The sequence below is a fragment of the Muricoccus pecuniae genome (assembly GCF_014199205.1).
Taxonomy (GTDB): Bacteria; Pseudomonadota; Alphaproteobacteria; order Acetobacterales; family Acetobacteraceae; genus Roseomonas; species Roseomonas pecuniae.
This window is the reverse complement of record NZ_JACIJD010000023.1, coordinates 1-55911: the sequence shown is the minus strand read 5'-3', so window position 1 is coordinate 55911 and position 55911 is coordinate 1. Positions and strand designations below refer to the sequence as shown.

54 protein-coding genes and 4 pseudogenes are annotated in these 55911 nt (G+C 67.7%); 31 read left to right on the top strand and 27 right to left on the bottom strand.

Going from position 1 to position 55911, the window contains the following annotated elements; genetic code table 11:
- Positions 1–541 precede the first annotated feature (541 nt).
- Together FHS87_RS24660 and FHS87_RS19255 are read left to right on the top strand one after the other, a co-directional pair.
- Entirely contained in the window at positions 542–925 is a 384-nt protein-coding gene (locus tag FHS87_RS24660; RefSeq protein WP_221300154.1) for an MmcQ/YjbR family DNA-binding protein, read from the top strand.
- Between the two features lie 98 nt (positions 926–1023).
- Positions 1024–2017: pseudogene (locus FHS87_RS19255) on the top strand (DDE-type integrase/transposase/recombinase); the annotation flags it as partial.
- A 1-nt stretch (position 2018) separates the two neighbouring features.
- Here the strand turns inward: FHS87_RS19255 and FHS87_RS19250 are convergent.
- Both FHS87_RS19250 and FHS87_RS19245 read right to left on the bottom strand, forming a co-directional pair.
- A pseudogene (locus FHS87_RS19250) lies at positions 2019–2276 on the bottom strand (IS110 family transposase); the annotation flags it as partial.
- Positions 2277–2562: 286 nt separating this feature from the next.
- Positions 2563–3054 carry an Lrp/AsnC family transcriptional regulator gene (locus FHS87_RS19245; protein ID WP_221300152.1) on the bottom strand — a complete coding sequence of 164 codons (492 nt, stop codon included), beginning with the start codon at positions 3052–3054 and terminating at the stop codon, positions 2563–2565.
- Positions 3055–3135: 81 nt separating this feature from the next.
- On the opposite strand from FHS87_RS19245, the gene FHS87_RS19240 reads away from it, so the two are divergent.
- Positions 3136–4143, top strand: coding sequence for a threonine ammonia-lyase (locus FHS87_RS19240; protein WP_184521012.1), 1008 nt, complete (start codon positions 3136–3138; stop codon positions 4141–4143).
- A 69-nt stretch (positions 4144–4212) separates the two neighbouring features.
- Here the strand turns inward: FHS87_RS19240 and FHS87_RS19235 are convergent, their stop codons facing one another.
- Together FHS87_RS19235 and FHS87_RS19230 are read right to left on the bottom strand one after the other, a co-directional pair.
- Positions 4213–4500 (bottom strand): recombinase family protein, encoded by a 288-nt coding sequence (locus FHS87_RS19235; RefSeq protein WP_456306625.1) that lies wholly within the window; start codon positions 4498–4500, stop codon positions 4213–4215.
- A 155-nt stretch (positions 4501–4655) separates the two neighbouring features.
- A complete protein-coding gene (locus tag FHS87_RS19230) occupies positions 4656–5561 on the bottom strand; it encodes a LysR family transcriptional regulator (RefSeq protein WP_184521011.1) in 906 nt (301 codons plus the stop codon).
- 118 nt (positions 5562–5679) lie between these two features.
- Between FHS87_RS19230 and FHS87_RS19225 the strand changes: the two genes are divergently transcribed.
- The 3 genes from FHS87_RS19225 to FHS87_RS19215 are packed head-to-tail and all read left to right on the top strand — an operon-like array spanning position 5680 to position 8447.
- Positions 5680–6423 (top strand): SDR family oxidoreductase, encoded by a 744-nt coding sequence (locus tag FHS87_RS19225; protein WP_184521010.1) that lies wholly within the window; start codon positions 5680–5682, stop codon positions 6421–6423.
- Between the two features lie 56 nt (positions 6424–6479).
- On the top strand, positions 6480–7382 hold the full coding sequence (locus tag FHS87_RS19220; RefSeq protein WP_184521009.1) for an SDR family oxidoreductase: 903 nt from the start codon (positions 6480–6482) through the stop codon (positions 7380–7382).
- A 33-nt stretch (positions 7383–7415) separates the two neighbouring features.
- Positions 7416–8447: an aldo/keto reductase gene (locus FHS87_RS19215; protein WP_184521008.1), complete on the top strand. Its 1032-nt coding sequence runs from the start codon at positions 7416–7418 to the stop codon at positions 8445–8447.
- 283 nt (positions 8448–8730) lie between these two features.
- Here the strand turns inward: FHS87_RS19215 and FHS87_RS19210 are convergent, their stop codons facing one another.
- Positions 8731–9633: a LysR substrate-binding domain-containing protein gene (locus FHS87_RS19210; RefSeq protein WP_184521007.1), complete on the bottom strand. Its 903-nt coding sequence runs from the start codon at positions 9631–9633 to the stop codon at positions 8731–8733.
- 72 nt (positions 9634–9705) lie between these two features.
- On the opposite strand from FHS87_RS19210, the gene FHS87_RS19205 reads away from it, so the two are divergent.
- The 4 genes from FHS87_RS19205 to FHS87_RS23455 are packed head-to-tail and all read left to right on the top strand — an operon-like array spanning position 9706 to position 12123.
- A complete protein-coding gene (locus FHS87_RS19205) occupies positions 9706–9873 on the top strand; it encodes a VOC family protein (RefSeq protein WP_246418537.1) in 168 nt (55 codons plus the stop codon).
- A 53-nt stretch (positions 9874–9926) separates the two neighbouring features.
- Positions 9927–10928, top strand: a complete 1002-nt coding sequence (locus tag FHS87_RS19200; protein WP_184521006.1) for a homoserine dehydrogenase — start codon at positions 9927–9929, stop codon at positions 10926–10928.
- A 47-nt stretch (positions 10929–10975) separates the two neighbouring features.
- A complete protein-coding gene (locus tag FHS87_RS19195; protein ID WP_184521005.1) occupies positions 10976–11821 on the top strand; it encodes a glutamine amidotransferase in 846 nt (281 codons plus the stop codon).
- Entirely contained in the window at positions 11803–12123 is a 321-nt protein-coding gene (locus tag FHS87_RS23455; RefSeq protein ID WP_221300150.1) for a DUF4158 domain-containing protein, read from the top strand. The genes FHS87_RS19195 and FHS87_RS23455 overlap by 19 nt, the downstream gene beginning before the upstream one ends.
- A gap of 305 nt (positions 12124–12428) precedes the next feature.
- On the opposite strand, the pseudogene FHS87_RS24655 reads toward FHS87_RS23455, so the two are convergent.
- Positions 12429–12614: pseudogene (locus FHS87_RS24655) on the bottom strand (transposase); the annotation flags it as partial.
- The gene (locus FHS87_RS19180; RefSeq protein WP_221300148.1) at positions 12604–13533 is read right to left on the bottom strand and encodes an AraC family transcriptional regulator; all 930 of its coding nucleotides are present in this window, start codon (positions 13531–13533) and stop codon (positions 12604–12606) included. The gene FHS87_RS19180 and the pseudogene FHS87_RS24655, both read right to left, overlap by 11 nt.
- A gap of 109 nt (positions 13534–13642) precedes the next feature.
- Between FHS87_RS19180 and FHS87_RS19175 the strand changes: the two genes are divergently transcribed.
- A complete protein-coding gene (locus FHS87_RS19175) occupies positions 13643–13996 on the top strand; it encodes an EthD domain-containing protein (protein ID WP_221300146.1) in 354 nt (117 codons plus the stop codon).
- Between the two features lie 216 nt (positions 13997–14212).
- On the opposite strand, the gene FHS87_RS19170 is transcribed toward FHS87_RS19175, so the two are convergent.
- Positions 14213–15109 (bottom strand): LysR family transcriptional regulator, encoded by an 897-nt coding sequence (locus FHS87_RS19170; RefSeq protein ID WP_184521003.1) that lies wholly within the window; start codon positions 15107–15109, stop codon positions 14213–14215.
- A 94-nt stretch (positions 15110–15203) separates the two neighbouring features.
- Between FHS87_RS19170 and FHS87_RS19165 the strand changes: the two genes are divergently transcribed.
- Both FHS87_RS19165 and FHS87_RS19160 read left to right on the top strand, forming a co-directional pair.
- Positions 15204–16187, top strand: coding sequence for an aldo/keto reductase (locus FHS87_RS19165; RefSeq protein WP_184521002.1), 984 nt, complete (start codon positions 15204–15206; stop codon positions 16185–16187).
- 587 nt (positions 16188–16774) lie between these two features.
- A complete protein-coding gene (locus FHS87_RS19160; protein WP_184521001.1) occupies positions 16775–17437 on the top strand; it encodes an aspartate/glutamate racemase family protein in 663 nt (220 codons plus the stop codon).
- Between the two features lie 109 nt (positions 17438–17546).
- On the opposite strand, the gene argC is transcribed toward FHS87_RS19160, so the two are convergent.
- From argC to FHS87_RS19145, 3 genes are all read right to left on the bottom strand, one after another.
- Complete coding sequence (argC, locus tag FHS87_RS19155; protein WP_184521000.1) at positions 17547–18524, bottom strand: N-acetyl-gamma-glutamyl-phosphate reductase; 978 nt, start codon at positions 18522–18524, stop codon at positions 17547–17549.
- A 119-nt stretch (positions 18525–18643) separates the two neighbouring features.
- The gene (locus FHS87_RS19150; RefSeq protein ID WP_184520999.1) at positions 18644–19246 is read right to left on the bottom strand and encodes a GDSL-type esterase/lipase family protein; all 603 of its coding nucleotides are present in this window, start codon (positions 19244–19246) and stop codon (positions 18644–18646) included.
- Positions 19246–19779, bottom strand: coding sequence for a GNAT family N-acetyltransferase (locus FHS87_RS19145; protein WP_184520998.1), 534 nt, complete (start codon positions 19777–19779; stop codon positions 19246–19248). The genes FHS87_RS19150 and FHS87_RS19145 overlap by 1 nt, the downstream gene beginning before the upstream one ends.
- A gap of 361 nt (positions 19780–20140) precedes the next feature.
- Between FHS87_RS19145 and FHS87_RS19140 the strand changes: the two genes are divergently transcribed.
- Positions 20141–21802 (top strand): IS1182 family transposase, encoded by a 1662-nt coding sequence (locus FHS87_RS19140; RefSeq protein WP_184520997.1) that lies wholly within the window; start codon positions 20141–20143, stop codon positions 21800–21802.
- Between the two features lie 48 nt (positions 21803–21850).
- On the opposite strand, the gene FHS87_RS19135 is transcribed toward FHS87_RS19140, so the two are convergent.
- The 9 genes from FHS87_RS19135 to FHS87_RS19095 form a co-directional block, all read right to left on the bottom strand.
- Complete coding sequence (locus FHS87_RS19135; RefSeq protein ID WP_184520996.1) at positions 21851–22096, bottom strand: protein L; 246 nt, start codon at positions 22094–22096, stop codon at positions 21851–21853.
- Positions 22097–22201: 105 nt separating this feature from the next.
- A complete protein-coding gene (locus tag FHS87_RS19130; protein ID WP_184520995.1) occupies positions 22202–22405 on the bottom strand; it encodes a hypothetical protein in 204 nt (67 codons plus the stop codon).
- Between the two features lie 2 nt (positions 22406–22407).
- Complete coding sequence (locus FHS87_RS19125; RefSeq protein WP_184520994.1) at positions 22408–22569, bottom strand: hypothetical protein; 162 nt, start codon at positions 22567–22569, stop codon at positions 22408–22410.
- A gap of 225 nt (positions 22570–22794) precedes the next feature.
- Positions 22795–23694, bottom strand: coding sequence for a helix-turn-helix domain-containing protein (locus FHS87_RS19120; RefSeq protein WP_184520993.1), 900 nt, complete (start codon positions 23692–23694; stop codon positions 22795–22797).
- A 331-nt stretch (positions 23695–24025) separates the two neighbouring features.
- Positions 24026–24640, bottom strand: a complete 615-nt coding sequence (locus FHS87_RS23925) for a DUF3800 domain-containing protein (protein WP_184520992.1) — start codon at positions 24638–24640, stop codon at positions 24026–24028.
- Between the two features lie 3 nt (positions 24641–24643).
- Positions 24644–25186 carry a helix-turn-helix domain-containing protein gene (locus FHS87_RS19110; RefSeq protein WP_184520991.1) on the bottom strand — a complete coding sequence of 181 codons (543 nt, stop codon included), beginning with the start codon at positions 25184–25186 and terminating at the stop codon, positions 24644–24646.
- A gap of 373 nt (positions 25187–25559) precedes the next feature.
- Positions 25560–26207 carry a hypothetical protein gene (locus FHS87_RS19105; protein WP_184520990.1) on the bottom strand — a complete coding sequence of 216 codons (648 nt, stop codon included), beginning with the start codon at positions 26205–26207 and terminating at the stop codon, positions 25560–25562.
- A gap of 24 nt (positions 26208–26231) precedes the next feature.
- Positions 26232–27047: an alpha/beta fold hydrolase gene (locus FHS87_RS19100; RefSeq protein ID WP_184520989.1), complete on the bottom strand. Its 816-nt coding sequence runs from the start codon at positions 27045–27047 to the stop codon at positions 26232–26234.
- A 197-nt stretch (positions 27048–27244) separates the two neighbouring features.
- Positions 27245–29302, bottom strand: coding sequence for a recombinase family protein (locus FHS87_RS19095; RefSeq protein WP_221300144.1), 2058 nt, complete (start codon positions 29300–29302; stop codon positions 27245–27247).
- Between the two features lie 490 nt (positions 29303–29792).
- Between FHS87_RS19095 and FHS87_RS19085 the strand changes: the two genes are divergently transcribed.
- The 4 genes from FHS87_RS19085 (at position 29793) to FHS87_RS19070 (ending at position 32624) form a co-directional block, all read left to right on the top strand.
- On the top strand, positions 29793–30257 hold the full coding sequence (locus FHS87_RS19085) for a hypothetical protein (RefSeq protein ID WP_184520987.1): 465 nt from the start codon (positions 29793–29795) through the stop codon (positions 30255–30257).
- Between the two features lie 41 nt (positions 30258–30298).
- A complete protein-coding gene (locus FHS87_RS19080; RefSeq protein WP_184520986.1) occupies positions 30299–30760 on the top strand; it encodes a hypothetical protein in 462 nt (153 codons plus the stop codon).
- A gap of 224 nt (positions 30761–30984) precedes the next feature.
- Complete coding sequence (locus FHS87_RS19075; RefSeq protein ID WP_184520985.1) at positions 30985–32160, top strand: hypothetical protein; 1176 nt, start codon at positions 30985–30987, stop codon at positions 32158–32160.
- Positions 32161–32198: 38 nt separating this feature from the next.
- Positions 32199–32624 carry a hypothetical protein gene (locus FHS87_RS19070; RefSeq protein ID WP_184520984.1) on the top strand — a complete coding sequence of 142 codons (426 nt, stop codon included), beginning with the start codon at positions 32199–32201 and terminating at the stop codon, positions 32622–32624.
- A 53-nt stretch (positions 32625–32677) separates the two neighbouring features.
- Here the strand turns inward: FHS87_RS19070 and FHS87_RS19065 are convergent, their stop codons facing one another.
- Positions 32678–33364, bottom strand: coding sequence for a recombinase family protein (locus FHS87_RS19065; RefSeq protein ID WP_184520983.1), 687 nt, complete (start codon positions 33362–33364; stop codon positions 32678–32680).
- A gap of 134 nt (positions 33365–33498) precedes the next feature.
- Here FHS87_RS19065 and FHS87_RS19060 point away from each other — a divergent pair, with 134 nt between their 5' ends.
- From FHS87_RS19060 to FHS87_RS19025, 8 genes and pseudogenes are all read left to right on the top strand, one after another.
- A complete protein-coding gene (locus tag FHS87_RS19060) occupies positions 33499–33960 on the top strand; it encodes a nucleotidyltransferase family protein (protein WP_184520982.1) in 462 nt (153 codons plus the stop codon).
- The gene (locus FHS87_RS19055; protein ID WP_184520981.1) at positions 33954–34328 is read left to right on the top strand and encodes a HepT-like ribonuclease domain-containing protein; all 375 of its coding nucleotides are present in this window, start codon (positions 33954–33956) and stop codon (positions 34326–34328) included. Before FHS87_RS19060 ends, FHS87_RS19055 begins: the two co-directional genes overlap by 7 nt.
- Positions 34329–34344: 16 nt before the next feature.
- Positions 34345–35838, top strand: coding sequence for a DUF6880 family protein (locus FHS87_RS19050; protein WP_184520980.1), 1494 nt, complete (start codon positions 34345–34347; stop codon positions 35836–35838).
- Positions 35839–37064: 1226 nt separating this feature from the next.
- Positions 37065–37379 carry a hypothetical protein gene (locus tag FHS87_RS19045; RefSeq protein ID WP_184520979.1) on the top strand — a complete coding sequence of 105 codons (315 nt, stop codon included), beginning with the start codon at positions 37065–37067 and terminating at the stop codon, positions 37377–37379.
- A gap of 335 nt (positions 37380–37714) precedes the next feature.
- Positions 37715–39931, top strand: a complete 2217-nt coding sequence (gene recD2, locus FHS87_RS19040) for an SF1B family DNA helicase RecD2 (protein ID WP_184520978.1) — start codon at positions 37715–37717, stop codon at positions 39929–39931.
- 10 nt (positions 39932–39941) lie between these two features.
- Positions 39942–40793 (top strand): annotated as a pseudogene (locus FHS87_RS24650) (DUF6880 family protein).
- A 477-nt stretch (positions 40794–41270) separates the two neighbouring features.
- On the top strand, positions 41271–42002 hold the full coding sequence (locus tag FHS87_RS19030; protein WP_184520976.1) for a ParA family protein: 732 nt from the start codon (positions 41271–41273) through the stop codon (positions 42000–42002).
- Between the two features lie 61 nt (positions 42003–42063).
- Entirely contained in the window at positions 42064–42630 is a 567-nt protein-coding gene (locus FHS87_RS19025; protein WP_184520975.1) for a hypothetical protein, read from the top strand.
- Positions 42631–43191: 561 nt separating this feature from the next.
- On the opposite strand, the gene FHS87_RS19020 is transcribed toward FHS87_RS19025, so the two are convergent.
- Positions 43192–44166 (bottom strand): replication protein RepA, encoded by a 975-nt coding sequence (locus FHS87_RS19020; protein ID WP_312862046.1) that lies wholly within the window; start codon positions 44164–44166, stop codon positions 43192–43194.
- A gap of 618 nt (positions 44167–44784) precedes the next feature.
- Here FHS87_RS19020 and FHS87_RS19015 point away from each other — a divergent pair.
- Positions 44785–45177 carry a GFA family protein gene (locus FHS87_RS19015; RefSeq protein ID WP_184520974.1) on the top strand — a complete coding sequence of 131 codons (393 nt, stop codon included), beginning with the start codon at positions 44785–44787 and terminating at the stop codon, positions 45175–45177.
- A 1137-nt stretch (positions 45178–46314) separates the two neighbouring features.
- Here FHS87_RS19015 and FHS87_RS19005 read toward each other — a convergent pair.
- From FHS87_RS19005 to FHS87_RS18990, 4 genes are all read right to left on the bottom strand, one after another.
- On the bottom strand, positions 46315–49218 hold the full coding sequence (locus tag FHS87_RS19005; protein ID WP_221300140.1) for a PAS domain-containing protein: 2904 nt from the start codon (positions 49216–49218) through the stop codon (positions 46315–46317).
- A 5-nt stretch (positions 49219–49223) separates the two neighbouring features.
- Positions 49224–49403, bottom strand: coding sequence for a type II toxin-antitoxin system ParD family antitoxin (locus tag FHS87_RS19000; RefSeq protein ID WP_184520972.1), 180 nt, complete (start codon positions 49401–49403; stop codon positions 49224–49226).
- 220 nt (positions 49404–49623) lie between these two features.
- Positions 49624–50019 carry a response regulator gene (locus FHS87_RS18995; RefSeq protein ID WP_184520971.1) on the bottom strand — a complete coding sequence of 132 codons (396 nt, stop codon included), beginning with the start codon at positions 50017–50019 and terminating at the stop codon, positions 49624–49626.
- A gap of 80 nt (positions 50020–50099) precedes the next feature.
- Complete coding sequence (locus FHS87_RS18990) at positions 50100–51974, bottom strand: PAS domain S-box protein (protein ID WP_184520970.1); 1875 nt, start codon at positions 51972–51974, stop codon at positions 50100–50102.
- A 295-nt stretch (positions 51975–52269) separates the two neighbouring features.
- On the opposite strand from FHS87_RS18990, the gene FHS87_RS18985 reads away from it, so the two are divergent.
- Both FHS87_RS18985 and FHS87_RS18980 read left to right on the top strand, forming a co-directional pair.
- On the top strand, positions 52270–52479 hold the full coding sequence (locus FHS87_RS18985) for a hypothetical protein (protein WP_184520969.1): 210 nt from the start codon (positions 52270–52272) through the stop codon (positions 52477–52479).
- Positions 52480–52918: 439 nt separating this feature from the next.
- A complete protein-coding gene (locus FHS87_RS18980) occupies positions 52919–53905 on the top strand; it encodes a tyrosine-type recombinase/integrase (protein ID WP_184520968.1) in 987 nt (328 codons plus the stop codon).
- A gap of 52 nt (positions 53906–53957) precedes the next feature.
- On the opposite strand, the gene FHS87_RS18975 is transcribed toward FHS87_RS18980, so the two are convergent.
- Positions 53958–54152, bottom strand: a complete 195-nt coding sequence (locus FHS87_RS18975) for a hypothetical protein (RefSeq protein WP_184520967.1) — start codon at positions 54150–54152, stop codon at positions 53958–53960.
- Between the two features lie 82 nt (positions 54153–54234).
- Here FHS87_RS18975 and FHS87_RS18970 point away from each other — a divergent pair, with 82 nt between their 5' ends.
- Together FHS87_RS18970 and FHS87_RS18965 are read left to right on the top strand one after the other, a co-directional pair.
- Positions 54235–54915, top strand: coding sequence for a hypothetical protein (locus FHS87_RS18970; RefSeq protein WP_184520966.1), 681 nt, complete (start codon positions 54235–54237; stop codon positions 54913–54915).
- Positions 54912–55697 carry a segregation and condensation protein A gene (locus FHS87_RS18965; RefSeq protein WP_184520965.1) on the top strand — a complete coding sequence of 262 codons (786 nt, stop codon included), beginning with the start codon at positions 54912–54914 and terminating at the stop codon, positions 55695–55697. Before FHS87_RS18970 ends, FHS87_RS18965 begins: the two co-directional genes overlap by 4 nt.
- Positions 55698–55911: the final 214 nt, after the last annotated feature.

The window sequence follows — 55911 nt, the reverse complement described above, 5'->3', positions numbered from 1 at the left end:
CCGGCGGCGGGAGCACGACAATCCATGCCTCACCGCCCTGAGCGGAGTATGGTCGCCTATTTCCAACACGCCGAACGGTTGTTTGGTGACAGTCTGTCAACGTAGTTTCTAGGCGGCACAGCGCCCACAGTGTCCGACGTGCCGGCGAGGAGCCGCGTGGATCATCCCCCAAAGCCGGTAGTCCGGATTCCCGGTAGGATCCTCCGGTAAGTGGCGTACCCACTCTGTGGACAACGGACACCGAGCCACGGTGCTCGGGCCCGTCAAGGACGTGCCTACGCGCCGTGATGGCTAGAGGGGGGGATGGATGGCGTCCCGACCTTCACACGCGGCATCCGGCGCGGGTCGAAGGGAAGACTTTTGAATGAGTATGTTGAGAATAAAGAAAGCACGCCTTACCTTGACGAGGCACCGCAATTCGTGAGGAAGGCGATGTCGCCGTGCCGCGAGGAGCAGGCGGCGGAAAGGTGGCGGCCCCGGACTTCCAAGACGTCACGGCACACGGCAGGTTTGCCTCATACTGAGGAGGGGCCCTGCTACCGTGACACCAGACACCTTTCGCCACCTTGCACTGGAACTGCCGGAGGTCATGGAGTGGGTGCACCTGGGCAAGCCGGACTTCCGTGTCGGCGGGCGCATCTTCGCAACCCTTGGCGACCCAGATAGAGGGTGGGGCATGGTGGCGCTCAGGCCGCATGAGCAGGACAGGCTGATCGCATCGGCACCCACGGCGTACCGATCAGCATCGGGCAGTTGGGGCTTGCGCGGCTATACTCAGGTCAACCTAACTCAGGTAGACGAGGCGACCCTGCGGCCACTCCTGTTGACGGCATGGCGGTGGAAGGCCGGTAGTCGCCTAGTCAAGCGCCACGCGTCCCTGGTAGAGCCTGAAGGCCTCGAAGCCCCTATAGCAGTTGCTGTCTAATCGCGGAACATTGTTGGAATCCTAGTGGGCTGGCCATTGTAGACCTCACCTACCGCTTCGAGCGCCTGAAGGGCGCCGCTCAGGGAGGAAGGTGAGCGGTGCTCCAGATCCATCCCAATGCCCGCACCACCCCCGCCGTCCGGGCCGAGATTGCCCGCTCCTCCGAGCCCTCTGGCGTGCTGACCAGGCGCTTTGGGGTAAGCAGCGAGACCATCCGCAAGTGGCGCAAGCGAGGTCCTGAGGACTGCCTCGACCACTCGGCACGGCCTCACAAGCTGCCCTGGAAGGCGACTGATGAGGAGCGCGCCGCGGTCTGCGCCCTGCGGAGGAGCACCAACTTCGCCCTCGACGACCTCACCTTGGTGGTGACCCCCTTCCTGCCCCACCTGAACCGCGACAGCGTCTGGCGCATTCTCAAGGCCGAGGGGCTGAACCGCAGACGTCCTCCTGTCTCTGACCGGCCGGTCCGAGGCAAGGGCACCTTCCGAGACTACGACCTCGGCTTCATTCACATCGACATGGAGCACCTGCCCAAGCTGCAGACCGCCAATGGCGAGCGCCGAAAGCGCTACCTCTACGTCGCCATCGACCGCAGGTCCCGCTCCGTCCACCTGGCCGTCAAGGATGACGAGACCGAGCGCAGCGCCATCGCCTTCCTGCGCGAGGCAGCCAAGGCTTTCCCTTCAGCCTCACCCACGTGCTGACCGACAACAGCAGCTGCTTCACACCCGCTTTCGCCCGCGCCTGCGCCGAACTCGGCGCCGAGTACCGCCACACGCGGCCCTACTTGCCGCAAACAAATGGCATGGTGGAGCGGTTCAACGGCCGGGTCGGCAGCGAGGTGCTCGGCATCACCATCCCGTCCCATGTCCAACTCGAGCAGCTGCTCCGGGGCTTCAACGCCGCCTACAACGCCCGCCGCCAGCGCGTCCTGAACGGCAAGACACCCGATCAGGTCGTCAAGGAACGCCTCCAAGCCCGACGAAAGCTCGCCCGCCCCAAACCCGAAACACCCGACGATCGTGCGGGCCAGAGGACATCGCCCGCGCACGCCTCATCGCGGAACGCGCAAATGAGGTCTCACAACCGGACAGAAGGGCCGCACGAACTGCGGCGGGATCAGCCGCACCTCGTGGCCGAGAGCGATCAGTTCCCGGGCCCAGTAGTGGCCACTCGGGCAGACCTCGATCCCCACAATGCAGGGGCTGAGCCGGGCAAAGAACCCGATGACCTCCGCCCGTCGCAGCCGCCGTCGCAGGACGGCGCGCCCGGAGGCGTCAGCGCCGTGTGCCTGGAACACGCTCTTGGCGATGTCGAGGCCGATGACATGGGGTGCGACAGGGTGCGGCATGGCTCTCCTCCTCGGGGCTGCCCGCCCAGCTTAGCCGCAAGAGCGCGGCTGGGCGGGGGCGGTCCATGCCATCATGATTAAGGGACAGGGCGTGAACATTACGCCGCGTCGGCCCTTGGTATCTCCCCTGGATTGTTCGGCTTGAGGCCGCCATCAGGTGCTGCCGGCCCAGCGGGGCGACGTGGGCGAGCAGCGCCCGACCTACCAAGACCACGCGCGGGCGCATGGGCCGCTCGGGGCGTTCCGGGGATGCCGGCGGGTTTCCGCTCGGCTGCCTCGCCTTGCCTCAATCGGGATCGACCGGCACGAACAGCGAGCGCTTGGTCACCTGCAGCGCGACCCCGGTCTTGAACTTGCGCACGTTCCGGTTGTCGGCGAGCAATCGCTCCATGAACGCGTCGAAGCCCTCTACGCTCGCGGCGGTGACCACGAGCATGAAGTCGGCCTCGCCGGTCGTGTACCAGGCCTGCTGCACGGCCTCCTCGTTCGACAACCAACGGCGCAGGGCGCCGAGCAGCTCCGGGCGCTCGCGCTCTATCTGGATCTCGACCAGCATCGTCAGCGGGCGCCCGACCCGCCTCGGGTTCACGACGGCGACCTCGCCGACGATCACGCCGCCGCGGCGCAGGGCCTGCAGCCGGCGCTGCACGGCCGACGCGGAGAGTTCGACGGCCTCGGCCAAGCGCTCGGCCGATAGGCGGGCGTCCTTCTGGACGAGGCGCAGGAGCTGCCGGTCCACGGCGTCGAGGCCCATGGGCGCTGCTTCCTCGGCGGCCATCACCACTCCTTCGCACGGAAACGGCGCAAACTTGCCCTAAATCGCGGAAAACCAGAACCGGTGCGGGCGTAGCCTCGCCCCATGTCGAATGCACCCCGCCCGCCCGATCCGTCCCGCATCGCCGCCGCCGCCGACGCGGTCGATCCCGTCTTCCTCGCCTCGCCGCTGATCGGGAATCGCGCACTGGACGAGCGTCTCGGATGCACCTTGTTGGCCAAGGTGGAGACCTTGAACCCGATCCGGTCATTCAAGGGCCGCGGGACCGACTTCGCCATGGCAGCGTTGCCCGCCGGCGTCCGTCGGGTCGTGTCGGCATCGGCCGGCAACTTCGGCCAGGGCATCGCCTATGCCGCTGCCAAGCGCGGCATGGAGGCGGTGATCTACGCCGCCGAGACGGCGAACCCGCTCAAGGTGGAAGCCATGCGCCGCCTCGGAGCCCGTGTCGTTCTGGAAGGGCAGGACTTCGACGCGGCCAAGCTCGCGGGGCGCGCCTTCGCCGAGGCCGCCGGCTCCATGTTCCTGGAGGACGGCGCCGTGCCGGAGGTGGCCGAGGGTGCGGGCACGATCGCCGTCGAACTCACGCGCGGTGGCGCCGCGTTCGACGCGGTGCTGGTGCCGCTCGGCAACGGCGCGCTCGCGACGGGCATGGGCGCCTGGCTCAAAGCGGAGCGGCCCGAGTGCCGCGTGGTCGGCGTGGTCGCCGAGGGCGCGCCGTCGATGCTGCGCTCGTGGCGGTCGGGATCGGCCGTGGAAACCGAGGCGGCCCGCACGATCGCGGACGGCATCGCGGTGCGCGTGCCCGTACCTTATGCGCTCGCCTGCATGGGCGCGACGGTCGATGCGGTGCTCGCCGTGTCCGAAGAGTCGATCCTTGCCGCCATGCGCCTCGTGCACGAGTCACTCGGCTTGGCGGTCGAGCCGGCCGGGGTGGCCGGCGCCGCCGCCCTGATCGAGCACGGACCCCGGTTCCGGGGCGGGCGCGTCGCCACCGTCCTATGTGGCGGCAATCTCACGCCCGACCAGATCCAGCGCTGGCTATGCCCACCCACCCCCGCGGGCGAGCGGCGACCGGAGCGGGGGAACGCGTGACGGCCCGCCCCATCCTCCCGGACGCGCCCGGTTTCAGGCCCGACGTCGGCGGAGGGTGGCCCGCTTCGGTCAGCCCCTCGACGGCGTGCCGCCGTCGCGCCCTCCGGCCCGTGCTCGCCCTACGATCCCCGCCACCGTGTTCTTGCTCAGCCCCACCTCGCGCCCGACCAGGCGGTAGCTACGCCCCAGGGCGACAAGGGCGAGCACCTTGGGGGCGAGCCGGTCCGACTTCGGCCGCTGCCCGGGTTGCCACCCCAGCTTTTTGCCCCTGGCCTTGGCCGCCACGATGCCGGAGCGGATGCACTCGATCGCGAGTTCGCGCTCAAACTCGGCGATGCCCGCCAGCACGGCGGCCATCACGCGGCCGTGCTGGGTGGAGAGGCGAAGGCCATCCCGTTCAGCGCGACCGGCGACACGCGCTGAGCTTCCAACTCGCGCAAACGCCCAACTAACGGGGCGATACAGCGCCTCTTCTGTCGGGGGTGAGCGGGAAGCGGACACCCACGGGGCCGTCAGCCGGCCGCCGCCGTTCCTATTCGGAACCGCGCGGTCAGCCAGTCGATGAAAACCCGGAGCCGCGGCGAGAGGTGCTTGGCGCGCGGGTAGACCACGGACACCGGCGTGGACGTGGGCGGGGTCGCCTCGAGGATCGGCACCAGCGCCCCGCGGCGGAAGTCCTCCTCCAGGCGGTAGCGGGGCGCCTGGATCAGCCCGAGCCCCGCGCGCGCGGCCGCCGCGTAGGTCTCCGCCCCGCCCACGGTGATGCTCGACGGCAGGGCGACGGCGCGGACCTTGCCCGCGATGGTGAACTCCAGCGGCAGCACCGCGCCGGTGGCCGAGGAGCGGAAGCCGACCATGCAATGGTCGCCCAGGGCGTCGATGTCCCGCGGGGTACCGTGCCGCGCGAGGTAGGCGGGGGAGGCGCAGGTCGCCTCCTCCAGCGCCGCCAGCCGCCGCGCGACCAGCTCGCCGCTGTCGGCGAGGCCGCCGACGCGGACCGCGCAGTCGAAGCCTTCCCGCACCAGGTCCACGTAGCGGTCGCCCTCGCCGAGGAAGAACTCGACCCCGGGGTGGTCGGACAGGAAGCCGGGCAGGTGCGGCACGATGAAGTGGCTGGCCAGCGTCGGATGCACGGCCACGTGCAGCGGGCCGCGCGGTGTTGCGCCGGCGAATGCGCCCTCCGCCTCCTCCAGGTCGGCGATCAGCCGCAGGCAGCGCTGGCGGTAGGCCTCGCCGTCGAGCGTGGGGCTGACGTGGCGCGTGGTCCGTTGTAGGAGCCGCACCCCCAGCCTGTTCTCCAGCTCCTTCACCGCGTCCGTCACGGAGGAGCGCGGCAGGCCGAGATCCTCGGCCGCCCGGGTGAAGCTTCGGCGCTCCACGATGCGGCAGAAGACGCGCATGGCGTCGAAGCGGTCCATTGTCCGACCCATCGGATACTGTAGCCGGAACATGCCCGATTATCCGCGCCCCTGGAAGGCGTAGATCTCCGTCCGTGCCCGCCGCGTCCCCGCGGCGGCCCAGGCAGGAGATGAAGCGATGAGCAGCACCCAAACCCGGAAGGCCGCGATCGTCACGGGCGCTTCGGGCGGCATCGGCGCCGCGGTGGCGGAGCGCCTGGCGCGCGACGGCTTCGCCGTGGCCGTCCACTACGCAGGCAACGTCGCGGCCGCCGAGGCCCTGGTCCGCCGGATCGAGGCGGCGGGCGGTCGGGCCGCCGCCGCCCGGGCCGACGTGGCCGACGTCGCCGCGGTGGCCCGCCTCTTCGACGCGGCCGAGGCGGCGTTCGGCGGCGTCGACGTCCTGGTCAACACCGCAGGCACCATGGACCTCGCGCCGGTCGCGGAAAGTAGCGACGCGCTGTTCGACAAGACCGTCGCCACCAACCTGCGGGGTACCTTCAACACGCTGCGCGAGGCGGCCCGGCGGCTGCGCGACGGCGGCCGGATCGTGAACGTCTCGTCCAGTGTCACGTCGCTGCTCCAGCCCACCTACGGCGTCTACGCCGCCACCAAGGCGGCGGTGGAGGCGCTGACGAGCGTGCTGGCCAAGGAGCTGCGGGGGCGCGGCATCACGGTGAACGCCGTCGCCCCCGGCCCCGTGGCAACCAAGCTGTTCCTCGACGGCAAGCCGCAGGAGGCGATCGACCGCATGGCCCAGGCCGCGCCGCTGGGGCGCCTGGGGCAGCCCGAGGACATTGCCGCCGCGGTTTCCTTCCTCGCCGGGCCGGACGGCGGCTGGATCAACGGCCAGACCCTGCGCGCCAACGGCGGGATCATCTGAGCCCGCCCGCCGCCGACCGGCTGGACCACCCCCACCCTCGACAGGAAACACCGACCATGCCGAACCACGTCATCCTCGTCACCGGCGCCTCCTCCGGCTTCGGCCTGATGACCGCCCGCGCGCTGGCCGAGGCCGGCCACACCGTCTACGCCTCCATGCGCGACACGGCGGGCCGCAACGCCCCGCGGGCCGCCGAGGCCGCGGCCTGGGCCGCGGAGCGCGGCGCCGACCTCCGCACCGTGGAACTCGACGTGCAGTCCGACGCCTCCGCTGAAGCGGGCGTCTCCCGCGTGCTGGCCGAGGCCGGGCGCCTCGACGTCATCGTCCACAACGCCGGGCACATGGTGTTCGGCCCGGCGGAGGCCTTCACGCCGGAGCAGTTCGTGCAGCAGTACGATGTCAACGTGCTCGGCGCGCAGCGCGTCAACCGCGCCGCCCTGCCGCACATGCGCCGGCAGGGCCGCGGGCTGCTGGTGTGGGTCGGCTCCTCCTCGACCCGCGGCGGCACGCCGCCCTTCCTCGGCCCGTACTTCGCGGCCAAGGCGGCGATGGACTCCCTCGCGGTCACCTACGCCGGCGAGCTGGCGCGCTGGGGCATCGAGACCACGATCGTGGTGCCCGGCGCCTTCACCAAGGGCACCAACCACTTCGCCCATGCCGGAAAGCCGACCGACACGGCCAGGGTGGAGGAATACGAGGCGGGCCCCTACGCCGGCGTTGCCGACCGGGCGCTGAAGGGTCTGGCCGCCCTGGAGCCCGCCGACGCCGACCCGGCCGAGGTGGCGCGCGCCATCGTCCGGGTGGTGGACGCGCCCTCCGGAAAGCGCCCCTTCCGGGTGCACGTGGACCCCTCGCAGGACGGCGCCGAGGTGGTCAACGGCGTGGCCGACCGCGTGCGCCGCGAGATGTTCCGCAACATCGGCCTGGCCGACCTGCTCTCGCCGCGCGCCGGCGGCTGACCGGGCCGGCCCGACACCTCCAGGAGAAGAGCCATGAGGTACCGCACGCTGGGCCGGACCGGCATCAAGGTCAGCCCGTACTGCCTGGGCGCGATGATGTTCGGGGCGGCCGGTAACCCCGACCACGACGACTGCGTCCGCATGATCCACAAGGCCCTCGACTTCGGCATCAACTTCATCGACACCGCCGACGGCTACAGCCGCGGGGAGTCGGAGGAGATCGTCGGGAAGGCCCTCGAGGGCCGGCGCAACAACGTCGTGCTGGCCACCAAGGCGCACATGCCGATGGGCGACGACCCGAACCAGCAAGGCAATTCGCGGCGCTGGCTCACGCACGAGGTCGAGGCTTCGCTGCGGCGCCTGCGGACGGACCGCATCGACCTCTACCAGATTCATCGGCCGTCGCCGGACACGGACATCGAGGAGACCCTGTCGGCGCTCACCGACCTCATGCGGGCGGGCAAGGTGCGCGCGATCGGCGCTTCGACCTTCCCCGCCTCCGACATCGTGGAGGCCCAGTGGGTCGCCGAGCGGCGCGGGCTCGCGCGCTTCCGCACCGAGCAGCGGCCCTACTCGATCCTGAACCGGAGCGTCGAGCGCGAGGTGCTGCCCGTCTGCCAACGCCACGGGATGGGCGTGATGGTGTGGAGCCCGCTGGCCATGGGCATGCTCACCGGCAAGTACCGCCGCGGCCAGCGACAGCCCGACAGCCTGCGCGCGAGGCGGTTTCCCACGCAGATGTCCGACGAGCGCCGGCTGGACGCGGTCGAGCGGCTCATTCGGTTAGCGCAGGACGCCGGCTTGTCCCTGACGCACATGGCCATGGCCTTCGCGGTGGCCCATCCAACCGTCACCTCCGCGATCATCGGTCCGCGCACCATGGAGCATCTCGACGACGTGCTCGCCGGCGCCGAAGTCGTGCTGGACAACGGGCTCCTCGACCAGATCGACGGTGTCGTTCCGCCGGGCGTCGACGTGGGCTCGCTGGAAGCGGCCTATTCGCCGCCCGCGATCACGCAGGTCGAGTTGCGCCGCCGTCCGATCGCCGAGCGCGCCGCCGCTTGACCGGTCGATGAGGAGACCGGGTACTTGGTGCGCCCGGTCCCCGCCCGCCTCCGACGCCCGCCGCCGATCGGTCAGGCGGATTGGGGAGGCGCGCGATGGCCTTGATCTCGAAATCGAAGTCCGCCAGCCAGTTCACGCCCACCGCGTCCAGCTTGGGTAGGGCGCGTGCCTCCGCCCGACGACGCAAACCATCCAGGCGCTCATCGCGAGGGGGGGCAGGGCGGCCCGCCGCGCTCGGCTCCGCCGCAGCGACCGACATCGGTGTTGGGTCAGGGCCGAGAGGTCATCGTTCCGCACGCCGATCCTGGCCACCGTTCCCTCGGGGCCCGGCGGCCAGGGTGAGGCATCGTGCCAGATGCTCAACGCCGGGTGCGATGTCACGGTGGTGGTGCCGGGCGATGCCGATCTCGCGGTGAAAGCCGTGCTCCCCGAGCGGGATGGCGCGGACGTTCGCGGGCAGCGGCAGATGCGCCTCCGCCATGGGCACGAGGGCGACACCCAAGCCGCTCCCCACCATCGCTACCATGGCCTGCACGTCGTCGACCTCGATGGACTCCGCCACCGAGATGCGCTCGGCACGCAAGAACCGCTCCACTTGTCGCCCGCCGAACGACGCCCGGTCGTAGCGCAGGAAAGGTCGCGACCGCAGCAGACTCCGCCAATCATCACCCGCACCCGTCGCGGGCACGACCAGTTCGAAAGGCTCGCGGATCAACGGTTGCCAGGACAGGTCCGACGGCAAGCCGAAGGGCGGCGGGATCATGATGGCCAGGTCGAGCTCACCGGCGTCGAGCCGGTCCAGCAGGTGCAGCGACAGGCCAGGGACGATGTGGACGTGCGGCTTGGGGAAGCGCCGCCGGAACGAGGTCAGCGCCCGCGCCAGCACCGTCGACTGGACCGAGGCGATCGCCCCGAGCCGTATCCGCCCGCCGATGCGCTCGTCGTCCGCGTCGCCGAGCGCATCGAAAAGGGACACGATCTCCTGCGCCCGCGCCAGCGTTCGGGCGCCCGCCGCGTTCAGCGTCGCGGACCGTCCCGTGCGGTCGAACAGGCTGAAGCCCAGCTTTTCTTCCAAACGCTTGATCTGCCCGCTCACGGCCGCCTGGGTCAGCCCGACGCGCTCGCCCGCGGCACTGAACGTACTTTGGCGGGCAACGGCGATGAAGGTGCGCAGCTCGGCGATCATGGTCCAGCATAGCCAAACGTTATGCTGAGCATCAACACACATCGTTTTTCATCGGCGGAGATGATGCATAAGGTGGCGTCAATCGACGACTATCTCAGGACCTTTCCCATGCACAGCGCCGCCGTCCCCACGCCTTTTCACCCCGCCTTCCCCGTGCACGAGCTCGTTGCGGCCCGGCGCTTCTACGGCGACCTGTTGGGCTGCCCGGAGGGCCGCAACTCGGCGGAGTGGGAGGACTAAAGCCTTGGCCGACATCGGAAGATCGTTCGCTCGCTGACGGCGGAGAAGGAACCATGCGTCGCTGGAACGTCGCCATCACGGGGTTCGGTCGCGTTGGCAAGGCAGTCGCGGCCTTGCTCCTGTCGCGGCGGGCACGCTACCAAGCCCTTTACGAGGCGGACGTGAGGTTGACCGCCATTTGCGGGTCGCGAGCGGGGTCGATCAACGACGACGGACTCGGCGAAGGGCGTCTGGCCGAGAACGAACTGACCCCCGGCCTTTCGGGTATCACGGTTTTGGCGTCAGCGCCGGTCGACGTGCTGATCGAAGCGGGTCCGACCGACTTCCGCACAGGCGGTCCGGGCTATGGCTACATCAAAGCCGCGCTGGCCGCGGGCAGGCACGCCATCGCCATCTCCAAAGGCGCGCTGGTCTTCGACGGGCGCGGCCTGCGCGCGCTGGCCGAGCGCAACGAGGTATCGCTCAAGATCAGCGGCGCGACGGCCGCGGCGCTGCCGACGATTGACTTGCTGGAGTACAACCTCGCGGGCTGCGAAGTCCTGCGGGTCGAAGGCATCCTCAACGCGACCAGCAACCACCTGCTGACGGCGATGGCGGAGCAGGGTCTGGACTTCGCCGAAGCTTTGCGCCGAGCCCAGCGGGCCGGCATCGCCGAGGCGGACCCAAGCTTCGACACTGGGGGGTGGGACACGGCCTGCAAGCTGCTGATCCTCGCCAATTTCGGGCTCGGGGCCGATCTCGCGCTCGACGACCTGTCCGTTGGTGGCATCCAGAACGTGACCCGGGCACAGATGGAGGAGTGGCGAGCGGCGGGGCTCGTCCCGAAGCTCGTTGGACATCTCGCCCGCTCGGGGGATGGTCTGCACGCGGGCGTCGAATTGCGGACCTACCCGGCATCGGACGCTTTCGCGCTGGTGCAGGGTAAGAACAAGGCGATCAGGGTGACAACGGACGCGATGGGCGAGATCCTCGCGGTCGGCTGCGGCCCCGAACCGATGGCCACGGCCGCCGCAGCGCTGAAGGACCTGGAGCACATCTTGATGCGCCGCCGTTAGGCGGCAGGACCGACGCTCCCTTACCGCCCCTCACACCTGGAACCACCATGCCTCAGCGCACCGCCCTGGCCATCCGGCACGTCTCTTTCGAGGATCTCGGTGGCTTCGCAGACCCCCTTGAGCGGGCCGGCTACCGCATCGACTACCACGATGCGGCCGAGTGCGACCTCGGCGCCATCGATCCGGTCGAGGCCGATCTCTTGGTCGTGCTCGGTGGCCCGGTCGGCGTCTACGACGTGGACACCTACCCGTTCCTCGCCGACGAGATCGCCATCCTCGAACGCCGCCTCGCGGCCGACCTGCCGACGTTGGGCATCTGCCTCGGTGCACAGTTGATCGCCCGTGCGCTCGGTGGTCGCGTCTATCCGGGTCCGAGCAAGGAGATCGGCTGGGCGCCGGTGGTGTTGACGAATGCCGGCCGGGCGGGGCCTCTGGCGGCGTTGGCCGACGTCCCCGTACTCCACTGGCACGGCGACACGTTCGATCTCCCGGACGGGTGCGAACTGCTGGCTTCGACGGAGCTCTGCCGTCACCAAGCTTTCGCGCGTGGGCCGCGCGTCCTGGGGCTGCAATTCCATCCCGAAGTGGTCGGTCGTGATTTCGAACGCTGGCTGGTCGGGCACGCGTGCGAACTGGCGGCCACCGGGATTGACCCCCGCAACCTCCGTGCCGACGCAATCCGGCATGCACCACGGCTCATGAGCGCGGCGGACGCGTTTATCGAGCGTTGGCTGGAGGCATCAGGCTTGGCGGAGTACTGGAGGCATCCGCCGATGCACCGACCAATTGTTCGCACCCGTAGGGGTAGTCGGTGGCGGAAGTTATTGGGTCTGCTGCCAGCGGCTGAGGCCGACAGTTCCGAAAAGGATCGTGCGTGCCAGTTTCCTTCCTGACCGAGGAGCAGGAGCGCCGCTACCGCCGCTACGCCAGCGAGCCCTCTTCCAAGCAACTCGCCCGCCACTTCCACCTCGACGACACCGACCGTGCCTTTGTGGCCGAGCGCCGCGGCGCCCACATGTGCCTGGGCTGCGCCGTCCAGCTCGGCACCGTGCGCTTCCTCGGCACTTCCCTCGAAGATTCGTCCGACGACCGCCGGCTGAGCCCTACCTCGACGAACTTCTCGCCCAACACTGCCGCATCCGTCGCTTCTTGCCCAAACTGGTGCGCGCGATCCCCTCTGTTCCCGTACGAGTGATGGCCGACACCGAGGAACCGTGGCCTGCTCCGGGGGGCCGCCGCGTCGCCGCCGCGGCCCGGGCAATCAGCCGCGCACCGATCCAGAACGCGCGCTGCCGCTTCACGATGTGCAGATCGTAGCCGTCGTGCCGCTTCAGCATGCAGGCGAGCTTCGGCCCTCGTGTCCGGCGTCTGTCCTAAGGATGCGCAGGTCCGGGAGGGCGAAGCGCAGTCCGCCAACGAGCCTGAAACCGGCAAATCGATCGGAGACCGAGGCCCGCTCGACCCTGCTGGCGAACAGCAGGCCAGCCACCACTGGCACCCCGTCCGCAGCGGGTAGAGAATAGCGTCCACCACCGCACGCAAGGGCGTGCTGCGCGGACGGCCCTCGGCTTTCGCTAGCAGCAGATGCGGCTCGACGAGTGCCCATACCGTATCGCTCAGGTCGGTGCCGTAGAACTTGCCCGCGCTCAGTCTCCTCTGCCGGCGCTGCGGGCCTTCACACGGCATCCTTGCCGTACTGTCGCGGCGTGCACCTGATCACGCGCTTGAAGGCCGTGCTGAATGCAGCCTCGGACTCGTATCCGACCATTGCTCCGATCTTGCCCACCGAAACGTGTCCGGACCTCAGATGCTGGCAGGCGAGCAGCATCCGCCAGTGGGTCAGGTAGTCCATCGGTGACGTGCCAGTGAGTACCTTGAAGCGCTCGGCGAACTTGGAGCGCGACATGCCGGCGACCTTGGCAAGTCGGGGCAAAGTCCACCGTTCGGCCGGTGCGGCGTGGATCGCTCGTGCGGCGCGCCCCACCTTGGGGTCGCCTAACGCGAACAACCAGCCCGTGGTGCGTCCGGCACCGGATGCGAGGTAAAGGCGCAGCGCCTGGACAAGGAGCAGGTGCGCAAGGTGCCGGACCACCGACACACTACCTGGTCCAGCCTCGGCCAACTCTTCCCGCATCCGTTCCAGAGCCCAGCGGAGATGGTTTCGTCCGGCCATTTCGCGCAGCCTGAGGATCGGCGGCATCGCCCCCAGAAGCAGCTCCGTCTGCGCGCCCGTGAAGGCGAAGTGGCCCCCCAGCAGCATCGTGTCTTTGCCGCCCCCCAGCGTCGCGACCCGCTCGTGCCACTCCGTTGCGGGGATTGCCTCGATACCAACCGGGGAGAAGGCGAGGTCACGCGCGATGACGAACCGACGCCCGTTAGGCAAGATGGCACAATCATCCGTCTCAAGCAGGAGCGCCTCCGCCTCTCCCTCCACACGCAGCCATGCACGCCCTGTCAGCACGGCGAAGACCTTGAGCCCGTCATGCGCCGGGTAGGTGATTGCCCAGTCCCCGCCCAGGTCGAAGGCGCCCACGACGTGGGTGACCGGAGACAGGACCGAAAGTGCATCCGAAAGCAGGTCAGGTGGCATTTCGGGGACGATCACGAAAGGGATCGGGCATCCTAAGCATAAGTCGTCCCATCTGCCTGGGCTATCACTCGTCGACCGGCTGGCCCGGTCAAGCCCACCATGGAGATATCGCATGATAAAAATGTTGGTCGGCTTCCGCCGACGCTCCGGGATGAGCGTCGAAGCGTTCAAGGACTACCGACGCGACGTCCATGCACCGCTGTTGTTCGCGATTCCGGAGGCGGCCACCATCCGCCGCTTTGTCATATCGTACCCGGTCCCGGCGCCGAACTGGCCCGAGCCCAGCTTCGACGCAGTGGTCGAGGCCTGGTTCGACACGATGGCGGACATGGACGCGCTATTCCTGTCGAAGAACTTCCGCACGAAGGTCGATCCGGACCACGTCAACTTCATCGATCTGACTTCTGTCAGCCGGATCGTGTCGGAGGAGGTGATCGTAGTCTCTCAGGGACCGGAAGGCGCCTCTTGTATTCCGTGAAGAAGGGCTGAAAACAGTTACTCACGCTGGATCAAACCTGGTTCTGCGCCCCACTCACCCCGGACGCCGCCGACCGCATCGCACTGTTAAACACTTACCCGATAAAGCGCATCACAGGGCTTGGTGCGAAAACCAAATACAAGCATTCGCCATTCGACCCATCAGCCTCCAGGCTCGCCTGCCCCCTTCTAAGCTCGTTAGCCTCGCCCAGCGAGTTTAGGGCTGCCCCTGTGCCAGCACATTTTGCCGGGACTGGACTGCCGCCGTCAGGTGGTCGGCAACGACCCGGACGCGTGCCGACGCCACGAGGTCGGCGTGGACGGCCAGCCAGATCGGCTGATCCAGCCCCAGCTCGACGCGCACCCGCTCCAGCCCCGCCTCAGCCGCCAGGAAGTGTGGCAGGATCGCCAGGCCCAGCCCGGCCCGCGCGGCGCTGAGCTGCGCGGACAGGGTCGAGGTGGCGAGAGCAGGGCGCCGGCCGTGCAGGGTCCGCTCCAGCCACTGCGCGGCAGGCAGGTGACCGTGCTGCTCCGTCCAGCCGATGAACCGGTCGCCGTCGAAAGCGCCGTCGTCGGGGGCTGCGCTCCGGCCCGCCATGTAGGCAGGCGCTCCGTAAAGCCCGAAGCCCACCGTGCCGATGCGCCGGAGGGCGACGCGGCCCCGCTCGGGACGCACCATCCGGATGGCCAGGTCGGCGTCCCTGCGATGCAGGTTGACCGTGGCCACGTTGGTCAGCACCTCGATCTGCAAGGCCGGGTGACGCGCCAGGAGCGGGGCGAGGGCCGGGATGATCAGCGGGTTCGCCAGGTTCTCGGCCGTGGCGAGGCGCACGAGCCCCGCCACCTGCGCCTCGCCCTCGGCGACGCTGCGGAACGCGCGCATGGCGTCCTCCAGTGCCTCGGCCCGGGGCAGCATCGCCTCGCCCTCATCGGTCAGCCGGTAGCCGGACTCGTGGCGTGCAAAGAGCGGCAGGCCGAGCGCCGCCTCCAGCCGCTCGATCCGTCGAGACACCGTCGCCACGCCGGCGTCGAGTTGAAGGGCCGCACCGGTCAGCGTCCCCGCTCGCGCAACCGCCAAGAACACGCGGGCGTCGTCCCAGACCAACTCGGTCATTTTCCGATCCTGAAAAGCTGCATGCCCGTCTGAGCCCTACAGCGCGGAGAATTGGAAGACTAGCTTGCAGGCCGCAACGCTGGAGGTTTCCGCCATGAGGACCCGACACCTGACGCCGTCCTTCGCCACTTCCGGCCTGGGCCTGGGCTGCATGGGCATGAGCGAGTTCTACGGGCCGCGCGACGACGAGACCTCGATGCAGGTGCTGCACCGGGCGGTCGAGCTTGGCATCGACCTCTTCGACACGGCGGACATGTACGGGCCGCATCACAACGAGGAGCTGATCGGGCGCTTCTTGCACGAGGGCCGGGCGCGGGTGAGGGTCGCCACCAAGTTCGGCATCGTGAGGAGGCCCGGCGAGTACGCCCGCAGCATCGACAACAGCCCCGACTACGTCCGGTCGTCCTGCGAGGGCTCTCTGCGGCGTCTGGGTGTCGAGCGGATCGACCTCTACTACGTCCACCGCATCGACGCCGCCCGCCCGATCGAGGACACGATGGAGGCCCTGGCCGCCCTCGTGCGCGAGGGCAAGGTCGGCCATGTCGGGCTCTGCGAGGTGAGCGCGGCCACCCTGCGGCGCGCCCATGCCGTACATCCCGTGACGGCCGTGCAGACGGAGTACTCGCTCTGGAGCCGCGAGGTCGAGGCGGAGGTGCTGCCCGCCTGCCGCGAGCTGGGCGTGGGCTTCGTGCCCTATGCCCCTCTCGGCCGAGGCTACCTCACCGGTGCGATCGGGGCGGATGGAGGGTTTGCGGCCGGGGACTTCCGTGCCGCCCTGCCGCGCTTCTCCGGCGATAACATGGCCGCGAACCAGGGCATCGTCGATGTGGTGCGCGCCAAGGCGGCCGAGATCGGCTGCACGCCTGGGCAGGTGGCGCTGGCATGGCTTCTGGCCAAGGGCGACGACATTGTTCCGATTCCCGGAACGAAGCGCTTGCGATGGCTGGAGGAGAATGCGGCGGCGGCGGACATCGCTCTACCGCCGGGCGACGTGAAGGCGCTGGACGATGCCCTGCCATCCGGCGCGACCGCCGGAGCCCGCTACACGCAAGAGGGCATGAAGGGGCTGAACGCATGACCCGCAAGACAGGGAGCGAACGATACGAGCGGGCGCTCGCGGTCCTCGGGATGCTCCGCGAGGAGAGCTGGCAGCGGTTCGCGAGCGGGCGGCGGTGGCGGAGGCGGAGGCGGAGGCGTGGGAGCGGGAGGCCGCCCGCAGTAGCGGCGGAGCTGCAGGCCTTCGCGGAGGCGGCCGGGGAAACGGCTGGGCTACGACGCGGACAAGGTGTTGCAGCGCGCGGAGGCCGGGCGGGCTGGACCGGAGGGAGAGAGCGCGCGAGGGCATGGCCGGGGTGGCGCGGGCGCTGGAGGCCGAGCGACAGGGACGCGGCGCGCGCGAGGACCGCGAGGCGGATCGGCAGCGGGCGTGGGAAGCGCAGCAGGATCGCTTTGGGCTCCGGCAGGAGCGCGGGATGCGGATGTGACGGGCGGGGTGGATCAGCCCTCGACGCGCGCGTCCGCGAGGTTCCCGGCGATGCCGCCCGCAGTGGCGGTGTGGGTGCGGAACAGACGCGCGAACTCACAGATCAGACGCGCGCCGCTGGCGTGCCGCTATGACAACATGCTGGATGTAGAACCAGCAAGCTGCCGCAAAGGACTGACCCCGTGCGCCTCGCCTGCCTGCACACCGCCCAGAGCAACATTGCTGTTTTCGAGGCCGCGGGGAGGGATCTCGGCCTCGGCGCCGGGACGCTCCGCCACGAGGTACGAGCCGACCTGCTCGCTGACGCCGAGCGCGACGGTGGCCTGACCCCGGAGATCGAGGCCCGGACGGGTGAAGCGCTTCTCGCCCTGTCCGAAGGCGCCGACGCGGTGCTCCTGACGTGCTCGACGTTGGGACCGGCGGCACAGGCAGTGGCGGGGATGGCCTCCGTCCCGGTGCTGCGCCTGGACGCTGCATTCGCCGCGGAGGCCGTGCGGGAGGGTGGCAAGGTCGTGGCGCTGTGCGCGGTCGAGACCACGCTCGGGCCGACGCGGGCGGTGTTCGAGGAGGCTGCCCGCGCGACCGGGGCAGAGGTAGAAGTGCGCTTGGTCGCCGACGCCTGGGCGGCGTTCAAAGCGGGTGAGCGGGACCGCTACCTCGCCATGGTCGCCGCGGCGTCAGATGCTGCCATTCAGGACGGGGCGACCCGCGTGGCACTCGCCCAGGCCTCGATGGCCGGGGCCGCCGAGCTCTGCCGGGAAGAGGCGACGCCGTTGACCAGCCCGGCCGCCGGGCTCGCGGCGGCCAAAGCAGCCGCAACAAGCGTGGCCGCGGAGCAGGGCTGACCCTTCGCCCGTCCTTGGCCGGAAACCGAAAGGTTTGCCAGAACGCCCCGGCGGCAGGGAGCGCGAACCTCGGCGCGGCGCCGTTGTCAGCGAAGGCGAGCCGAAAACCTCATGGCCAGACAGGTACGCCGTCCAGTCCCGCGGTTTCCGGCAGGCCGCAGATCAGGTTCGCGTTCTGCACCGCTTGGCCGGCCGCTCCCTTGCCGAGATTGTCCACCACGCCCATCGCGATCACCAAGTCGCGCTCCGGGTCGGCCGCGTAGCTGACGAAGGCGAGATTTGAGCCGGTGGCCCATTTGGTCTGTGGCGGCCTGTCGGTCACACGGACGAACGCCCGCCCGGCGTAGAAGCGCCGGGCCGCGTCGAGGCACCCGCCCGTGGTGGCGCGGCCACGGCAGTAGATGGTGGCGAGCACGCCGCGGGTCATCGGCACTAGGTGCGGCGTGAACACCAGCCCGGCCGCGCTGCCTCCGCTCAGCCGCTCAATCGTGCGGGCTATCTCGGGCATGTGGACGTGCTTGAGCAGGCCGTAGGGCACCACGTTCTCGTTGCTCTCGGCGTAGCTGAACCGGCTGTCGGCGCCGCCCCGGCCGGCGCCGGAGATGCCGGTCTTGGCGTCCACCACGATGTTGCCGGGCTCGATCAGCCCCTCGGCCAGCAGGGGCGCCAGCGCGGTCAGCACCGCCGCGGGGAAGCAGCCGGGGTTGGCAACGCGGGTCTGACCCTCGATCTTGGAGGGCCAGACGTCGGCCAAGCCGTATGCCCAGCCCTCGACGTAGCGATGGTCGCCGCCGATATCCACGATCTTCACCTCCTCGGGGACGCGCGCCAGGGCTTCGGCCGAGGCGCCCGTGGGTAGCGACGCGAACAGCACGTCGAGCTTCGGCAGGGTCGCAGGGTCCCACTTCTCGATCACCAGCCCGGCCAGCTTGGCCGGCACGCCGGGAAAGCGGTCCGCCAACCGGCTGCCGGCGCTACCCTCGCCCGCGGCGTAGGTGAGTTCGAAGGACGGGTGGCCCGCGACGAGGCGCATCGCCTCGCCGCCGCCGAAGCCGCTGATCCCGACGATGCCGACGCGAATGCTCATGGTGGTGTCCTGTTGCTGGAGTGAGTGAATTTTGCGAACTCGCGCCGCCGACGCCGACGCCGACGCCGCCGTTGTCAGGCGGGCGAGCGCGTTGGCGCGTTGGCGCGTTGTTCGACGTGCTAGGCCGTCCAACTTCGCCACGGGTCCCATGCCTCGATGAGCGCTGCGGCCCTGGCGTAGCCGCCCGCGTTGGGATGCGCGCCGTCGCCGGCCAGGGCCTCGGCGCGCCAGACGGCGTCGCCCGACAGCGGCCCGTGCAGGTCGAGGAAGGGCACGCCGAGCACGCCGCAGAGATCCCCCAGCGCGGCCGACAGGGTGGCGATGCGCGCGTCGTGCGCCGCGCTCCCCGGCAGCGGCTGCGGCCCGACCATCAGCGTCGGGTGGCGCGCCCGGGACCAGCCCAGCAGCGCCCGCGCGTTCGCCAGGGTCGCCTCCGGCTCTACGCGAGGCCGCCCCTCCTCGTGGGTCGCATCGTTTGCTCCGAAGGAGAACACGACCCGGCCGTCGCAGGGCACGCCGTCCAGGCGAATCGCCACCTCAACGGCGCAGCGGCGCAGGATCAGCGCGCTAATGTCGCGGCGCACGCTCAGGTCGTAGTGGGTGAGCGGCACGCCCCGGCCGCGGGCGGCGCGGCAGATCCGCCCGGCCCAGCCGAGGGCCTCCTCGTTACCCGTGCCGTTCACCAGGCTGTCGCCGACGAAGCAGACGCGCAGGTCGCGCATCAGCCGAGCACCTTGCCCACCCTAACGGCGGGGTGGATGCGCTTGCTCATGTACACAATGGCCCCGAACTGCGGATGCGCCTCCTCACGGTCCACCCCGTAGCCGAGCCGGCCGTAGAGCCGGACGTTCTCGGCGAAGCGCCCATTCGTGTAGAGCCGCAGCTCGGCGAGGCCGAGCGACCGCGCGACCTCCTCCGCGTGCGCCAGCAGCGCGCGGCCATGGCCCCGTCCCTGCGCCGCCGGCGCTACCGCGACGTTGACGATCAGCAGGTGGTCGGCTGCAGGCGCCATCTCGATCAGCCCGACCGCGTCTCCGGTCGCGCCGTGTAGTAGGTACACGAGGTGGTCCCGCACGGCCGCATCGTAGTCCGCAGTCATCGGCCGCGGCTCGCGGCCGATAAGGGGCACCCACTTCGTGTAGGCCGCGCGCGTCAGCTCGCGCACGGCCGCGGCGTCAGCCGGGACCGCGCGGCGGAAGCGCGCGTGGCCCGCGTCGGGGTTGGCGTCGGGGGCGGCGGGCGTCTGCGGCTGCATAGAGCCTCCTGGGTGGCGGACAAAAGAAAACCCCCGGAGCCGGGGGCTGCGGGGGTCGTTCGAGGTGCGGGCTTAGACCCGCTCCGGTGCGTGGGGGCCTACGAAGAGGCGGTCACCACGAGAGAGGGGCCGATCTGCACGCAGCCGCGACAGCCGCCGCCGGGGTGCGGCTTCGGCGTCGGATCACGGTGGTGAAGCAGGGGGCGCCCATGCCGTGAGCCTAGAGGCGTCCCATACTGCCGGTCAACGAGAGGCAGGCGGCAACGTATCACACTATCAAACGCCCGGACACTGTTGGCGAAGTCGGCAGCCTGGTGGGGGTGGCCCGCGTTGGATCGGGTTTCCCACCCGGAGGTCGCCGATGTCACTGCGCTTGCAGCCGCCCATCCCGCCCGTGCCCGAGGACACCGCGCGGGTGGCCCGCGCGGCCTGTCGGACCGGCACTCGTTGCTTGGTTCTGCGCGATCAACTGGGGACAGTGTTTACGGACGCTGATTTCGCTGACCTCTATCCCCGGCGCGGGCAGCCTGCCTACGCGCCCTGGCGCTTGGCCCTGGTCACGCTGCTGCAGTTCCGCGAGGGGCTGAGCGACCGCCAGGCGGCTGAGGCAGTCCGCGCCCGGATCGACTGGAAGTATCTGCTTGGCCTTGAACTGGCCGATCCCGGCTTTGACCACAGCGTGCTTTGCGAGTTCCGCGGCCGGCTGCTGGCTGGCGAGGCGACCGGACGCCTGCTTGCGCGGGTGCTGGATACTGCGCGCGAAGGCGGCCTGCTCAAGGCAGGCGGGCGACAGCGCACCGACAGCACGCACGTGATCGCCGCCGTCCGCGACCTTAACCGGGTCGAGTTGGTAGGCGAGACCCTGCGCGCTGCGCTCAACGCAATCGCATCGACGGAGCCGGATTGGCTGCGCGCCATCGCGTCCCCGGTGTGGCACGAGCGCTATGCGCGGCGGATCGAGGACATGCGGCTGCCCGAGGCAGGTCCCAAGCGCGATGTCTACGTCGCGATTGTGGGTACGGACGGCTTCCACCTTCTCGATGCGCTGGCCAGGCCGGACGCGCCGCCGGCCGCCGCGACACTGCCTGCGGTCGAGGTGTTGCGCCGGGTATGGGCCCGCCACTTCGACCGCGTGGAGGGCGGAGATGGCGGCGCGCGGTTGCGGCCCGTGCAGGGCCGTGGTCCCGGCGACCGAGTGGAGTCCCCTTACGACACCGATGCCCGGTTCCGGGCCAAGAGCAGCACGCGCTGGACCGGATACATGGTCCACCTAACCGAGAGTTGTGACGAGGGTGCACCCAGGCTCGTGCTGCACGCCGACACAACGCCGGCCAACGTGCACGAGGCCTCCCGCACGGCGCCGATCCATGCGGTCCTCGCCGCCAAGGGCCTGACCCCAGCCGAGCATCTGGTCGACTCCGCCTACATCAGTGCCGACCACCTCATAACCGCGCGGGAGCAACACGGCATCGACCTGGTCGGGCCGGGGCGGCGGAACCTGAGCTGGCAGAACCACATCGAGGGAGCCTTCAGCCTCGACGACTTCGTTCTGGACCGGGATAGGCGGGTCGCGCTCTGCCCCGAGGGCAAAGAAAGCACAAGCTGGGCCGAGCAGCCGAAGCAACCCGGCCAGCGCGCCTTCATCCGCACCCAGTTCCGTGCCGCCGACTGTCGGGCCTGCGGTTCGCGCGAGCGTTGCACCCGATCGCGTTCGGGCTACCAGGGGCGTGTGCTTACCTTCCTGCCGAAACGCGAGCACGAGGCCCTTGCCGCCGCCCGGGCACGAGAGGGCACGGCCAACGGCAAAAGCCTCTACGCCAAACGCCAAGGCGTAGAGGGGACCCTCTCCCAGGCCGTGCGGGCCTTCGGCTTGCGCCGAGCACGCTACCGCGGCTTGGCCAAAACCGGCCTGCAGCACGCCTCTACCGCCGCGGCCCTCAACCTCGATCGCCTCGCCGCATGGATCACTGGGCGACCACTCGCACCCACCCGCGTCTCAAGCTTCGCACGCCTCGCCGCCTGATGGCCGACTTCGCCAACAGTGTCCGCCCGTTTGACAGAATGGTACAGACTACTCGCCCGTCGTGTTGGTGCGGACGTTGAGCTTCCAGCGAATCTTGCCCTGGGCCGCCGAGTGCTGGTGGTGGTTCTGCGGCGGGAACCTGTCCGGTGCGTTGGAGGTGATCTCCCTGTTGCAGCCGAGGCAGCGGTAAATGCCCGACACCGGAACGTCGTCGCCAGGGCCGTACACGGTCGTCCACCACTCTTTCTTCCCGTCGCTCTTTGTCAGCTTCGAACCATCAATCCACCACGACACGTGCAGCCTCCTTGTGAATGCTCGCTGTTGGGGCCGGCCCGCTGGACCGTAAGCCCCGCCGGGGCAAAGGGACGGCGGCCCTAACACCGCCGCCCCTTCGATGCGCTACTTCTTCCTGCTGTAGGGCGACTGGTTCGTCGGCTTCAGGCTGATGCCGCGCTCGGCGGCTTGGCTGTAAATCGCTCCCTCAGAGCGGCCCAGCTTCAGCCCGATCACGCGCGTCGGGGTGTTCTGCTGGGCGAGCTTGCCGAGCTGGGCGTTCTGGGCCGGCGTCCAGGGCTTGCCGGCGTTCGGCGGCGGCTTCGCCATGGTCACGCGCCCTCCGGATTGGGCTTGTCGCCGTCCACGGGGATGGGCCAGGCGCGCAGCCCGTAGTCCCTCGCCCACATCACCTCCCCTGTCTTGGGGTTGGTCTTGTAGGGACGGAAGATCATGCCGCCCTTGCCGGGCGGCTTCGGTTCGTCGTCGGGCATGTCGCCCTCCATGGGTTGTGTGCCCTCGCTTCGCGGGGCGCGACGGTTGTCCACGGGGCCGGAAAGGCGTTGCCAGGCGACGACACGGGCCTTAAGTCAGGCGTGCGAGAGTACCGTGCCGCGGTGCCGGGCAGCCGCCGTCATCCGCAGCGGCCCCAAATCCGCGGAAGACCTGAGTGCGAGCGGTTCCGGGTCCCCACCCGGGCCGCTCGATTCCTTCTCGGGCTACATCTCGCGCACCCCGTACTTTTCGAGCATCACCCGCGCGGCGTGCGGGGTCATGCCGCACTTCGCCGCCGCGTCGCCGACGCCGGCGAACGTTGGCGCGTGCCGCGCCGACATGAGAAGGGCGCCGGCAAAGGTGTCGGCCTGCCACTCGGCGTCGCGGTACATCGGCTCACTCTCCTCGCGCGTGCGCGCGAAGCCCGCATTGCGGTGGGCGAGGAAGTGAAGGAGCTCGTGGCAGGCCGTGAACCGGTCACGCCCGTCGCCGCGCCACGCGCCCTCGTACACATCCTCGCGGAGGAAAATGGCGTCCCTGCCGGGCACCACGCGCCCCTCGTCGCCGTCCATCTCCTGGCGGCTCAGCGGAACAAGCGCGAAGCCGGGAAGCAGCGTCCCCAGGCGGAACTCCAGCACGTCCATGATGGGGAACTCGACGCAATCGGGCGGGACGAATGCCCCGCGGACCTGCTCGGCGAGGGCGCGCAGCGTGGCGGTGGAGTGGGGGGCGACCAGAGCGCCGCGCCGCTTCCGGCGGAAGGGCTGATCGTCGCCCACGGACTTCAGCACCTTCTTCCGCAGCTGCTCCATGAAGTCCGGCGGCAGCTCGTCCACCTTCCGCGCGAAGGCGGCCACGAGCTCCCGCTGGTTCATGGGCAGATGGTCCACCCGGACCTCGGCCCGCGTGCGGTCGGCGGCGCGATGTAACTCCTCGGCCTGCTCGGCACTGAGGCCCATGGCCGCGACCACCTGTTCGACGTAGCCGGGCTGGATCGTGCGGGTCCCGATCTCCACCGCGGACGCCTGCGCGGAGCTGATGCCGAGGCGGCCGGCGAGGTCCATCAGCCGCATACCCTTGTCGAGCCGCAGCTTGCGCAGGGTCACTCCAAAGGGGGTCAGCATCGGCGCGTCTCCTTCCGAGGTGGAGCGACTCCAGAATAGCAGCCCCGGTCACGTAAATCTACAGATTTGTAGGAATATTATCAAGATCGGCGAAGGGCAGGGCTACAATACCTCCATCTTGTGTCGGCCCCACTGGGCATGGGTGTCCACTCTATGCCTTGAAACCGCCGGCCAGCCGGGTTAGTTATCACGATGCAGGGGAGACTCTGTGGCGACTCGCCCGACCGCGCGTTTGGCGAGCGTCGTGGTTACCTGGAGGCCGAAAGCCCCGGTTGCCGACCACCATCTACCCAGTGTTAGCTTCAAGAGCCGCCCCTGGGCGGCTCTTCTGCTATTGAACCTGGACCCCGAACTTTTCCCGCAGGCCGGCGACATTGAGGTCCGCGCCCACGATCCACTTTCGCGAGTAGGCCACTACGTCGGCAAGCTGGAGGAGGCGCGAGGACGCCGAATCCAACTTCGTGACCCGGTTCACCGCCCGGAAGCGCCCGTCCTCCCGCCGCGCCCGCCCTATCTCTTCGTCGAACAGCGGGTGGTCGTTGTGGTGGTTCACGTCGGTGACGACGTCCACGTTGCCAATTGTCTCGCGGCCGAGCACGTCCCGCTGGAAGCGCCGGAGGCCGATCTTCACCGTCTCCACTACGGCACGGGCGTAGAGAACCGCCGGTTCTCCGCCCCGCTGAGGGATCTTCTGGTTCAGCAGCACCAGCCGGCCTGGCGGCGCGGCGGCCCAGAAGCGTTGCAGCAGGCCCTGGAGGTAGCCGTCATCGAGATGCACGGCGTGGATCTCGTTGGCGGAGGGCTCCAGAAGGTCGGAGAAGCACTTGTCCACGCGGCCCGCATCGCGGGCGAGCACGATTACCGCGCCGAGGTAGAGGTCACCCGCCCCCGCCGTGCCGTACTCGTCGATGAGGCACAGCACCTTCTTGTTGAGGTTCCCGGCCACGTCCTACCCCGTCGCGGCAGCCTCGGCCGCACCTTTGCGCATGGGCCGGAAGCCGGGGCGAGCAACTGCCTTCTTGCGGGCTTTCGCCTCCTCCACGACCTCGCGGAACTCCGGTGCGAGGGCCTTCAGCCTCTCGACGAGGCCGGACAGGTCGTACTCGTTGCTGATCTTGCCGCGGTGGGAAGCGGTGCGCTCGATGCGGCGCACGAAGCCCGCCTTTTCCAAGTCGGCGATGTGGCGCTGCACCTGGCGGTCGCTCAGGCCGAGGCGTTCAGCGAGGTCCACCTTCTTCGGGAAAGGCTTGCGGGCCGCATCCCACCAGAAGTCGGCGAGCTGGAGCAGCACGGCGAGCTGGGTCGGGTTGAGGCCGAGCCGGCGCTGGGCGCGGAAGATGAGGGAGGGCAGGACGCAGAAGCCCAGGTCTAGCACCTCCCGCCCCCATTTGTCGGTCGAGGCGCGGGAGGTTTTGGGCTTTCCGGGCTTCGGGAGATTGGCATCCTCCCCGTCCAGGATATTCTCGTCTTCGAGGTTGATATCGGTGATCATCGGGCACTCCTTGCGCACGAGAATTGCTTCACCGCGAGGGTGATTCAATGGTCTTCGACCAGTCGCAGATGACTGGTCCCTCTAGTCGAAAATGACCCCACCGGTCTAGGGGCAGGTGTCCGATCTTAAATAGGATGCATCGTGAAACGGATGAAACGCTGAAGCTCTACGAATCGAGAACCATGTAGCCATCGGCTACGGATGTCCGGTCGGTTTACGTCGTTGCGTTCCTTCTTTGCCCAACCCCTGCCCGGCCCCCCACCCGCTGTAACCTCCCGGCCGGGGTTGCTGCAGCGTGCGTTCACGGGGTTGGTGAAGCAGGAGGGCGGCAGGTCCTGCCATCCCGGCCGGCAGGAAGGCGGCCCGGGGGTCGCTACGCCGTCACGTCGAGGAGGGAGGCGCCGAGGCCGTTGGGCGGGCGGGCCGGCAGGGCGACGGTCCCGACCGAGGCGCCGTCGGGCAGGCCGCCTCCGCCGCCGCGCGGCAGGCCCGGCGCCTTCGCCCCGTCGGCCCTCCTTCCGTCGAGGGCCTCCGTCATGAGGTCCGCAAGGAAGCCCACGATGCGCTCCGCCGGCGAGGTGTTGCCGCCGGCCGCGAGGCTCCTGAGGGCACTCGGCACGAGGTCGCGGAAGCCGTAGGTGCGACCGTCGTCGGTCGTGACCGACCCCATGCCGCCCGGCTCATCCGAGGCGAGCCGGGCGGCGAGTTCCCCGGGACTCATCATGAGGACGGTGCCGCCGACGGGGGAGCGGGCCACAACGAGGACCGTCTCCTCGCCCCGGTTCCGCCGCTTGGCGAGGTTCGAGAGGACGTCGCTGGCCATCGCCTCCAGGTCCACGCCGTCCTGCTGCAGGGGCGCGAGGGCCGCGAGGATGCCCCCGAGTTCGCGGGCCGAGAAGCTGACGCGCGCGGCGGCGGCCGGCACGGCAGCGGGTGTTGCAGGGGCGGAGGGTAGAGCGTCCGGGCGCGCGAGCTGAAGGCGGGGTACCATCGCGCGGTACGCGGCGTCGGCGACGTTCATGTGCGGAGGATGGCGGGCGTTCTCTTAACCCGAGCAACCGGTGAGAAAGTCGCCGACGAGGTCGGCCACCTCGTTGGGCCGCTCTAGCGCTGGCAGGTGCGCGATGCCCGCCATCCCGTGCCAGGACCCGCCCGGCACCGTCGTCGCAATGTGGTGCGAGCGCGCCTGGATGTGGGGGAAGTCGAGGTTGCCCTGGATGACGAGGGTTGGCACCGCGATCGCGCCAAGCCGCCCGTAGACCGGCGCCCGGTCGAGGTTTGCTCCCACCGGCGGGGCGCGGAGCGCGGTTCCGATGATGTCGAGGAACAGCCTCCGCGCCGCACCCCCGACCCGCCCCTCCGGCGCGAGCGGGCCGTCGAGCCAGAGGCGGGCCCTTGCCGCCGCCACGCGATCGAGATCGCCTGACGCTTCCGCCTCCTGTGCCCAGGCTACCGTCTCCGCAATCTCCGGCGGGTGGTCCGGTGGGGGCGCGCCCTCGACGCTCGGCGCGATCAGTACAAGGCCGCGGACCCGCGCGGGATGCCGCAGCGCCGCGTCGAGCGCGATCTTACCGCCCATGGAGCAGCCGACGAGGACGGCGGGCGTGCCGTCCGTCACGGCGTCCAGCACCGCCATCAGGTCCGCAACCGCGGAGTGGCCCTCCCGCACGGCGCGCGTTTCGCCGAAGCCGCGCCGGTCGTAGGCGATGGCTTGGTGCGCTGTGCCGACGCGCCCCATTGGCCCGTGCCACTCGCGACGGTCGCCGGCGTTGCTGTGGAGGAAGGTGACGGGTTGACCCTCTCCGACCGCCTCGGTGACGAGGAAGGCGCGGCCAGAGGCAACGTGACAGATTTCGGGCATGTCTCCACCCTAATCCAGTCGGTACGACGAGGCACAAGCGCCGATGGCCAGCGCCTGTTTCCAACCCGTCGAACGGTGAGATCAAGTTGGAACGCCTCTTATCTGGCCCTCACTGGTTGGACCACTGATTGAGGGATTTTGTTGCTGAGCAGGCGACTTTCTTGACGTGGTGAGGGCATGAAGCTGCAGAACAGCCCTCAATACCGGTTGGAACGAAGCTTAGTCAGCTCGCCTTGTACGAGCCCGGACGGAAGCTGGAAGAAATCGAAAAGCGCGTAGAGCGGTTCCAACATCGGATGCACCACCTCGACAAGGTTCGGCGAGACCGATGAAACCGGGACGATCGTGTCCAGCGTCACACTGTCTTCGTGCGAGGTACGGCCGTCAAAGAGCAGCCGGTCCCGCGCGAGCACGGAGAGCTCTCGGCCAGAGAGCCCCTCGTAACGCGCTCTGAAGGCGAGAACGGCTTCGCCCGCACCGAGGTTCGAGGCAAGCCGCTCGGCGTTCAATAGAGCCTCGCCGACACGCCAGACCGGCAGTGTGATGTCGAAGACCTTGCCTGGTGTGAATCCCCGTTCCTCGGCATTCGGCCCGTCCTCGTCGTACCCTCTCAGAAGAAATGCCAATCCCTCAGGTGAGACGCGCCAGAAATCGGCGTGGGCAGCGTCGGTGCCACGATCGGCATCACGGCCAAGCCAGCACTCGACGACGCCGTCCTTCATGTACGGTGCGATGCCCGGCCGGGTCGGAACCCACCACGGGGACCAACCGGTGTGCCGGACGGTGCTTCGACGGAGGGTTTCGAGGAATTCCGGTGCAGGTAGGTGACGGACGTCACCACGGATCTCGTAAGCGAACCAATGATGACCGCGTGGGCAGCGACGCGGATCGTTGGCGGTAAGCCCGTCCACGAGCGCGTGCCAGCGGGCGAGGCAGGTGTCCACCCAGGTGGTGAGGCGAGCATCTTCTGCCGGTGCCGCAACGGGCCGTGCCACTGCGCCGGAAAGCAGATCGCGGATGTTGGCGAGAAGTTCGTCTCGCCGTGCCGCGAGGCAGCGACCGAGTAGGTCATCCCACTCCTGCCCGCTCTGTGGCACCTCGCTCTTCGGTCCCGGGCGGCGGATGTAGACCGCGTGCATCTGAACGATCGCGTTGCCTGGGCCCGTCCGCTTTGCCCGGATCGGCACGCGATGCCCGCCCGGGACGCGTATGATGGGGTGAAGGACGTCGCTGGGACCAGCGACGTGCTGGACGGTGCAGTGGAAGGGTGGCTCCGCGAACGACTGCACGATGCCGTTCACTGCGTCCTGGCTGTAGGCGTCGAGCGTCGGGGGACGGTTCGGGGCTGGGACGATGCCGGTGTCCGTTTCCGTTAGGCCCAACAGCACGAAGCCGCCACCATGGTTTGCAAGCGCCAGCAACGCCTTCGCCAGGGTGGCCTTGTGCTCGCCGCTGTTCTCCAGATCGAGCCAGCCCTTGACCTCGACGTCGAGATCCTCGCGGGGCTCGACCAGGAGGTCCGAGAGACGCCGGTTCGCATTCGCTTCGCTCATGTCTTTCCCTGTGTCATCGGCAACCTGCGCGGTCCAGCACGCGTCGCACTTGCCAGGGCCTCCATGCCTCCCCGCCCCTGGGTGTGCGCACCCCGCGAGCGGTGAGCGCATCCGCGAGTTGCTGGAGGGTGGTGGCACCTGCCCTCCGTGCTGCCTCGACGTAGGGCAGCACCTCTGTCGCTCGCCGCCATGCCGCCGCCGACCACGTTGCGCGTGCGTCGGCCGCGGTAGCGCCGTCCCCCGGCCGGAGCCGCGGGTTGCCGAGCCGGCCCCCCTCGCCTTCGCCGCCGCGAGCGCCGCCTTCGTGCGCGCCGATGTCGCGCGTGCCTCTTCCTCGGCGACCAGGGCCATGACGCCAATAGTGAGGCGGTTGGCGTAGGGCATGTCGGCGGCGAGGAACTCGACGCCGGCCTTCTCCAGGCCGAGCAGGAAGTGGGCGTCGCGGGCGAGGCGGTCGAGCTTGGCGATAAGGAGGGTGCTGCGGCGGAGGCGGCACTCCGCCATGGCGATGGCAAGCTGGGGGCGGTCGCCCTTCCTGCCGCTCTCAACCTCTTCAAAAGCGGCGACCACGGATCCGCCGCAGCCGGTGGCGTGGCGGGCGACGGCCTCCCGATGCGCCTCCAGCCCAAGGCCGGAGCGGCCCTGCTTGTCGGTGGAGACGCGGTAGTAGGCCACGAATCGTGAGCCAGCGGAGGCGGTCATGACCCCGATCCTGCCCCTGGTACCCCGATTTCACAATCTGAAAGGACCATTGACTGATATTAAGACATGATTCTTACAAGGCACCACAGAACGCGGCAAGTTTCCCCGCGTGGCTGATTTTATGTGGCACCGAGAGCTACATACAACTTGTTGTGACAATAATTCATTTCCGCAACGTTGTTGCAGCGAACCAAGATCATTTGGTGCAAGGATGTAGCAGGCTGGTTCAGCGGTTCGTAGCAGCGTGAAACGGCCTCACCTTGCAAGGTAAGAATCGGAGGACAAGATGTCCGGTCATAGACTTGGCGGTGATAACGTCCCCTGGCCTTGGTCATCTCTGGATGCACGACAAGGAATGGAACCAGTGGGTTCCGAAACATCTCTTTCCTTTTTAGGAGAGAATGCTTCCGGCGAGGTTAGCAATAGCCGACCTGTTCCAGGGCGTGCGAGTTATAAGGCCTATCGCCTTGGTGGGGCACAGATCGCTATCGTGGCTGAGGGAATCCTCCCAAATCAGAATGATCGCGCTGACATCGTGCAGATGCCTTGGCGCATACTTCCCCCTCAATTTGCTCTCGTCTTTATTCAGGCGCAGATCAGCCTTCCAGCTACCCGTCCATTTCGAACCGTTGAGGTTTTCGGTTATCCAAGCCGCCAATCGGCCATGACCATCCATGATGCTAATGGTCGCCATGTCGTGCCGATTGAGGACGGTGCCGAGCAGAAACTGCTCGCCGCCAAGCTCGCTCCGCAAGAAGATGGGCAGATTCGCGTTGGGTACTCGAAATCCTCGTTGCAGGAGGCTTTTGATAATGCGGTCAGGCAGATTCCCCCTCCCTCTTCTGAAATCGCTGATGCATTAGTTACCTATGTGTTGAAACGTTCTGGCAAAATAGAGGGTGGTATTGCGGGCCTCGAGCTTTACTTCGCAGAGGTCGAAGCGGCGGCTGGTTGAGTACGATAGGAGTAAAAATTTTCTCACGGCGGGAGGGTACAATGACTTTGGAACGGATGAAGGCTGCCGATTTCATCCAAGCGCTCAACGAAGGCAATCTGGTAAAACCAGGCCTTCAGCTTGTTGGCCTTACTAAGCCGAGCGGCAACAAAAAAGAACTGTCCTTCTCTTTGGGGCTAAGCTGTTCACGATGGATCACTATTCCAGAAAAACTAGTCGATCACATCGATTGGTTGGGAGACATAACGTGTGGCGATCACACGCATCCTTTGGTGCAGCTGTCATTCAAAGCGACTACCACAGATGAGGGCAAACTCTTCAGCGAACTCTTGGAAAACGCGGCAGTAGGTATGACTCTTTCACCAGCCGATTCCGCTAGTTTCGCCACAGGCATGCCCGCCCACATCGCCTTGGCCTTTTGTAGATGTCCACCGGGATACGTAGAAGAAATCGGCAGTAACGGACGCATCTACTGCGTACCGCAACGCAGGATGAATGTCTAATCAACGCGCGCAACTGCAACGTGGAGCGCCGCTGGACACCACGGTGTCAACAAATAACTTTGCTATTTTAATCTGGAAAGATCAACTTTTAAAGAAACAAGAGGGCAGCCATGAAGCGTATGCGTGCCACGCACGTCCTTCTTCCCTTGCTGCTATGCGCATGCTCGAACGTCACCGCGGACCGTCGCTGGGCAAGCGTTCGACACGGGGAGACAAGCGAGGACTTGGCCCAGCTCCGCTTCTACGCTGCCCCAGCGCCTTCTGGCCCTGCTGATCCTTCTCCACTGGCTTGGTTGTCGAATGAGGGACAAGCCGCTTACATCGCACAGTTCGGCCGGCTTACGCGCACGCCGTCTGCACTGCGCTCTGAACTTGCTACACCACCCACGCCTAGGCCTGCGAGCCGCAGCGGTCAGCCCCTCAACGATCGTACTCAGCGGCTACTCGTCGCTACTCTGTCGCGGCCGGGCCATTATAATCCGGGAGACCGCATCACTCGAGCCGTTATCTACGTCGTCCCGCGTAATTTCACCTTCGGCAGCTACTCAGTTGTACAAACCGAGCGGCAAACCGTCGACATCACCAAACTCAGACAGTCGTCGCAGGTTGAGGCCTCAATAACGGCATCCGGGACTCCGGCACGGGTCGCCATCACGCCCGAGGCGACAATTGGAAGCACACAAAAGACAGAGACCGAAACCAACCTGCAGGATTCGCAAGAGAAGCTGACTGTCGACATCGAGCCATCCTGCATGCGCATCGTGCAGGAAGGTGCGCGGAACACAGACATCACCGGCAACATCCGGATCCAAGCAGCCATAGTTACCGAGTCCGTGCCAGAAAGGTGTCGCTTGCCTGAGCCAATGGGTCATCACCGGCTGACTCCCGATGCCCAACGTATGACCGACCTGCAGCGGCTGCACGTGATCGGCCCCGAACTCTCCTTTAGAGACGGGCGGCCAGTGCTGCGCTCAACAGAAACTCCGGGACTACTTAGAACTTACCCAAACGAGCCGTTAGTTGCTGACGTGGTTATGTTCTACACGATCCGGCGGGTGATCTCCGGCCTGGAGAGCTACCTGGAGGGCAATCAGCACGTCCGCCTCATCAACGGCGTATTCACCGATAGATGCCAGGTCGTCCTGAGCCCTGTGCAGTCCCTGCCGCCACTCTACGCCGTACTCAGTCGTGCGTCGGGCGGCCGCCTCGACAATGTTTTTCTTGAGCAAGATGGGGCAGAGGTTCTGTTCTCAGATCCTGAAACAGCACGGAGTGTTGCCACTTGGATTAGGGCCTCGCAGCCTACGCAGCTTGGCACCTTGCGGCTACGGGAGATGACAGCTTCCTCTGTTAGTTTCGCCCTCGCACCTCCACACGCGAAGGGGCAGCCTCCTTGTTGATGGTCTAATCTTGCCATCTTCCAAAAAGGAAAGGTCATATGCTCAAGAAGCTAAAGCGGGAAATGCTGAACATCGAACTTAAGCAGTACGCGTATCTGCACAGGCTTTTGGCCGGCGGGCTGACGATTGCAGGCCGTTATGTTCGTAGGATTGGGGACGTGGCGATAATGCCCGCACTTCGACGCGATGCCCGATCGGATGAAATGTGGTTAGCTGAGAAGGTCCGGTATCAACGTGAAATCTGGCAAGCCTTCCACGCGAACGCCGTGATGGTTGCATTGCCGAAGCGTGAAGCAGCAGGAGCATTCCTGCGCTTCCCAGAAGAAATGCAAAAGGTAGCAGATCGGGGAGATCGGAGCATTGATGTGGTCGCGAATGCGGCTACCATTCTCGCCAAGTTCAGTGAACTGCATCCCGACTGGGCTCCCACTGCTGGATCCTCAACTCGTTCAACGATACAATAGGGTTCCAGAAATAAGAAAAGCTTTGGAGCGCAATTGCGTCTGTTTTGTGTTCTTCAAGAAGGCTGCTTAATCAGCATAAGCCTTCGCACCTGCGCGGGCGACCAACGCCGCCCTCCGCGAGGCGCTGTCACCCCTCGTGCCATGAGTGCTTCGGCCACTTCTTTGAATGTTGAAGCGCCGGCTCGGCGTGCCTGGTCTATATAGGGCGCGACCGTAGAGGCGTGGCGTCTGGCGTTCTGCCGTTGCGCCACGTTGCCCTTTGCGGAGACGGCTGGGTCGCGTGCGAGCACGCGCGGGTTGCCAAGCTGTACGCCGCGTGCCCTCGCTGCGGTAAGCGCGGCGCGGGTCCGTGCCGAGATCATCCGTGTCTCATCCTCGGCGACGGCGGCGAGGATGTGCACGGTGAGGCGGTTCACCGCCGGCATGTCGGCGGCGACGAACTCGATGCCGCTCTCCATGAGGTTCGACATGAAGGCGACGTTGCGGGCCAGGCGGTCGAGCTTGGCGATGACGAGGGTCGCGCGCCCGGCGCGGCAAGTCGCTAGCGCTGCGGCGAGCTGCGGGCGCTCCTTCTTCCGCCCGCTCTCCACCTCGACGAACTCCGCAACTACGAGGCCCTCCATGCCGGTGACGTGGCGGGTGACGGCCTCGCGCTGGGCCTCGAGCCCGAGGCCGGAGCGGCCCTGCCCCTCGGTCGAGACGCGGAGGTAGGCGACGAAGCGGGTCTCAGGAGTGGTCATCTCCCCCCGACTGGGCCCTGCCGGCCCCGATTTTTCAACCCCAAACGACCGTTTGGCCTCCTTACGGCAGAGAAATGCCTGGAAAGGACTATGGATCAGTTCCATATTGTGCACATGTGCGCGAAGGTGCTGCCATGCCGGTGTTGGTCCCTGTTGCTCCTGCGGCCTTCCTGTCTGTCCGTCTGCCCTCCACCACGCGTGACCGCCTGAAGGTCGCGGCTGCGTCTCGTGGTGAGACGGTGCAGGGTCTGGTCGGCTCTCTCGTCGAGCGCTTCCTAGCCGAGGAGGCAGGCTCACCCCCTCCCCTCGCCGTCGTGCTCCGTCAACTCCGGGAGCGAGCCGATGACCTGCGGGCCCGCGGCATCGCGTCGCTATCCGTCTTTGGCTCCGTTGCCCGCGGCGACGCTCGTCCTGGCAGTGACATCGACCTGCTTGCCGACCTCGACCCGGCAGCACGACTGTCGCTGGTCGGACTGGCGTCGTTGCGCGCCGAGCTTTCGGAACTGCTCGGTGCCCCAGCCGACTTGGTGGAGCGCCGGGCGTTGCGCCCAGGGGTGCGCGAGGCGGCTGAACGCGAGGCTGTAGGGGCGTGGTGAGGTCGGGTCGGCGCGGTACGCGCGAGCGGCTGGAGGACATCCGCGCCGCCGCCGAGGATGCACTCGCTTTCGCAGGCGATCTGGATGAGGCCGCGTTCGCCATCTTGGCTGAGACGGACCGTCGCACCTATCGGGCCCTGAAGAACGCCCTGTCCGAGATCGGCGAGGCGGTGAAGCTGCTCCCGCCCGATCTGCTGGGCCGCCATCCAGGTGTGGATTGGCGCGGCTGGGCCGGGCTGCGCGACCTGGTATCGCATCAGTACTTCAGCCTGGAGCTGCCCCGGCTGCGGCCGGCAGTGGTCGACGAGCTGCCTGCCCTGCTAGCTGCCGTCGTGGGGGAACTCGGCGATGAGACGCACCAAGCCTAGCGCCGCTGGAAGGGGCGTGGCGGCGCCGCTATCCCGCTCACGGCCCGTCCTATCGCCAGGCGCAGAGGGTGACCTCGTCGCCTCCTCCCCTGCCCGCTCTAAACAGACGAAGGTTCCAGCCCGCTCGCGCACGCTGAGCGCCGAAGCGCTCGAGCAACTGGGTGCGCGGCGGCTGGCCGAGCTGCTGATGGCGCAGGCCAAGGGTGACGCGGCGCTGGCTCGCACGCTGCGCTTGGCACTCGCCGGGACGGACGGCAGCGGCCGGCTTGCCGCCGAGGTAGAGAAGCGGCTGCGGACCATCGGGCGCTCGCGGGGCTTCATCGAGTGGGACAAGGTGCGCCCCCTCGCGCGCGAGCTCGACAGCTTGCGCGAGACGATCGCCGGGCCCCTGGCCGCGACGGATCCGCGCGCGGCCGTGACCCAGATGAGGCTGCTGCTCGGCCTGGCGGACAACGTGTTCGAGCGCAGCGACGATGGCAGCGGCACGCTCGGTGAGGTCTTTCGGCAGGCGGGGGCGGAACTCGGCCGGCTCTGGGCCTTGCTGCCGGACCGCGATCGGGTTGGCCTGGCGGCCGAGGTCCTGCTCCTGTGGGATGCCGACGGGTATGGCGCGACCGATCGACTGCTGGAGGCGGCCGGCCCGGCGCTTGGCTCTGAGGGCCAGGCGGAACTGCGCCGGCTGCTGCAGATTCGCCTTGCCGCACAGCCACGCTCCCGTAAGGGGGATGCCTTCGAGAGCTGGCAGGGGCGTGGCGAAATCGCCTTCCGCTTACGCGACCTGGCGGACCTCGCGGGCGACGTCGACGCCTTCATCGCCGCCACCGAAGCTGGCGGGCGGGCCGAGAACTTCGCCGGCGACATCGCCGAGCGGCTGATCGCTCACGGGCGCCCTACTGAGGCACTCGCCTGGCTGGACCGAGCTCCCGACCGGCATGGGAGCGAGGAGGTCCGACACACCGACCTGCGCCTCGCGGCGCTGGACGCGCTCAAGCGCCAGGAGGAGGCACAGGCGCTGCGCTGGGAGGCCTTCCGGCGCTGGCTAACGCCGCAGCACTTGCGTCCTTACCTTCGTGCATTGCCGGGGTTCGACGATGTGGAAGCCGAGGAAAGGGCTGTGGCGCACGCGCTGGCGCATCCTGACCGCAACCTGGCGCTCGCTTTCCTGGTGGGCTGGCCCAACCTCGAAGCAGCGAACCGGCTGGTGCGGGCGCATCACGGCGAGATGGATGGGCGAGACTACGGTCGGCTCCGCCCGGCGGCCGAAGCGCTCTCCGAACGGTACCCCGCCGCCGCCACGCTGCTGCACCGTGCCCTGGCTGAGGACGTACTGCGGCGGGCCTCCTCACGGCAGTACGGGTACGCGGTACGAGACGTCCGGGCCTGCGCCAGCCTCGCGCCGCTGCTGCCGGTAGAGTCGGGCTTCGAGGACCATGAGGCGTTCCTGGCACGCCTCAGGCGTGAGCACGGCCGGAAGACAGGGTTTTGGACGCTGCTGGGCGATCAGGGCTGAGTGGTAGTTCCCTGTCATGGCTGAGGGAGAGCGTGCCGCGACCCGCAATCTCGAGTTTCTCTGTACCGGTGGACCGGATCGACTCTCGCCAACCGCGCTATCAGCAGGATCCTTGTCCAAACAGAGCTGGTTGCACAGCACTGCTGAGAGCGCACTATGCGAATCGGTTGCTAGCCAACCGCTTGCTTCTCTCGGAGGTGACCATGGCTAAACGTCCTGGCAACAAGGCTCCGCCCGGCAATACGCGCCCAGGCGCCGCTTCAGACGGCCGCCACTCGTCAGCATCCACCCCACGCACCAAGGCTGCGACGTCAGGCCGAAAGGCGGCCCCGGCTTCCACCGCTGCGCGGAGCGCCCGCAGCACCACAACTCCCACGCGGGGCAAGGCGAGCACGGCTGCTCCATCGCGCGCTGGCAAGCCAGCTGCGTCGAAGGCACCAGCAGTTCGCAAGACGGCCGCGAAGACGCAGCCACGCGGGGCACGCCCGGAGAAGCCGGCGCCGAAGACAACATCGGCTGCGGGTGCCAAGAAGGCCGGCCCCGCCGCGAGCCGACGCAGCCCGGCACCGCGCGCGGCAGCAGCCAGCAAGGCCACCGGCAAGGTCACCGCGCGGGGTGCTCGCGCCACCGCTACTCCCGCCAAGCAGACCAGGAAGCCAGCCGCAGCGTCGGCGCGGCGGGCTGCCCCGGCCGCCAGCAGCACCAGGACAAAGGCGCAGAAGGCTAGCTCCCGTCCCCCCGCACCCAAGACCAAGACCTCGTCCCGCGCCGCCGCGGGTGCCCAGGGGACAACCAAGACCACCGCCCGCAGTCGTCCCGCGTCGACGGCATCGGCGCGGAAGGCCGCGAAACCTGCCGCCGCGTCCAGCAGGCGCACCTCCTCGGCTGCCAATTCGGCCCGGGCGACAAAGTCGTCCGCGCCTCCGCGAGGCGCCACGGCGAAGCCCAAAGTCCGGGCCCGAGCCTCGTCAGCCGCTAAGAGCAGGGCGACGCCTACCAGCACCCGCACGTCGCGGCCCTCTGCCGCCCCCGCCAAGTCGCCGGCTCGGCGCACTCCCAGAGCCACACCCGCAACCCGAAGGAAGTCGTCCGACGCCGGCACTTCGAGCCCGGCGCCATCCGAACGGTCCGCGCCTAGCCGGGCCGCAGCGCCCACGGCCACCCGCCGCCCACGGCGTGCAGGGCCTGTGCCTGAGAAAGGTCAGGGCAGTGGCGGAGAAGGCACGGTGAACCTCCCTGATCCCGCCGCACCGCAGGAAGGGGACGAGCAGCAAGCCGACACGGCGATGTCCCTTCCCGCGGCGATGGCCGGAGCGGGTGCCGCCATGATGGCGACGATGGCCGCGCCTGTTGCCGCCGCCGTCGGGACGGCAATGGCCGCCACTGCTATGGCGACAGGCCTCAACGCTGCCGCCGGGCTCACGCAGAACCCGACTGACAACGGCTCGAACGCTGATATCGATGCAGCCTCCGAGGACGAGCCACCAGTGGCTGAACCGGATGCGGCACCATTGCCCGCCGTCCAGAACGACCTCGCCTAAGCACCGACCGAGCGGGGAGGCGGCCCTGGCTTACCCAGGTGCCGCCTCCGTGATTGAACCGTAACCGGGGGTGTCGTGCCGATCTGCGCGATTGAACCATGCGAAGCTGGCGCAGCCCCGGCGAAAGTCTGGCGTCCGGCCGGCAGAGCACCATACCCTGAGCGAGGACGCTGACTTCTGCCCCTCGATGAACAGGTTGCTGCAGTCCACATAGGCTAGATGAGCCAAGGGCAGTCTCCACAGGGTACGTCACCGCGATCTGAGATTGACCACCCGCATCGTTGTAAATCCAAGCGGCCTAGCTCCACTTCCGCTCAGGCGAACTGGTAGAGCACGTGGGTCAGCCAGCTACGCAGACCGCCCCGACCGAGGCCCTGGCGGGGTTGGTGGAGCGTGTCACCTACCACAATGCCGAGAACGGGTTCTGCGTGCTGCGGGTCAAGGCGCGCGGGCATAAGGACCTGGTGACCGTGGTCGGGCACGCGGCGACGATCGCCGCCGGCGAGTGGGTCCAGCTCTCGGGCACATGGGTCAACGACCGCGCCCACGGCCTGCAGTTCCGGGCCTCATTCCTCAAGGCGAGCCCACCGACGACGCTGGAGGGCATCGAGCGCTACCTCGGCTCGGGGATGATCCGCGGCATCGGCCCCGTGTACGCGAAGAAGCTGGTGCGCGCCTTCGGCGAGGCGGTGTTCGACCTGATCGAGGCCGAGCCGGGGCGGCTCCGCGAGGTCACCGGCATCGGCCCCAAGCGGGCGTCGCGCATCGTCGCGGGCTGGGCCGAGCAGAAGGTCATCCGCGAGATCATGCTCTTCCTGCACGCCCACGGCGTGGGCACCTCGCGCGCCGTGCGGATCTACAAGACCTACGGCGCAGGCGCCGTGCAGGTCATCTCCGAGAACCCCTACCGCCTCGCCCGCGACATCCGGGGCATCGGCTTCCGCACGGCCGACCTCGTGGCCGGGAAGCTCGGCATCGAGCCCACGGCCATGATCCGGGTGCGGGCGGGCATCTCCTTCGCGCTCGCCGAGGCGACCGGCGAGGGCCATTGCGGCCTGCCCGTGGGCGAGCTGACCGCCCAGACGGCCGCCCTGATCGAGGTGCCGCCCGCCCTGATCGAGACGGCCCTCGAGCTGGAGCTCGGGGAGGGGGAGGTGGTCGCCGACACGCTGGAGGGCGAGCGCTGCGTCTTCCTCGCAGGCCTGTACCGGGCCGAGCAAGCCATCGCCGAGCGGCTGCGGGCCTTGAGCCAGGGGCAGCCGCCCTGGCCCGGGATCGATGCCGGGCGGGCCATCCCCTGGGTGGAGGGCAAGACGGGCCTCTCGCTCGCGCCCAGCCAGCGGGAGGCCCTCTCGCTCGCGCTCCGCTCCAAGGTGCTGGTCATCACCGGCGGCCCGGGGGTGGGCAAGACGACGCTGGTGAACTCGGTCCTGAAGGTGCTCGGGGCCAAGGGCGTGGAGGTGGCGCTCTGCGCCCCCACGGGCCGCGCGGCCAAGCGCCTGTCGGACAGCACGGGGCTGGAGGCCAGGACGGTTCACCGGCTGCTGGAGACCGATCCCAAGACGGGCGGCTTCAAGCGCACGGAGGAGCGCCCGCTCGAGTGTCAGCTGCTGGTGGTGGACGAGACCTCGATGGTGGACGTCCCCCTCATGCGCGCGCTCCTCAGGGCCCTGCCGGACGAGGCCGCGCTGCTGCTGGTGGGCGACGTGGATCAGCTGCCCTCGGTCGGGCCCGGGCAGGTGCTGGCCGACATCATCGGCTCGGGCGCACTCACGGTGGTGCGGCTGACCGAGGTGTTCCGCCAGGCCGCCCAGAGCCGGGTCATCGTCAACGCGCACCGGATCAACGCCGGGCAGATGCCCGAGCTCCGCCAGGCCGAGGGCTCGGACTTCTACTTCGTCGAGGCGAGCGACCCTGAGGAGGGCGTGCGCAAGCTCATGACCGTGGTGCGCGAGCGCATCCCCGCCCGGTTCGGACTGGACCCCGTGCGCGACGTCCAGGTGCTGTGTCCCATGAACCGGGGCGGCCTCGGTGCGCGCTCGCTCAACATCGAGCTGCAGGCCGCGCTGAACCCGCCGGGCGAGCTGCGGGTCGAGCGCTTCGGCTGGACCTTCTGCCCCGGCGACAAGGTCATGCAGGTGGCCAACGACTACGACCGGGAAGTCTACAACGGCGACCTCGGCGTGATCTCGGGCATCGACCTGGAGGAGGGCGAGCTCACGGTCCGCTTCGAGGGACGCGAGGTTGCCTACGGCTTTGGCGAGCTGGACGAGCTGGTGCTGGCCTACGCGACCACGATCCACAAGGCCCAGGGGTCGGAGTACCCGGCCGTGGTCATCCCGCTCACCACCCAGCACTACGCCATGCTGGCCAGGAACCTCCTCTACACCGGCGTCACCCGGGGCAAGCGGCTGGTCGTGCTCGTGGGCCAGCGGCGTGCGCTGGCCATCGCGGTCAAGAACAGGAACACGCGCAGGCGGTGGTCGAAGCTCAGGGAGTGGATGGCGCCAGTCAACACCTCATCCGTCGCCACCACAGACATACGGAGCTGAAGCTTGTTCGATGGGCTGCTGGCCGTGTTGCCGTCGGCGGCAAGAGAGCTCGGCAATGAAACGCACCAAGCCCGGCGCGGTGAGCGAGGAGGAGGTCACGTCAGTACCTCTCTCACGCCCGGCTCCGGCATCGATGGCCGACGAGCCGCTCGCAGCGCCCTCCCCTACCCGCCCGAAGTCGAAGGGGACCACGTCCCGGTCCCGCACACTCAGCGCAGAAGCGCTGGAGGGGTTGGGCGCGCGCCGTCTGGCTGAGCTGCTGATGGCGCAGGCCGGGCAGGAGCCGGCGCTCGCTCGCAGGCTGCGCCTCGCACTGGCCGGCACGGAGGGAGGTGGCCGGCTGGCGGCCGAGGTGGAGAAACGACTGCGCACCATCGGGCGCTCGCGCGGGTTTATCGAGTGGGACAAGCTGCGCCCCCTCGCCCGCGAGCTCAACAGCCTGCGCCAGACGATCGCCGGCTCCCTGGCCACGACGGACCCGCGCGCGGCCGTGGCTCAGATTGGACTGCTCCTCGGCCTCGCCGAGAACGTTTTCGCGCGCAGCGACGTCTGAAGCGGCGCACTGAGCGAGGTGTTCCGGCAGGCGGGCGCCGACCTCGGACGGCTCTGGGCCCTGCGGCCGAGGCGCGATCCGGTGGCGCTGGCCGGCGAGGTGCTGGCGCTGTGGGATGCCGACGAATACGGCACGACCGACGGGCTGCTCGACGCAGCCGGTCCAGCCCTGGGTGGCGAGGGCCGGGCGGAGCTAGGCCGGCTGCTGGAAGCAGCGGCTCGCCTCGCTGCCCCGCGCTCGCAAGCCGGGCGCTGTCGAGGGCTGGCACAGGCGCGGCCAAGCCTCATGCCGCGTGCACGACCTAGCTGACCTTGAGGGAGATGTGGACGTCTACATCGTCGCCACCGAGGCGGGGGCGAGGAGATCGGGCATGCGGACTTGCGCATCGCGGCGCTGGACGCGCTCAGGCGGGCGGGCCGAGGAGGCTACAAGGCTTCGCCAGGTCACGGAGGGACCCGATCTGGAGAGGGAGGTCGTCGTGTGCTGGCGCGGCCGTAACCTACAGAAGCGCATCGCGAGCGAATGCAGCAGAAGCCTACACGAGCGTATGATGGGCAACTCCCGCACGAGGCTGCGCGTCCAATGCCTGCCGGTCTCACTGGAGCAGCCGCAGAGCAACCCGCGCGAGCGGCTTCTAGGAAAGTCGCCTGGGCGGCCAGGTCTTACGCCGTAAGATGTCGGGGATGTTTCACGACGCGAGACCTCGTCGTGCATTGCGGGTTGCCTCAGCCCGAACGGTTAGCTTAGTGGTTCGATGGTGATCAGTTTCGGTTTGCAGAGGCGAGGATGAGAAGAACGGTGGGCGGCAAAAAATCCGTCAGGGGCGCAGCCACCGACGCAGTGAACACAACAATCCAACCGTCGCGCGCCAAAATCATCGTTTGCTCATCCGGTAAAGGCGGTAGCGGCAAGACATGTCTAACCCGGAATTTGGCTGTGTTCGCGGCACATGCTGGCTTACGGGTGGCAACCATTGACCTGGATCCACAGCGTGGCCTGACGAACTGGTATGCGGTCCGCCCTGGTGAAGCTGTCGCCATTCCGAACGTAGCAGTACCCTTGTCGAATCTCGACGAGGCCATGCGCCGGGCGGGGGCGCTTGGAGATTTGGATCTTGTCATCATCGATACACCGCCCGGTGTCGACGCATCACCTGCGGAGATGCGTCAGCTCCTCCTGTTAGCTGATTTTGTCCTCGTGCCGACGGGACAAGGAGCCGGCGACCTAAGGTCCGTTGTTGAATGGATGGCTTTCATCCGCCGTGAGCAACGACCGTCTGCCTTTGTCCTAAACCTTACTGTCCGGAGTGCTGGGAGCTTCGATCGTGCCAAGCAGCGCCTCATCGAAGCTGGAGACCTCTGCCCATTTGACATTCGATTGTACGAGAGCATTCGAGTCAGCGATGAGATAGGCCTCGGAGTGGCCGAGATGAAAGGCGCCAATGGCCTATCCGATGTCCGGGGCGTCTTCACCTTCGCTATGAACACTCTCGGACTCAAGGTGCCGAACGATGTCTAAGTCATCCCTAAAGACTTTCTCGGCCAAGGACATCAGGGCCCGGGCCGCTGTGGCGCCTATTGTGTCCACCACCTCGCGTGTCGAGGACTTCGCCGCTACTATCGTCCCCTTGAACAGGCCTGAGGACTATGTCCGCGAGATCGGTAAGCTGTGGGACGAGGCGCAGCGGCGCTTTCTTTCGATTGGACGCTACCTACGGCATGCTATTCAAGCGAATCGCGGCGAGTTCGAAGCAAAAATTTTACCGCAACTCCCATTTGGCCGTGCGGTGGCATATCAGCTTCGAGAGGTCGCTGAGGCTGTGGAAGTGGGCCGCTTTCGGGAGGATGAGCTCCCCCGGAGCTACAGCGCGGCCTATTACCTGACTCTGGTTCCGGAGCAACACATTCCGTTGGCAAGGAGCCGCGGCTTGGTCCGCCCCCAAGCAGCGCGCTCCGAAATTATGCGGTTCCTGGCCGAGATAAAACCTGCGGATACACCGGCAGCAAAGCGGCGGGGCGATCTACTAAAACGCCGGGAGATTCTTCTCCGTCAAATCGCACGAATCCGCAAAGAAATAGCTGACATCGAGAAGGAACTTGGCCCTGAACCTGTGGTCATCGAGGGTCAATCAGAAGCGATTGACTGAATAGCCTAAGTTTGAACAGTCACCAGGGCCCTGGCTAGGCTGCAGGAGTTGTTGCCTCGAAAGGACCACCACCTCAGCCGATTAGCCGGTGAGCTACGCCGCCACGGGTAGGAGGATGGGGTTGGCAATACACCCTCGGCCAGGCGCCACTCGCTGCAGCAGGCCAGTCAGGGAAGGGGCAACCGCCTTTCGCGCCGCCTAAGATTGCCGGAAACACGATTTTGCAAACGGGCAGTCTCAGCCCCGGCTCGGCGCAGCTCGAGAACAGCTGTCCACTCCTCATCGTTCATCCTCCGAAGACGAAACACCCCGGACGCCGAAGGCCCCTCTGGGCTCCTGCGGGAAGCAGGGCAGGACACCACTGGACTCCTGCGGGGCCTACATGCACCGCACTGATTTACCGTGCGGCGGGGCGATCTAAGAGAACTGAAAGCCAGTTGCTCCGGTCGGTCACTGCAAAGAAAGTAAGGTCTCGAGAGTTGCAAATCTGCCTTCGCTTCCGACCCTGCTCGGCTCGGCATTTCTCTTGGACTCTTGCGGGTCCAAGGAATGGCGCAGCAGTTACCCTTGGGCTCTTGCGGGCGCGCTCCCGGCCACGAGGCGCGGCGTGACTGGTGGCCGAGACTGCCGCAATACAAGGCCGTTCGTCTGTACTTCAATGTTAGCGTGCGGGTAAACCGCTGTCGCCACCTTTAAGCTGTCAAGGAAGCGCTCTTTCCAGTGGTCGATGCGCTTGTAGGACGCCCCGAACTGCCCGAAGAGCGCTCGCCACGACACCGAAATCGGCTTGCCCGACGGCAGGACGTGCAGGCGGTAAGCTAGCCAGCAATATACGTCGAGCGCCTGACTGTTGTTCGAAATCGCCCTAATAGCTGATTCTTCGAGCGGGACGGGGTGCCGTCGAAGCTGCTCAAAGAAAGTCTCAGAAAGTCTGGCGGTCTCGACAAAGAGGGACCCCTGGCCTTCAGCTGATGGCTCCTGCACGAACATCGCAGTATCGACGATGTTCTGATTGACCAGCCCAGCGCGGTCTCCCGCGGTGATGTGGAAGGTCATTCGGCACCGAGAGAGCCTCTCGGCCTGCTCCCGAACGTCCTTGAAGCTCTTCCCGCCAATCGGGATCCCAAGGCGTCCGAGCCACGCGTGTAAGCTCTTCCCTAGCTCGATATCACGAGAGCCAGTCCGGAGCGCTTCGCTTTGAAGGAAGAGCAGGATGAGCCGGGCCCGCGAACCGTAGGGCGCTCCGACCCATTCCATACCGCCGCCAGGGATGTTTCGGCGGCCCGGCTCTACTATGAGCGTGACCCGGTCGGTTTCGATCTTCCATGCAGCATCGTCAGCGAGCTTCTTATGAGGCAGGGCTGCTTGGCACCATCCGGAGTAGAGAAACCCCACCCCGGCGTCCTCGTCGGCCATGTACTGGATGGCGGCCTCGATAGCTCGGCGGTCCCCGTCGGTCGGAGCCATTTTCAATGCTCCCTGCCGCCCGTGCTCCTCAATGAGCCGGTGGACCGTCCCCATCGCGCTGTCCTCCACCGCTACCGTCCCAAATCACGCTGGGAACGTGCTCGATCCTGGGTGGCGCGTCCACCTGGACTTCTGCGGGACGGCTATTAGAGCGTTATTAGAAAACTCTATTAGTTATGTCCCGCAGGATCCCAGTAGACAACTTCGTAAGTCATTGATTCCTGATCGGGAGCCTCCCGCATGAATCCTGGGGATGCCCGCAAAACCCCAGGGCCGATCTGTGGGTAAAGGTTCCGACATGGTTCCGAGAAATCGCCGACTCGGAACCCGCAGGAGTCCAGGGGCGGCTAACTGCCCGCAAGAGTTCAGGCCAGCCTATCTATGCCTCAGGGGGTACCACCTATGACCGGGCGTTGAAGCTGGCATAGCAGTCAACAGGCCGCGGACCCTCTGGGAGCGGTCGTGGGGGCTGGGCACGGCCACCTCTGCCGCTCAGCAGAAAGCCGCTAGATCCAGGCACAGTCGGCGGCTCTGGCCCGGCATCTAGGTATAATAACCACTCAATAACGTGCCCGATGTGCAGGGGAGGGGTCTTGCCACGATCGTCTGCTGCAGGCGGGGATGATGGCCCCAAGCGCCCCCTTCAGCAGCCCAGGCGGGCGGTAGTCGGAAAGGAGAAGCACAACCATGCGGTACAAGGGCGGCTGTCTCTGCGGTGCTGTCCGCTATATCGCCGAGGGATCTCCGATCAATGAGCGGATCTGCCATTGCCGGATCTGTCAGAAGGCCCTGGGTGCCGCCTTCAACGCGCGCCTGCTGTTTCGCGACACCGATGTCCAGCTGACCGGCCCGGCGGCCCGGTTCCATTCCTCGCCGGCGCTGGAGCGTGGCTTCTGCCCCGGCTGCGGCACCACAGTCTTTTCGGCGCGAAGGAGCGCGGGCGTGATCGGGCTGACGGCCGGCTCGCTCGACGACCCCGGCCAGTTCCGGCCGGACATGCACTTCTGGACATCCTCGCGCCAGCCCTGGCTGCGCCTCGATGATGGGCTGCCGCAGTACCCCGAAGGCCCCCCCGGGTGAGTGTCGAGCAGTAACAAGGAGAAATGGGCAGGGCCCCCGCGCCATCTTCCGTCGAATAAGTTGTACGGCGCTCGGCATCCAACGTTATCCGAAGTGTAGTGCGCGCAGTGGTGCTGTTTGCGGCGTGACAACCAGCGGATGGTGGTTTCTCCCGACAGCGGGCGCGCAGCTTCCTGACGTGGCAGGCGGGGAGGGGACTTGCGCGCTGGGCCTGCTCCCCCTCGGCGTTCGTCTGAACGCGCATTTCCCCGCCTGTCACACCCTCACATCGGAGCTACCCAGCGCACTGAAGCCGTGGGGAGCTGGGTGGGTGGTCCGTCCTCCCTGGCCTATCTCGTTATAGGTAACCGAGCGCGGGCAGGGTGGCCGTTCTGCTGCTCGCCGCCACGTTGTGAGGGACGACCACAGCAGCGCTCTGGTTGATCGCCCAGTTGGGACTGCGCTGGTCGGCAGAGCTTCCATCGCGAGACCGGAAACTCTGGTTCGATACCGAAGGCCGGGCTGGATCGGGAGGGGCGGAGCTGTCAGCCCTCGCCTACCAGCGTGCCGAGAAGGCGCAGCAGCTCTTGGTGCTCAGGGCCGTGACCCTGAGACAGGAAATCCCGAATCTCGATCAGTGACACGTCACCGCCCGACGCCTGGTTGCGCTGGTGCCGAATGAACACCCGCCCCGAACGAGGCTCCAGAACAAGGTACCATGCGTCTCCATTTGAGCTTACGTAGAGCTCCCTCTCGCGAACTGCCATGGATCAAGCCCTTTCTGTTGGTGCGTGAGGAACTCGTGGTCCAAAAGGACACCGACCAGCGTTCCGAGACCGTGCAGGACGCTGTACGCCGGACGGAAGTGGAGGACGAGGACGATTGGACATTGGGCACAACGTCGGGCAGCAATGGCGCCGGGGTAACTCCGAGGCCTTAAGGCAGCGCATCGAAGTCGACTAACAGGGGGAGAGGGGAGACCCAGCCCCCTTCGCGAAGCATCGCGCAACGGCCTTCGAGAGCGGAGCCGCAAGGGGCGTCAGGTGCAAGGATCGGCGGCTCAGCGCCCAACTCCGCGATCCCAAGACAAAAGGGGCGTGCTCCGAAGCGGACATCGCGGCGATCCCCAGCTCGATCGGATTGCCGGCGGACGAAGTCCTATGGTGTCGGAGCGGTGATCAGCTCCTTGATCCAGCTGGCCAGGGTCTCCATCGCGAACGGTTTGGTTATGACGTGCATGCCGGGGTCGAGGTAACCATGCCCCACCACGGCATTCTCGGCGTATCCCGTGATGAACAGCACCTTCAGATCGGGGCGGCTGACCCGGGCCGCATCGGCCATCTGCCGTCCGTTCATGCCCCCAGGCAGACCGACATCGCTCACCAGAAGGTCTATGCGTGCGTCGGACTGAAGCACCTTGAGACCTGATGGGCCGTCGCTGGCCTCTATCGCGGCGTAGCCAAGGTCCTCCAGCACATCCATCACCAGCATGCGCACCGTTGGCTCGTCGTCCACCACCAGGACCGTCTCACCGAGCCCTGCACGAGGCGCGTCAGCCAGATCGGGAACTACCTCGGGCGGCTCGGCCTCGCCCAGGTGCCGCGGCAGGTACAGGCAAACCATCGTGCCTTGTCCGACCTCCGAGTAGATCCGCGTCTGCCCGCCTGACTGTCGGACAAACCCGTAGATCATGGAGAGCCCTAGTCCGGTCCCCTGGCCGATTGGCTTGGTCGTGTAGAAGGGGTCGAAGGCGCGCTCGATCACCTCGGGCGGCATGCCCGTGCCGGTGTCGGACACGCAGAGCGAGATGTACTGCCCGGTCCGAAGGTCGCGCTCGCGGGCGGCGCGCCCATCGAGCCAGCGATTGGCTGTTTCGATTGTGAGCCGCCCTCCCTCCGGCATGGCGTCCCGCGCGTTGATGCAGAGATTCAGCAGGGCGCTCTCGAGTTGGTTCGGGTCGGCCAGCGTCGTCCACAGCCCGGCAGTCCCGACCACCTCCACCTCGACGGAGGGCCCCACCGTGCGCCGGATCAGGTCCTCCATCCCCGCCACAAGCCGGTTCGCGTCCGTTGGCCTGGGGTCGAGGGTCTGGCGGCGCGAGAAGGCCAGAAGCCGATGGGTCAGGGCAGCCGCGCGCTTGGCCGCGCCCTGGGCGGCAGCGACATAGCGGTCAACATCCTTGAGCCGCCCCTGGGTGATGCGAGTGCTGAGCAACTCAAGGCTGCCTGTAATCCCGGCGAGCAGGTTGTTGAAGTCGTGGGCGATGCCGCCGGTCAGCTGGCCGACCGCCTCCATCTTTTGCGCCTGGCGCAGCTGCTCCTCAGCGAGCATCAGGTCAGTCGTGCGCTCGGCGACGCGCTGCTCCAGCGTTTCGTTAAGCCGCCGCAGTGCCTCTTCGGCCTCCCGCCGAGCCGTGACGTCGCTCGCCGCCCCGAACCACTCCGTGATCTCTCCGTTCGCATCAAGAAGCGGCACAGCCCGGGAGAGTGTCCAGCCCACACCCCCGTCTGCGAGGCGGACCTTGTGTTCCAAGTGGAGGAGGCTCTTCGTCCTGATGGCCTCATGAATGGCTGCCCTGACGCGTGGCTGCTCTTCGAGAGGTATGTAATCGGTGAGCCAGCTTGAATTGGCGGTGGTGGTGTCGGCCAGGAAGCCGCTGCCAGTGAGCTGGCGCATCTCGCGCCAATCCGCACTCATCGAATACAGCACCTCGGATGACGCGCTCACCACGGCTCTCAGCCGTGCCTCGCTGGCGCGCAGGATCGCTACGGTCCTCTTGCGCTCGCTGATGTCGAGCATGGCGCCGATCATGCGGGTAGCGCGGCCGTCCGGTCCGCGAATCACAGAACCGCGGTCCAGCACCTCCGCGTAGCTGCCGTCGGCGCGACGAAAGCGGTACTCGCCCGTCCAGATCGCCCCGGTGCCGTCGATCACGGCGTGAATGCTCTGGTTCACTGCCTCCCGGTCCTCGGGATGGATCTGGGCAAGCCACCACTCCCCGGTTGGCTCTACCTGCTCGGACCGCCAGCCGTAGGCCTCTTCCAGCGCGTCGTTCCAGAGAACCCGATCGTCCCCGAAGCTCCAGTCCCAGATCGCGTCGCGAGTGGCTCGCTGAGCCATGCGGAGGCGCTCGTTGACGGCTGTCAGAGCCTCGCCCGAGAGGTGCTGCTCTGTGCGGTCGCGCAGCATCTTGAGGTAGCCGGTATGGGTGCCCCGCTCGTCCCGGAGGGTCATCATCTCGCCCGAGGCCCAGAAGCGGGAGCCATCCTTACGCTGGTGCCAGCGCTCGTCGATGGCCCTGCCGTCCTTGGCCGCCCGCCACATCTCGGCTTCCGGAACCTTGGCATCCCGGTCGTCTGGCGTGAAAATCAGGTCCGCAGACCGGCCGAGCATCTCGGCCTCCGTCCAGCCCAGGATGTTCGCCGCTCCGGTGTTCCAGCCGGTGACGTTGCGCGCGAGGTCCATGCTCACGATCGCGAAGTCAGTGGCACTGTCGAGGACCTGCCGCCGAAGGGCCTCCGAGTGGGCCTGCTCGGCCCGAAGGCGCTCCTGCTGCGCTAAACTCCGGCGGAGGTTCATTTGGCTCATAACCTGGCGAGCCAGAGTTTTCAGCGCGAACCGCTGCTGGTCGGAGAGCCCATCCGGCCGGGGCTTGGTGTCGAGAACGCAGAGCGTGCCCAGAGGCAACCCGTCCGGTGTTTCCAACAGCTCGCCCGCGTAGAACCGCAGTCCCGGCTCCGAGGTGACCAGAGGATTGCGATCGAAGCGGGGATCTTTCAGCAAGTCCGGGATGACCAGCTCGCCCGGGCTCAAGATGACGCGGGAGCAGATAGAGTTGTCGAGCGGCATCTCGCGCACGCCCAGGCCAATCTCTGCCTTAAACCACTGGCGGTCCTCAGCGATCAGGTTCACCGCGGCGACGGGAGCCCCGAGTAGGTCGGCGGCCATCCGGACCAGGTCATCGAAATCCTGTTCGGGCGGAGTGTCGAGAATATTGTACCGGCCCAGGGCCGCCAGGCGCTCGGGCTCGGTCCAGGCGCGCCCCTGGTTCTGCTCGGTCACGGGGATCAGGCCTTCTCAGAAGCCTTGTTCGCTGGCCGCCTGGCCTTCTCAATGGATCGGGGCGGATCGGCTGCTGTCAGCAGCCGCAAACCGGCTCGGACGACCTCACTAGCGGTTTGGTAGCGCCCGGTTGCTACCTGCGCCTCAATGAAGCGGCGTAGCTCCGGAGTAAGCGAGACAGTCATCGGGTCTGCTGACGGCATACCGCGCAGTAGCATCGCGGTCGCAGGGATGAAATATTCACCCCTGACAACGGCCGGTCACACGTTCGTTCCGCGCTCCCGCACGGTCACGCCCGCCGGGATCGGGGGCGTTCGGCGGAGTGCCAAACGCCACTGCCCTCCCACCAGCGCCGGCCCTAGCACCGCCCGCAGAAGGTGCCAGGGGAGGGCACTTGGCACCAAGTCAGGACGAAGCGCGGGTTTTCAGGAGCATTTCAAGCGCCCGGAGCAGTTGTGTTCTCGTTACCGGCTTTTCCAGGCGCACGCGCTTTCGGTGCTCGGGATCATCGATGATTCGAACGTCGCCCGTCGCGAAGATATAGGGCACGCCGCGCTCGTTCAGCCTGTTAGCAATGGGGTAGGCGGTTTCGCCGCGACCGAGGTTCACATCCAGCACCGCCCCGTCCAGCGCCTTCCCGGGCTTCTCAAGGAGTTCGAGGGCCTGCTCAACGCTGGGCACGGGTCCGATAACCTCCGCCCCCGCTCCACTCAGCCACTCCTCCATGACCTCGGCGATGAGGAACTCATCCTCCACGATGAGGATGCAGCGGCCCGCCAGTGGTCCCTTGGCGCCGGGCATCAGGGTTCAGACTTCATGCTGCGGATCCAGGACGGGAGGGGCGTGCGGCAGCTTCCCCCGGGTGAGAGCCACAATGCAGGCTACTCAAAAGGCAGCTGGATGCGGCACCGCACCCCATCCTCTCCCAGCACGAACTCCGTCCTGGCCCGGAGCGCGTAGGAGAGCGCCCGCTCGATCAGGTGGCGGCCGTAGCCGCGCCGGACCGCCGTGCCAGACGGCAGGTCCACCCCGCTCTCGATCCAGTCCAGGGTCAGGCGACGTTGGTCCTTCTCGTCCCGGTCCACCGTCCAGGTGACGGAGAGCTGTCCCGTGCCATCGCGGAGGGCGCCGTACTTCACGGCGTTGGTGGTCAACTCGTGCAGGGCGAGGGAGAAGTTCTGCACCTGCCGGGCAGTCAGGAGCACTTTCGGGCCGGAGACCACGACCTTGGGCATGCCGACCTCCGTGTGCGCCTCCAACTCAGCGCGGACGAGCGCTCCGACCTCGGCGGTGTCGCTGCCAAACCGGCTCAGCAGCCCCTGAGCCCGGCTCAGCGCCTGAAGTCGGGCCTGGAAGCCACTGGACGCCCCCTCGTCGCCAAGGGTCTTGGAGGCAACCGAGGTGATGACGCCGAGGAGGTTGCGGCTGCGGTGCTGCAACTCGTGCACCAACACTTCCAGCCGGGCAGCGCTCATCCGAGCCTCGGTCACGTCCTTCGCGATCCCGGCCACGCGCTGCACCCGGCCCGCGTCGTCGAGCAACGGGAAGTCAGTGTTCTCGATCCAGCGGGTCTCACCGTCGGACGGTCGCACGATCCTGAAGGCGTTCATCACCCGCTCACCAGCCCGGACCTGATGGATCATGGAGAGCGCCCGCTTCTGGTCGTCGGGATGGATCAGGTCAGCCCAGCGCTGGAGCGTGTCGCCGCTCAGGACCGTCTCCCGGCTCTCCCCGTAGATCGCCTCGAAGGCCGGGCTGAGATACTCGATCTGCAGGGTCTCGGCGTCGCGGACCCAGATCAGGTCGGAGGAGGCCTCGCCGAACTGCCGGAAGCGCTCCTCGCTCTCCCGGAGGCGCTCCGCGGCCTCACGGCGCTCGGTGACGTCCTGGCCGATCTTGAGGAAGCCGAGCAGGGTGCCGTCCGGGTCGCGCAGAGCCCGGGTGGATCCCTCGATGAAGACGCGCCTGCCATCCTTGCGGATGTGCCAGCGGACATTCGGTGCCACGCCCTCCTTGCGGGCCGTCTCCGTCTCCCACCGGTCCTGGCCGCTCTCCCGGTCCTCGGGGGTGAAGGTGATGGCGGCGGGCTGCCCGACCGCTTCCTCCGCCGTCCAGCCAAAGACAGCCTCGGCCCCGGGCAGCCAGTCGGTGATCCGGTCCTGCGGGTCGGAGAGGAGGATCGCGTAGTCGAGCGCGGACTCGACCGTGAGGCGGAAGCGCTCCTCGGTCGAGCGCAGGGTGCTGACCACGAGCAGCCGGTCGATCACCGGGCCGAGGATGTTGGCGTAGGTGCGCAGGAACTGGATGTCGTCCTCGCCGAAGTCGCGCGGCTCGGTGGCATCCACCTGCAACAACCCGAAGGGCTGCCCCCCCGGCCGGAAGACCGGCACGTTCACCAGCGCCACCACCCCGGCCTCCTTCATGAAGGGCGGGACCTCGAAGCGGTCCTCCTTGGCGATGTCCTGGGAGACGACCGGCTCGGCCGCCTCGATGGCGAAGGTCTCAGAAGAGTGCTCCTCCATGGGCATGCGCAGCTTGCCGGCGATGCCGGGGTCCCAGCCAACGCCTGCCCTGACGAGGAGCTGGCGTTCCGCATGCAGGATCTCGAGGATCTTGGCGCGCCCGGTTCCGAGCGCCTCTCCCACCAGCCGGCAGGCCTCGGCCAGGATGTTGTCCAGGTCTTGGGAGCGATTGGCCAGTGCACCGAAGTCCGCGAGAACCTGCTGCCGTTTCATCATCCGCTCGAGGTCGGGCATCGCGCTTCCTGCTACTGACACCCCTGGCCCAGCGGGAGGGATGATGCCTCTACGGCCTGTTACAATCCTTTATGTCAGGACCAACGCTGAAAGCGGCCGAGTGGCTGCCAGCATTCCCCTCAGGCCGAACCCGGTGGCCAAGTGAGACGCGATGACTGGCAGCTTTCTGCCGTCAGTCGCCCAGGAGAGGTCATTCCGTTATCGGCCAGATCCCGCCACCGCGGTCGGTAAGTGCTGAACGCCAGTAATGTTGAGGGGTGGCTATACTGGGCGGGGCATCAGGACCGCGCGAACCATGAACGACGCCTACATGAGGACCCAGGGCGAGGCGCTCGCCCAGCACCTTCGGCTCACGGACGGTAAGTCCGGCTACGTTGAGGCCACCGCTGACGGCTTCCAGGTCTATGTCCGAAAGAAATGGGCGGGCAAGCAGATCACCTCCTGGGACGGCATGCCGGTCGAGTGGCACGAGAATGTCGGTACCCACAAAGCGGCTAACCGCTGACCCAGAGGCACTCCGCCTCGGCATTAGGACGCGGCGTGTCATCCTCCCGTTGCCTGAGACGGCGGCACCGCAGTGTGGCTGCGTGAGGTCCTCTTCGAGACCCTCGCACCCGACCCCGCGCCGACCAGTGGAACCCTGTCGATCAGGCCTAAAAACCTCTCTGGCCAGGCACTCAGGCACGATAAACCTCTATTATCGTGCCTTTGGTGGAGAGAGGCGCCGATTGCCATCAAGGAGGCCCTCCTGGCACCATGAGAGAGGGGACAGGGGCGGGCGCGGCGGCGTCCGTCCGGCTGGCCAGAGAGGGCAGGGGGGCCGGAGACTTGGGCGCGACAGGGACACAGGTTCCAGTGTTTGCTGAGGTTTTCAGGGGCCAGCCGGCGAGGGCTGGCCGGTGACGCCGCCCGACAGGGCAGGGGGCCGGCCACTCCCGCCCGCCGTGCGGCGCCTAGCTGGCGAGGTGGTGGCGCCCGATGCGCTGGCCGTGCTCTCCGGGCCAGTCGGCGAGGCGGTGGCGCGGGCGGCCGGCTATGCCGGCCGCGCCCTTTCGGACAACACGCGCCGGGCCTATGAGTCGGACTGGCGCGCTTTCCTTCTCTGGTGCGAGGCGGGCGGGGTAGTCGCCCTGCCGGCCGCTCCGGTCGTGGTCGCGGGGCATCTGGCGAGCCTCGCCGCCTCGCTCGGCCGCAGTGGGCTGCGCCGGCGCCTCGCCGCCATCGCCCACCAGCACCGGCAGGCCGGCCACCCCTGGGAGACACGGCACCCGGCGATCGCGGCCACCATGCGCGGCATCCTCGCGACTCACGGCAGGACCTCGCGTCCCGCCGCGGCGCTGACCTCGGCCGAGGTCAAGCGCCTGCTGGCCGCCTGCGGGACCGACACGGCCGGCCACCGCGACCGGGCTCTCCTCCTTCTGGGCTTTGCCGGCGCGCTGCGGCGCTCGGAGATCGTCGGTATCGACCGCGAGCACCTGCGCTTCACGAGCGAGGGCATGACGGTGCTGATCCCGCGCTCCAAGCGCGACCAGGAGGGGGAGGGGGCCACCATCGGCATCCCGCGCGGGCTGAACCCGCTCTCCTGCCCGGTGCGGGCGATGGAGGAGTGGCTCCGCCGCACCCGCATCGAGTGGGGCCCGGTGTTCCGCCGGCTCAGCCCCGGAGGGGCGCTGGAGGAGAGGCTCTCGCCGCAGGGGGTGTGGCGGGTCCTGCGGCGTCGGGCCGAGCTCGCCCGGCTCACCGTCGACGAGGCGGAGCGGCTGTCCCCGCACGGGCTCCGGGCGGGGTTCATCACCGAGGCCTACCTCAAGGGCGCGCTCGACGAGCAGGTGATGCACCACGCGCGGCAGAAGAGCATCGCCACCACCCAGGGCTACCGCCGCCGGGCCAGGATCACGAGGGACAGCCCCGCCCGGCTGCTCGACTTGTGAGGCGTGATGAAGGGCCGGGGGCGACCTGCCGTCGGGCGCGCAGTGCCGCGCGTCAGCGGTTCAGGACGCGGCGGCCGTCCTCATACGCGGCCTCGGCACCCGAGAAGCCCTGGGCGGCGCGGGAGACGAGGGTCGTGCCGCGCCAGATGGACCAGCGCCAACTGTTCCGGCCAGAGCCCTCCTTGCTGACCCGGATCTCGACGGGCTCGGGGAGGTCCTGCATGGGGCGGAGCTGTTTCGCAAGCATGGCGGCCCTCTAAGGACGCCGGCGAGACATGCCAAGTCAGGAGAGCGAGACCAGCGCCGCCGCGGAGCCAGGGGAGGGGAGGGTGTCCGACTCACCGGAGCATCCCTGGCGGCCCACCCCCGTGCCGGTGGACTGGCTGTGGAACACCCTGGAGGTGGGCGGGCCCGCCGAGCGGGTGGAGGCGTTCCGGCTGGCTGCGGCCGGCTCGGGCGTGGTGCCCTGGGTGCTGGACCTGGCCGCGCTCGAGGAGGAGTTCCTCCTGCCCATGGCGGGCCCGCAGGACGGGGTGCGGGCGATCAGCCTCTCGGGTGCCAAGGTCTTGGCGCGGCGCCTGCGCGACGCGGCTGCGGCCAACCATCAGGCCGCGCTCGCCCGGATGGGCACGGATAAGAGCTGCTCCTTTGACCTGCACCGGCTCCTGCCCGTGCCGCCCGGCATCCTGGCGCTCGGGCCGGAGGAGGAGGAGAGCAAGAGGTGGCTGCGGACGCACTGGGGCGTGACCCGGCCGCTGCGCCACGTCCAGGTACTCCCCAGCACGCTGGATGGGCGCAAGCGGAAGATGGGCCAGCTGCGGGTCGGCTTCTGGTCGGCCGACTGGTCACCCTGGGCCGCCATCGCCCGGCTCCGCCGCGCCTGGCCAGAGCTCTCCTTTGAGCTGCGGCCGCACTACCCGGGCTCTCAGCAGCAGCTGGACGAGGAGAAGCCGACGCACGCTCCGGAACAGAAGGGTCGCAAGCGCCAGGCAGGGGCTGGGGCGGGGTGACTGAGGCTTCTCTGTCCACCCCAACCCACACAGCACCCCGGCTCAGCGTGGAGGGCTTCGAGGGCCCGCTCGACTTCCTGATCGAGATGGTTCGCCGCCAGCGGGTCGACCTCGGCCGGCTCTCCATCCTGACCCTGACGGACCAGCTGGTGGCCGCCATCGAGAGCGGGGAGGGCCGGATCCCGCTCGAGCGCCGGGCGGACTGGCTGGTCTTGGCCAGCGGGCTCCTGCTGCTCAAGGCGCAGTTGTTGGCCCCGAGCAGCCCGGATGAGGCCGAGGACGCCAGGGCGACCGCGGCCCGGCGGCTGGAGCTGCTCGATGAACTCGCCCGCATGCGGGCCGGGGCGGACTGGCTCGCGGCGCGGCCGCAGCTCGGGCGGGCGACCTTCAGCAGGGGACAGATCACACCACCTCAGGCCCGACCGCAGGCGGAGCTGTATGTCGCCTTCCTGGAGGCAACGCTGGTCCTGCTGGAGGGAAGGGAAGGGAGGGCCACCGAGCCCACGCCCACGTACCAGCCCCGCCCTCCCGACCTCTGGCGCATCCCGGACGCGCTCCGGCGCATCGCCGGGTTGCTTCACCAGCACCCGGGTCAACTCGCCCTGGAGCGCTGCCTACCGCCTATCTCAGCCCACACCCCTGACCGGCAAATCAGGATACGGGCGGCCCTTGCCAGTACCTTTGTGGCAGGGCTGGAGATGGCCCAGGGCGGTGCCTTGCTACTGGAGCAGCATGACCCGTTCGGGCCGATCCACTTGACGGGAGCCCGTGTGCTTAGCTGAGGCCAGTCGCTAGTCGTACGATTTCAGTGCCTCTCCTGAACTGTCCGAGGTGGGTCACCTCGCCGCAGAGAGGTCAAATCTAAACCTCTCTGCTTGCCCATTCCTTGTTGAAAGCCAGGGCTGCCAAGGTACAGATCGCGCCAGAGAGCAGATAAGCGCCCACAGACAGCAACCCGAAACGTGTCGAGAGCACCAAGGCAGCGAGTGGCGCAAA

Bases quoted from the DNA above. Each gene is read 5' to 3' on its own strand.
- FHS87_RS19070 (WP_184520984.1), top strand. From the start codon at position 32,199: ATGCTCAAGAAGCTAAAGCGGGAAATGCTGAACATCGAACTTAAGCAG.
- FHS87_RS19210 (WP_184521007.1), bottom strand. From the start codon at position 9,633: ATGATCGCCGAGCTGCGCACCTTCATCGCCGTTGCCCGCCAAAGTACG.
- FHS87_RS19165 (WP_184521002.1), top strand. From the start codon at position 15,204: ATGAGGACCCGACACCTGACGCCGTCCTTCGCCACTTCCGGCCTGGGC.
- FHS87_RS19100 (WP_184520989.1), bottom strand. From the start codon at position 27,047: ATGCCCGAAATCTGTCACGTTGCCTCTGGCCGCGCCTTCCTCGTCACC.
- FHS87_RS19015 (WP_184520974.1), top strand. From the start codon at position 44,785: ATGCGGTACAAGGGCGGCTGTCTCTGCGGTGCTGTCCGCTATATCGCC.
- FHS87_RS18985 (WP_184520969.1), top strand. From the start codon at position 52,270: ATGAACGACGCCTACATGAGGACCCAGGGCGAGGCGCTCGCCCAGCAC.
- FHS87_RS19140 (WP_184520997.1), top strand. From the start codon at position 20,141: ATGTCACTGCGCTTGCAGCCGCCCATCCCGCCCGTGCCCGAGGACACC.
- FHS87_RS19000 (WP_184520972.1), bottom strand. From the start codon at position 49,403: ATGACTGTCTCGCTTACTCCGGAGCTACGCCGCTTCATTGAGGCGCAG.
- FHS87_RS18990 (WP_184520970.1), bottom strand. From the start codon at position 51,974: ATGCCCGACCTCGAGCGGATGATGAAACGGCAGCAGGTTCTCGCGGAC.
- FHS87_RS19080 (WP_184520986.1), top strand. From the start codon at position 30,299: ATGACTTTGGAACGGATGAAGGCTGCCGATTTCATCCAAGCGCTCAAC.
- FHS87_RS19065 (WP_184520983.1), bottom strand. From the start codon at position 33,364: ATGACCACTCCTGAGACCCGCTTCGTCGCCTACCTCCGCGTCTCGACC.
- argC (WP_184521000.1), bottom strand. From the start codon at position 18,524: ATGAGCATTCGCGTCGGCATCGTCGGGATCAGCGGCTTCGGCGGCGGC.
- FHS87_RS18975 (WP_184520967.1), bottom strand. From the start codon at position 54,152: ATGCTTGCGAAACAGCTCCGCCCCATGCAGGACCTCCCCGAGCCCGTC.
- FHS87_RS19145 (WP_184520998.1), bottom strand. From the start codon at position 19,779: ATGCAGCCGCAGACGCCCGCCGCCCCCGACGCCAACCCCGACGCGGGC.
- FHS87_RS19105 (WP_184520990.1), bottom strand. From the start codon at position 26,207: ATGAACGTCGCCGACGCCGCGTACCGCGCGATGGTACCCCGCCTTCAG.
- FHS87_RS19235 (WP_456306625.1), bottom strand. From the start codon at position 4,500: ATGGCCGCCGTGCTGGCGGGCATCGCCGAGTTTGAGCGCGAACTCGCG.
- FHS87_RS19195 (WP_184521005.1), top strand. From the start codon at position 10,976: ATGCCTCAGCGCACCGCCCTGGCCATCCGGCACGTCTCTTTCGAGGAT.
- FHS87_RS19170 (WP_184521003.1), bottom strand. From the start codon at position 15,109: ATGACCGAGTTGGTCTGGGACGACGCCCGCGTGTTCTTGGCGGTTGCG.
- FHS87_RS19240 (WP_184521012.1), top strand. From the start codon at position 3,136: ATGTCGAATGCACCCCGCCCGCCCGATCCGTCCCGCATCGCCGCCGCC.
- FHS87_RS19060 (WP_184520982.1), top strand. From the start codon at position 33,499: ATGCCGGTGTTGGTCCCTGTTGCTCCTGCGGCCTTCCTGTCTGTCCGT.
- FHS87_RS19095 (WP_221300144.1), bottom strand. From the start codon at position 29,302: ATGACCGCCTCCGCTGGCTCACGATTCGTGGCCTACTACCGCGTCTCC.
- FHS87_RS19150 (WP_184520999.1), bottom strand. From the start codon at position 19,246: ATGCGCGACCTGCGCGTCTGCTTCGTCGGCGACAGCCTGGTGAACGGC.
- FHS87_RS19200 (WP_184521006.1), top strand. From the start codon at position 9,927: ATGCGTCGCTGGAACGTCGCCATCACGGGGTTCGGTCGCGTTGGCAAG.
- FHS87_RS19230 (WP_184521011.1), bottom strand. From the start codon at position 5,561: ATGGACCGCTTCGACGCCATGCGCGTCTTCTGCCGCATCGTGGAGCGC.
- FHS87_RS19220 (WP_184521009.1), top strand. From the start codon at position 6,480: ATGCCGAACCACGTCATCCTCGTCACCGGCGCCTCCTCCGGCTTCGGC.
- FHS87_RS19225 (WP_184521010.1), top strand. From the start codon at position 5,680: ATGAGCAGCACCCAAACCCGGAAGGCCGCGATCGTCACGGGCGCTTCG.
- FHS87_RS19120 (WP_184520993.1), bottom strand. From the start codon at position 23,694: ATGCTGACCCCCTTTGGAGTGACCCTGCGCAAGCTGCGGCTCGACAAG.
- FHS87_RS18995 (WP_184520971.1), bottom strand. From the start codon at position 50,019: ATGCCCGGCGCCAAGGGACCACTGGCGGGCCGCTGCATCCTCATCGTG.
- FHS87_RS19245 (WP_221300152.1), bottom strand. From the start codon at position 3,054: ATGGCCGCCGAGGAAGCAGCGCCCATGGGCCTCGACGCCGTGGACCGG.
- FHS87_RS19125 (WP_184520994.1), bottom strand. From the start codon at position 22,569: ATGCCCGACGACGAACCGAAGCCGCCCGGCAAGGGCGGCATGATCTTC.
- FHS87_RS19215 (WP_184521008.1), top strand. From the start codon at position 7,416: ATGAGGTACCGCACGCTGGGCCGGACCGGCATCAAGGTCAGCCCGTAC.
- FHS87_RS19130 (WP_184520995.1), bottom strand. From the start codon at position 22,405: ATGGCGAAGCCGCCGCCGAACGCCGGCAAGCCCTGGACGCCGGCCCAG.
- FHS87_RS19030 (WP_184520976.1), top strand. From the start codon at position 41,271: ATGAGAAGAACGGTGGGCGGCAAAAAATCCGTCAGGGGCGCAGCCACC.
- FHS87_RS19110 (WP_184520991.1), bottom strand. From the start codon at position 25,186: ATGATCACCGATATCAACCTCGAAGACGAGAATATCCTGGACGGGGAG.